Here is a 57,671-nt window from a genome sequence, read left to right as displayed (position 1 = left end):
CTAAATTAGTTGATAAACGCATTGTTACATTTGTTCCACTGGAAAGATATAAACCCGTCTCATTTGTTGAATTGTCGTCAAATTGCCAGTAAATTGATGTAGGACCTAACAGTGCCGATACTTTTAAATTTATCGGTGCAGCAGGTTCAGCAGATGGTTTTGTTGTTGTACTAGATTGGATATATGTTGTTTGGATTTTGTCACCATTAAATGCTATTACTCTAAAATAATATTCTGTTTCAGGACTTAATGAAAGGAGTGTTGTTGTATTAGCAGTAAGATTCTCAGCATAAGCAACAGTTGTACTTACTGATGTGCCATAGAAATCAGTACTGCTGGATAATATAACTCCGTATCTTGTCCAGTTAGGATTGGTGTTTGTTGACCATGTTAATGTTGCACTTGATGAACCAACATTAGTAAATGTAAGATTTAAAGGTGCAGCTGACGCGGTGTAACTTGTAATTGAAACAAGTGACCAGGAACTTCCAACAATGCTTCTTGACTCAACATATCTTGTATATACTGTATTTGTTGAAAGTTCAATTTCCAACCAACTTGTTGTACCGCCTGTACCGGTTATTGGTCCCAAATTCTCAGAAAGCCGCTTAGTAACATCATTAGTCCCGCTGGACACATAAAGTTCAGTTTCATCATTTGCATTATCAGTAAACTGCCATTGAATGGAGGTTGTGCCTAATGAAGAGATTTTCAAATTTGATGCTGCGTTTACAGACGGAACTATTCTGAAAGTTGAAGGTGAAATACTATTTATAATCGGATAATTGGTAGCATAAACTTGAACCTTTACATTAGTTGAAATATTATTTGGTATTGTCCAGTCAAAATTTATTGAAGGAGAAGACACATTTGCTACAAAATTATCAGTTGTAAAATTGTTTGTTGAATATTTAATCGTAAAATTCTTTATTGAGCCATATGTGGTCCAAACAATTTTTGTTGAAGTTCCAATTAAGAATGATTCACCAGCACCCGGTCCCACCCCTGCTATTGAATCATTTCCAGGCCAAAAAACTCTGTCGTTCGGTTCTGCTTCGTAATCAGAACCAGCTTTTGCTCCCGTCGCATTCTGCATAACAACAACTCCACTTACAAGATTTGGAGCATAGATATTTGTGAAGACTGTCGACCCAAACTGATGTCCTATAAATGTAAATGTTCCGGGAATTATTGTATAGTCAAGTGATAACGCACGGTTTATTGCTGACATCGGATCTTTATAGACGATATAGTTCAAATTAACAATTTTTGTATTACTGGATATAAAAAGAACATCAATATTATCACCCGCCGACTGTAATGTTATTCCTGTAACATTTACTGTTGAAACAAAACATCTTAACGTATAAAATACGCTGCCAGGATTAGTTGAAGTTATCATATTATTTGATGACTGGGAAATGAAGAATCCGCCGGTATCAACTGTCAGAAGATTTCCTCCGAGTTTTAGAACCGATGCAGGATTAGAGCTTGGCAATAGAAGCGTTCCCCCGTTTAGTACATTTACCGCACCCACAAGCGTCGTAGTAGATGAACCGATATCCAATTTCGCATTAGAACCACTAATTGTAGTTGCACCTTGAACAGTAGAACTTGAACTAAGCATATTTAAAGTTCCGGTACTAATTTCCAGCCACCCGCCAATTGTTGAAGCATTAGAAAATATTGATACTGTTTTGTTTGATAACTTATTCAATCTAATATTACCGAATGTAGTACCTGTATTTACATAAAGTATACTGTCATTATTACTACCAAATGTTACTGTTGAACCCGCAGTAATGAATGTACCTGAACTGGTAAGATTACTCCATACTTCAATATCATTATTTGTTATATCCAATTTAGCGCCCGGTTTTATATCTAAATTATTCTGTATTTGTCTACTCCCTGTCCCTGTATAACTTAACCCTATAGAATTGTCAACAATAATGTTATAAAAACCAAAACCGGATGGAATTGTTTGTGCTGATGTTCCATCAAAAACCCATGTTGAATTACCGGCATTCCAAGCATTTAATGACATTCTGCCGGCAAGATTATATTGATAACTTCCACAATTAACTGTTCCGGCAGAATGAGTGAAGTTTCCATTTATATCAAGGTTTGCACCAAGAGTAAGAGAACCGATACCTGTGTGCATGAGACAATAAAATGTTACCGGTGATATTAATGAAGAGATTATCTGTGTCCCGATACCATCAAAAGTCATTGTTGATATTCCCGCATTAAATATTCCATCCATCTGATTAAAGTTTCCTGCAATTGTATGTTCATAGGCACCCGCATTAAAAGTTCCAATTTGAATTGTAAAATTCCCGTTTATATCAAGCGGTTTCGTAGGTATAACTGTTGAGGACGAATTAACAGCAAAATTAGCAAAATTGCATACGGGAACAGAACCATTTATAAATTGCCCAAATCCGGGAGAATTGAATGTCACTGTAGAAACACCTGCAATAAATGTTCCGTCCTGCTGCCAATTATATGAAACATTTATCTGTCTATTATTTGCATCAAGTGTACTACCTCCAGTAACACCCATATAGCCAATATTTATATCTGATTGAAGTGTAACAGTGGAACCTGCGTATGTAAAAATAGAAAATATTTGCAACGGTGAAGTTGAAAAAAGAACTTTATTACCGCTATCGCCTCCTATACCAAGCGTTCCACCTATCATTGCGAGCGTTCCGTAGTTGTAAATTCCACCACCGGTACCGGATGAGACAGTTAACTGAGGTCCCGAAACCGTCAACCTTCCTCCATCTTCTACAGTAAGAGAATACAACGAGGAAGTGCCCGGTGTTAAAGTTATTGCGTGATTTGACCTAATTTCTACAGCATCACCGGCAAGAGGTGTCTGCCCACCAAACCACATACCAGCAACATCCCAGTTTCCACTGCCAATTGTCTTTTTCCATTTATACGTAAACGTGATACCTGCACCGGATGTCTCTAAATTACCAACTGTATCCGACGCCCTTGAAACCACCCAGTAAGAACAACCCGGTGTCAAATTGGCATCTGTAAGTCCGTTATACTGCCATACAATTGGTGATCCAGTCGTATTAAGCCATGTTGTTGAATCACCATTCCATCCACTACCTGTCCAATATTGATTATCAGACCATCGTTTTATCTGCAATACAACTTTGTTAAGATTGTAATTGTCTCCAGCAGTTCCCGAAATTGTTGAAAGTGTTTCATAATTTGTCTCACTGGGATATGACACTCCTGATGCCGGCGGAATAGTATCTTTTATCACATAAAAAACGTCGGGTATAGTTGTTGTATTCCCTGATACATCCCATGCCCGAACAGAAATCCAGTTAGTAGTAGGAAACGAAAGCAAGGTATTAAAATCAGCATCAAGGTTCCAGTCGGTTTGATAATATGTCGCAGAACCGCCTAAAGGAGCCGTGATATTTGTCCAATCCTTTATAATTCCCACCTGACCGGGTTGAGAACAAGCTTTGTATTGAATTGTATCCAAACCACTGCCCCCGTCATCATAGAAATAAACCTTATAGGTTGCTCCTGCCACATTTCTTACAACATTATCTCCTGACTGTAAATTTTGAATTGTTGGTGGAACGTTTTCTTTCCAAGTTATTATTGCACCATTAACCTCGTTATCGTAGCTTTCACCCGATTTTGCCCCGGATGCGTTCATAAATGTCCAGTTGATTCCCGAACCATTTGCTTTAACGTTATAATCCGCTGTTCCAAGAGCATCATTAAAAATATTGCCATAGAACGTAGCTGAGGACGTAAGTCCGTTTACCCTGATGTAACTTGAATCACCGGCACTATCTTGTATACTATTAAAAGTTCCGGTACTTAAATCAATAACATTAGCCCCTGAAGAAATCACTACACCATTTGACGTAAGGTTTGAAAACACATAACTATTCAAATTTGTTGTTCCCGATGAATAAAATCCATAATAAACATTGCTTGCTGCAGAGGTTGATATAGTAGGATACAAAAGACTACCTCTCATTTGAATCTCGCCACCGGTGCTAACGGTTAACTTTGTTCCAACCGGTGAATCATTAAATTCAATCTTCTTTTGAACGAATGAGTCAGCAGATGAGGAAACCGTTACAAAATAAAACATGTCACCTACTGAATAAACATCCGATTGTATGGTGAATTTTACTCCACGGATATTTGATGTATATTCCACACCATTATCTAATACATTACCCGGATCATCCGTATATAACACACTGCTTGTACCCCTTTTCACCGTAAAATTCGGGTCACCGGTACATTTCACTTCCCACAATTCAGTCGCTGTTTGATAATCATTAGTCTTTATCCCATATATTGAACCTGTACCTTTTAATGTTGCATTGGGTTCTGTTGCAGTTGAAACATATAACACATCATCATAATTACTCTTTAAGGTCTTGCCGCTATCTACCTGATAATCACCCCAGATTTTTACTGTGCCTGTTGAATTATCCTGATTATATGAAACAAGGTAAGATCCCGCAGCAGTCATTCCTGTTGTATTTACTTTTGTTGTAGAATTTAAACTACAATCTTTTAAAGTCAGTGTTAAAAGAGAACTACCTGAATAATCTATATCACCACTTACATTATTTCCACTTTTACCCAACTCACAGTTCACCACTGTATTATTTATGGAACTCTTTACACGAATGCCCCGGATAGTTGAGTAACAACTGTTATTGCTTAATATGTTATTGTTGGAACTGTTTTCAAAGTAAATACCATTTTGAGTATTTGAGTAACAGCTGTTACTGTTTACTATATTATTAGTGGAACTGTTGTAAAGGGAAATGCCATGCCTACTATTTAAATAACAGTTGTTATTAACAATTGTATTGTTATTGGAACCATCAGAAAGGTAAATACCATCACTAGTATTTGAGTAACAACTGTTATTACTTAAAGTGTTATTGGAACTGGCTTGAACAAAAATACCTTGAGAATTTGAGTAACAACTGTTATTGTCTAAAGTGTTGTTGGAACTATAGTAAAGATAAATGCCATAATATCCATTATGGATACTGCAATAATTTACTTTTCCTTTTGTTCCTGAACCATCAAAGGTTATTCCATATTTTCCTATATCACTCATTCCCAAGCTGCTTACTTCAACATAATACATATTAAAGTTTGCTTCTGCCTGTGAGAGGTTTCTTATATATGTTTTATAAGATGAATTATATGATGTGATTAAACAGTTCCTATTAGATGGCGTTGTTGTAGTGTTTCCCTGAACATCAAATACACCACCATTGTTCACAGTTATTCCATATTCACCGGCAGAATTACATTTTATCTTTAGTACTGATATATACCCTGTATTCGGCGGCATAAGGAATTGCCCACCACTTTGTATATCAATACCTCCTGCTACAATCATTGTCCTTGAATCAACCCCCGCATCAAACTGTAATTTTCCTATAATGGTAATTGTTGAACAGGTAACATTTGAATCATTTCTATTAAATGTGACAATACGACCACCATTAATTTGTACTCGTTGATACGGTGATGGAACATTACTGCCTTCCCACGTATTCTGGTCATTCCACACACCACTATTGACTGCCATGATAATAGATGGTATATAAATATAAGCTTTTGTATTTATAGTAGCGAAATCTTGTTGTGAACTCCACAGTGACCAATTACCTGCCTCATCTTTTGCTTTTATAGCAAACCAGTAGGTTGTGTTAGGACTTAAATTATAAAATGTAGTTGTACAAATAGTTAGTGGCGCCACATTACTGGTTGTGATATCAACAATATATGTAGTAACAGGCGGAGTATCATAATTACCTGCTGTAATTATACCAACTGTAGAATATTTTATCTCGAATTGCCCGGTTAAATTACCGACAGTTCCATCAGCACCGGGTGCTGTCCATTTTAAAACAATCTCGCCTTCATTATTGCCTGGTAAAGCTGTTAAGTCCGATATAGCTGCAGGTGGTAATGTAATAGTATCTATATTTATTGTGTAACTGGCTGACTCGGCAAGATTACCCGCTTCATCCCGGGCTAAAAACTGTATTCTGTTATCTGTACCCTGTTTGAATTGAATCGCTGTTGCTGTTGAAAACTGTAATGATGTAGTTCCATCAATGCCTGTTGTCCGCACTATATTTGTTGATGTAATTATCTCTGAATTTGTCCATGCATTTGTTGAGTACTTTACTGCACAAGAATTATACATCACTGCTATCTCTTCCGCACTTAATGTCCGCTCCCATATCCCCACCTCATCTATATATCCGCCAAAATAAGAATTAGCATTATTGCGAGCACCAATAAATACATTATTATTTATACCTAAATTACCTGTCACACTTGCCTGTTTCGCCAATATTCCATCTTTATATATTTTTGCTGTTGAACCATTATATGTAAATACCATATGATGCCATTCATTCTGTGGTACTGTAACGCCTGAAGGTGCCCATCCCCCGGTTCCATTATATGGTGCAGGTGCATAAAAACCCCAAGTATTATTACTTGCTCCCATATCGCCAAACCGCCAATCACCGGACCTACCAACTGCTATTTGCTGGTCTGCATCAGATGGCTTTGTCCAGTTTATCCATGCCGATACCGTTATTTTATTAATTAAATTTGTTAAACCTTCTCCATTAACACAATTCACATAATCAGCGGTGCCATTAAAATACAACATATTCTCATTCCCACCTGTTGTCTTCCATGTTGGAATACTTGACCAACTAGTACCCACCCTTGCCCCATCATTACCATAACCTGAATAATCTGTAGTATCTCCATTCAAATGCATCAACAGGACACAGCCACTGCTCGCTACTGTTTCCGTCATTCCAACCCTTAAACCTGAATAATTTACATCCTGAACATTAATTTGTATTTGCGGTGTTGATATATTTACATATGATGTGCTTGCCGCCCAGCCTCCTGTGGATGTCTGGACCAACAGATTACTAAATACAGCATCAGTCAAATCTAATTTGAATGAGCGGGTTGAACTCCATGCACCATAATTACCATCACTGTTTTTTGTTTTTACTCGCCAGTAATACAATAAATTTTCCGATAAAGAAGTTATTGTCGCTGATGATTGCGTTGCGTTGCTGTTTTGATTTATAGAACCAAAATTTATATCATCATCTATCTGTAAATTATATTCAGCTGCACCTGTCACATCACTCCAATCACAAATACCCGCATTTGTCCATGTCGCTGTTGAGGGATAGTATAAAGTAGGTGCCGGTAATAATACACTGGTGTAAGAAATAGTTACATCATCTATAATAGGTGTTTGTTCGCGAGGTGGAGTTCCAATAATTCCTCCGGGTGACATGTCAATTCTATATTGAAGATAACGAGCACTTATGTTTAATGCATTACCATTTGAAACCTGGGTAAATGTGGAAATAACTTGTGTGCCTGAAGTAGCGGTAGCAATCCAAACCGCAACTACACTTCCTGCAGGGTTATTGGATTGAGTCCATGAGATTGAGTTGATAATATCTGTATTGCCAAAATCTATAACCGGTGAAAAATAAGTGCCGGAAGTTGTATATAACCGCCACTCATTCATTGAGTTAGAATAAACTTGCGGTTGTGGAACTCCACCACTGTTTGCACCACCTGCCAAATAAAACCTTCCATTATAAGTAGTCATAGCATGACTATCTAACTGTAATGGCAAAGTTTTAGGCTCAACAGTCCATACACCAACACCGCCATTTGCAGTGATAGTTGATGAATACACTGTGTTCTTAGCTCCGCTATTATTTCCTCCGGTCACGACAATTTTATTATTATCAATGCACATTGATAGATATTTGGCTCCACCACTTGGAAGTGAGAATGGCTCTTGTGTCCAACTTCCTACCGTGGCATCACCATTTATAGGAGCAGTGTAAACACATGACGAAATAGTAAAACTAAAATCCTCTCCTCCAGCCACATAAAGTTTTCCGTTATAGATAGACATCGCATGACCGTAAAGTGCTTTAGGAAGAGCAGTTTCTACATTCCACACTCCTACAGTACCATTTCCGGAAACAGAAGAACGATAAACGGTGTTTTGAGGTGTACCACCATTTATACCTCCAACCACATAAAGCGAAGAACCCCAGGCAACCATAGTATGATAATCAAGGTTTTGCGGAAGTGTATTTCCTTGCGCACCCCAAACTCCGATGCTACCATCTCCATTTATAGGTGCAGAATAAACAGTATTGGAACTTAAACCACCCGCCACATAAAGTTTTCCGTTCCATACCGCCGCTGCATGATTATATCGCCCTTGAGGCATTTGATTTGCTTCGTTGGTCCAACTTCCTACATTTCCATTCCCGTCAATTAAAGACGAATATACGCTCGGTGTAGAAATACCGCTATTAAATCCTCCGACAACATAAAGCCGCCCGTTGTAAGTTGCCATTGCAAGCCCGCTGAGACCTTGGGAAAGATTATTGGATTCTGTGACCCAAGATTCCTTGAAGATGCTTTGGGATTTCACAGCAATCATAAAAACCGTAGATTTGTTTGCAAAGGTTTCATCTTGTCCTCCTATGACATAAAGAGTTCCATTCCATGCACCCATTGAATGATAGCATCGTTTTCCCGGTAGAGCAGTTACTGATGACCATGTTCCCACATTTCCGTTTGCTGTTATAGATGCAATAAAAATCGTATCTAATACACCGGAACCGCTATAACCTCCGCTGACATAAAGTACCCCATTATAAACAGACATAGCGTGATACTTGAATGCAATGGGAAGTTGTTTTGTTTCTTGAGACCACACCCCAACGGTTCCATCAAAATTTATGGAAGCCGAAAAAACTAAATCTGAATAAGTTGCACCCCATCCACCTACAACATAAATCTTATTATTCCAGATACCCATTGTATGTCCATATCTTGCTGATTGAAGAGCATTAGGTTCTACTTTCCAATTTCCTACTGAACCGTTAGCATTGATTGGTGCAGAATAGACAGTAGTTTGAGGAGCATCGCCGCCACTACCATCGTCTCCACCGGTAACATAAAGCCGGCCGTTCCATGCTGACATAGCATGACTATGACGAACTGCAGGCAATACATTGGCTTCTATCGTCCAACTTCCAATAGAACCATTAGTACTAATGGATGCAGAATAGACCGTATTCACAGTAGTACCGCCGTTCTTACCACCGGTTACATAAAGTCGTCCATTCCAGGCAACCATAGCGTGATAGTAACGTGCTTGAGGTAGAGAATTAATTTCTGTATTCCAACTACTAATAGTACCGTTAGGATTGATTTGTGCAGAATAAACTGTTGATTCAGCAGCACCGTCACCTCCACCGGAAACATAAATTCTTCCATTCCATGTCGCCACAGCGTGAAAAACCCGATTTAATGTCAGAGATGTTGTTGTACCTGTAGATTCAATTCCAGAAGCTTCGAAATCCAACCGAAGATCAGATGATGTACTCGCGGTAATTCCCCAACCTGTAAATGTACCGCTTGAAAAATCTGTTGTTGTAGTGTGAATAATATTATCTGCACAGGCAAAATTAGAATAAAAAATGGTAATAAGGTATAGCAATAAAATGGAAATGCCCCGCACAATAAATATACGGGGTAAAGTTCCTATTTTAATGATTTTTTTGTTTTTCATATATTTTTAACAGGTGCCTACAACAACTATAACATAAGCAGAGATTAGCTCTTCGGCTACATTATTGGCACCATAAGATGGTGCGGCTACAATCAACATGAACAAACCCGGCAATTACACCATATTTATAAAGAATATTTTGAATTTTGTCAATGTGAATTTTTACACATTGTCACTAAAGACAGGAAGTAGGAAGCCCGCCACTTAACCTTGGCGAGGCAAGTAGGGAGTGGGAGTTCAAAACCACTTACGACTTCCGGACTTCTTATCCGAATAATTCCTTAATTATATTTTGTTTATCTGTTTCTATGTAATTTGCAATACCTTGCAAAATATTATTCAGTGTTCCTAACTTTATAAATTTATGCTTTGGAATAGTAACATGATGTTCGCCTTTTAATTTAGTTGTTAATCTCATATGACTTCCTGTTTGACGGGTAATTTTATAATCGTATTTTTTATTGAGAAGTTTTGCTAACTCGCTTCCGCTTATATCGCGAGGAATCTTCATACAACCATTACCTCATCTTTTACCATATGAATCCTGACTATATGAGGTTTGCTTTTCCCTTCAAAATGACACTCTATGGCATCTTTTATTGCTTCTTTTAATTCTTTTATTGTTTCTGCTTGTGTAAAAATTGAACAATCAAGAGCTTTTGCTTCATACCCACCTTCGTTTGATTCTTCTACAAGAAAAATTATTTCTTTTCTTCCTGCCTTATATGCTGTCCGTGTTTCACGAATTTGGTTTGCTTTTTTTTTCACGAAATCCTCCTGGACTAACTAAAACTACAACACAAGCAGAGCTACCGCTCTGCCGCTACATTTAATTAACTTTAACCTTTTACTATCGCCAACGAGTAAGAAATTTCTGCAGAGCCTGAATTTGCGACTTATTCTTTACAGGAGCAAATTTAAGAGCGACTTCTAAGGAGCGTCTCAAAGAAATTTGCTTACGAGTGTCTACTTCACTCTTTTATAAAATCTGGCTATGTCTTTGTCTTTAGGGTCTAGTTTTAGAGCTTTTTCCCATGCGGATTTGGCTTCAGCTCTTTTTCCGAGAGCATAATATATGGAACCAAGCCGCTTCCATCCCATAACGTTTTCAGATTCAATAGCAAGGACAATTTCGCATTCTATTAATGCATGTTCATATTTACCGTCATAAATATCTTCAAGAATAACAGCAAGTTTTTGTTCAATGACATTTTTACCCCTTTCCATTACTTCCATACGCGCTATTGTTATATATTCCTTTTCCATGAAAAGAAAAACCTTTTCAGCAAATTTATTGTTGGAATCTAACTGCCACGCATAACGACTTGCTAAAACGGGTATCCTTTCGTCTTTTGCACCAGCTACATGCGCAGCTATGCTTTTTCTCATAAGGTCACCGACTTTACTTACTTGTGTAATGGAAGGGGCTAACATTGTTACAACTTTTTCAAGTTTCTCTGATGCTTTTTTGTAGTTTCCGTTTAAGGGGTCAATTTCAAGTAACTCATTGTTTTTTCTGATTGCTGTTGTATAATCGCCTTTTTCTAAATAGGAAGTAAATTCATTGAGGAGAGGTTTGACTTTATCAAACATCTTTGCCCGTGCCATTTCTATTAGTTTTGGAGGATTTTTCTGGTTAACATCAATTCTTATTATCTCTTCCCATATACCAATCGCTTTTTTATAATCCTTATTATAAAAAGCATTCATAGCATCCTGGTAAAGTGTGTTGAGTTCTTGGGAATAAAGGCAGTCCGATGTCCGATGTCCGATGTCCGGGGTCAATAATAATATAAAAAATATAAATACAAACCATTTCCGTTTGACATTGGACATTGGACATTGGACATTTTTTATCTTTTTCATGTTTTCCTGATGATGTTTATTTCTATTCTTCTGTTTTTTGCTTTATTTGCATCCGTGTCATTAGGGGCAACCGCTTTGTATTCTCCGTAACCGAAAGCTGAGAATTTTTCAGGTGACATTTTTTCAACATTAATAAAATAACCTATTACGCTAAACGCTCTTGCAGCAGAAAGCTCAAAATTGGAACGGTATTTAGCTGATGACATCGGAACATTGTCAGTATGCCCTTCAACTACAACAGGATTATCCATTGAACGGATAAGGTGCGCTATTTCTTTTAGAGCAGGCACTGCTTCACTCTTAAGTTCTGCAGAACCGGAATCAAACAAAATCGGGTTAGAAAGCGAAATTTTTATTCGCTGTGCATTAGTTTCTACTTTTGCATATTCAGCAAGTTTTTTTTCTTTAATAAAAGTTTCCATTTGCATAGCAGCATCCGCTTCTTTTTCTTTATTTTCAAAAACAGATTTTCCTTTCGTTGACGCAACATCTTTCTGCAGTGACGCCATCGCTTTTTCATATTGGGTTGAAGTACCCGAATATGCATACCCGAATAACGAAAGGAAAAAAATCATAAGTATTGTCATAAGGTCAGCAAAAGAAACCATCCATAAATGCTGGGACATATCATCATGATGTTCCTGGAAAGAATCATCTTCTGCTTCCTTAGCATCTTCCTTCTTAAATTCTTCAATATATCTTTCTTCTTCAGTTAAAAAATCTTCTTCAAGTTCTAAATCATTAAAATCTTCTGCCATACCTACCCTCGTTTCACTCGGGAACACGAATGTTCACGAATTTTATAAAATCTCACGAATTGGTCACGAATTATTCGTGTGGTATTCGCGATTTTTTGATTATTCGCGTCCATTCGCGTGCCTTATCTTACGACGTTTATTTCTATGCGGCGGTTTTGCATTCTGCCTTCTTCTGTATCGTTTGAAGCGATTGCTTTATATTCACCGTAACCTGCTGCAACAAATCTATCAGGTGGTATTCCTGCTTTAATTAAAAAATCAATTACGCTATACGCTCTTGCAACTGAAAGTTCCCAATTAGACGAATACATTTTTGTACTGATAGGTACGTTATCCGTATGTCCTTCAACTATTACAGAATTTGGTAATAGTCGAAGAGCTTTTGAAACTTCTTTTAATGAAATCATTGCTTCTTCTTTTAATGCTGAACTACCCGGAGAAAATAAAACAGGAGTTTTCAGTGTTATTTTTACGTATTTTTCACTAATTTCTACCTGTGTATATTCCTGAATTCCTTTATCCTTTACAAGATTATCTATTCTTGACGCCGTTTCCTCTTCCTGAAATTTTTTAACGACTTTTTCCGCTTTAGCAAGTGCATAATCCACTTTCTTGCCTTTGAACCTATCTGAAAGAGCAGCAGTCATAGATTTCCTCATTTCTTCAGGTTGTCTTGTAAAACCATAAAGTACAAGAAAAAACAACATAAGATTAGTCATTAAATCTGACAAAACAGCTAACCAGATGGGATTTTCCTGAGTTCGTCTTTCACGATAAGATTCTGCCATAAATAAGTCCAGAGATTAGAGATTAGGAAAAACCAAAACATTTGTTATTCCTAAATCCTAAAACTCAAATCCTAGGTTCTCATTTTTTCCTACTTTCTTTTTCTCTTGTACGGTATGATATAAAGGCTTCTAATTTTTTCTCAACAACAACCGGGACATCGCCTTTTTGAATAGACAATACACCTTTAGTTATAACTTCTTTAAGTATAATTTCATCTTCGCTGTTTGCAGATAATTTACCGGCAATAGGAAGAAACATAAAGTTCGCGGAGAAAATTCCATAAAAAGACGCTGTCATGGCTATTGCCATGGAAGCACCTAAACTTTGCGGGTCAGTCAAGTTACGGAGCACCTGAACAACACCTACCAGTGTACCCAAAAGTCCAAAAATAGGAGCATAAGTACCCATTGAACGGAATACATTCGCTAATTGCTGATGCCGTCTTCTAATAGAACTGATCTCTTTCTCAAGTTTTTCTTTTACTACATCCGCTTCAAGACCGTCTACAACCATCTGTAATGCATCTTTTAAAAATGGCGAGTCAAGTTTAGAAATATCTTCCTGCAGTTTTTCAACACCTTCCCGTTTCGCTTTTTCAGCAAGCCAGGTAAATGTTTTACTCGCAACGATTAACGGCATCCTCTTGCGAGGGAAAAAGACAATAAACAGAGCAGCCGGAATCCGTTTAATTATTTTCCATGGATATGTAATCATCGCCGCTCCAAAAGTTCCACCGAAAATAAGTACTAATGCTTCAACATTCCAAAGCATATGGACCATTTCGCCGCGTACCATTACGAACAAAATAGCGCCAAATCCTGTAATAATTCCCAAAATTGTCATTAAATCCATAATTCACCTCTTTTATCACGCGAGCGAAGCAAGAAATTTTTGAAAAGCCTCAATCGACGAAGTCGTTGCGAGGGACAAAGTCCCGTGGCAATCCCATTGAGATTGCTTCGTCGTTTCACTCCTCGCAATGACACTTTGTGTCAATTGTAGAACGAGTTCTAGCGAGTGTCTCAAAAAAATTTACTTGCAAGCGATTTTTATATCAGTCCTCTTTCTCTCATTCTACGGATAATATTTAAAAGACGTTTTTTCTCTATTGCAAGACGCTGCGGTGCAAGCGGTTTAGTAAGAGCCATTTCCTGTCTTAACCTTGTCGCTGCTCCGGCAGGAAGCATAGTTATTATTTTTTCCTGCGCTTCTTTTGATAAAACTTTTAATATCTGCCCGAACAATGAACCGCCTATCTGTTTAATAACAAGTTGTAACCCTGTGATATCGAGCGTTGAAAGGATATCAAGGCGAATCATTGACTTCTGTATTTTTTCAGCAAGCGGTATGTTTGTTTTTCTAAGTTCAGTTAATATTTCCATTTGCATTGTTTCATCAGCATCATCAATAATTTTCATAATTTTCTCTTCGCCGCCGATGAGATAGTCAATTCTTGATTTTAACTGGGATTCAATTGTCCCAATTTCAGATGAATCAAATTCTTCCATTTTTGAAAGTGCTGAATATATGTCTTTTTTCTTATCCGGTGATATGCTGTTAAGTACATTTGTTGAAAGTTCCGGTGAGAGATAATTTATAACTGCCGCGATATGTTTTGGCGACTCGTTTTTTAGCAAGAAAATAAGTTCTTTTACATTGGATTCGTTAACAAATGAGAATAACGGTTCTTTACCGGATGCAGTCTTTTCGGGTTTTGTTTCAGTTGACTGAGCTAACTCAGGAAGTGCAACACCGCCACCTACGGAAAAACCACCTGACTGCTCGGAAGTCCTTTCTTTAAATGCTGCAACGGAATTTACTGCAGCTGAGGCAAGTTCTTTTGCAAATTTCTGAAACGGTCCGAACAAAAACAGCAAAATCGTCAATGTAAATACCAACCCTGAAAGAACAGCAATAATCCAATAAATATTCGGCGGATAAATAAGTGAAGACCACGTAAACAGATTTTTCTGGAAAGACATCTGCTGGATTATCAGCTTGTCTCCCCTTTCCGATTCAATACCTAAAAGTCCCGTCGCTACTTTATTTACTATCTCTACAACCGCAGGTGAAATGGATTTGTCAAGAATCACCGTTACGGAAAGTTTTTTTATCATTGTCCTTGTATCTTCACCGAGAGCCGACATCATAACTGATTCTACTTTTTTTTCTGCAAGTGTTTCCTTAATCGGTACCCCCGGCAATATCATATCATCTTCTTTTTTGGCTGGTTCAGTTTCTTTCTTTTCGCTCATTAACTCAACATTCACAATCACAATAAGCTTTTCGGTACCTGTGATTTCCGTAAGAACTTTTTTTAACCGGCTTTCAAGGTTAGTTTCAAGTGCAATCTTAGTTTCAATTGATGTCTTTGCCTCTTTTTGGGCATTAACAATAGCAGTAAATTGACAAATTATTAAACCGAGAAACAACAAACACTTTACTATTTGACTACCTGACCATTTGACCATTTGACTACTTAACCATTTAACCATTTTTCCTCCCATTAGAAAATTGTGTAATAATAACAAGTCATGCCGACCAAGGTCGGCAACTACATCAACATCATTGTAGTGGTAGAACCTGACTGCCGTCAGGCAGGCTTGTTCTGTCTTAAAAACTCATAGAAAATCTTAAATTTCCGGATTCCTCTTTATATGATTCTGTGTTGATAAAATTATTAACATAATCGGTATGAGTAAAACCTAATGTGGTAGCAAGATTTTCGCGAAGATTGTAGGTAAATTCAACTGTTCCTGTTAAGTTCGTATTGTCAGTTGACTGAACCGGTTTATCAATAGAAGTACTATACGAACCCCATACAGCAGCAGAAAGTTTTTCTTTAATAATATTTGAAAAATTCATATTTAGCGAATACGAATTGGTTGTTGTAGCTGTAGATGAAATCAGATTTAATGTTTCTGAAATTGTAGCACCCGCTGAAACTGAGATATTGTTACTTAGTCGCGTGGAAAAACCCGCATTCCCCATATCCGATTTTAAATTGCTTGATACTCCTGTTTTATCTGTGAAATTGGAACGCTGGGCACTCACCGAAAGAGTAGTTGATTTTATGGTATGCGAAAGTGAAACTGACGGTGTTTTTGTTTCATTATCTAAAGCCGTTATCGGGTCACCTTTAGCTATGTTAATAGAATATCCTAACGTAAGCGTTGGATATTTGTCTATATTGAATGCAATTGAAGCGCTTCCAATGTTCTGGGTTGAGGTAGTTTTGTTTGGATCTTTGTTTAAATTATCATGATAATTATTCAGATAAACCGATAAAGAACATATATTCGGCTGGGAAAAGTTAGTTGAAATTTCATATGATTCTTTGTCTTTTGTTGATGAAGGGGCACCAAGAGAATTAAAATCAGGCTCAATTTTAGAATAAATCCCGGTAAATGAAAAATTTTTCACGTTAACAACAGAAACTGTCGTTTTAAGTCCTGTGTCTTTAACTGCACCGGATGAAACATCTTCCCAATATTGTGACTCTGCATATTCACCTTTTAAACTAACATTTTCAAAAAATTCAAAATAGCCGTCACCACCAACAACTTTGTTTCTTACAGGAAGCGTAGATTCTGGTGTTTTAATTGAATTTTTAGCATCTTCACTGATAATATATGACCCCCCTATAGCTGCATTCAATATATCCAGTCCCTGAGTTATTTTTCCACCGTATAAATATCTTTCATAAATACCATTTGCTAGTGATGTACCTTCCTGCTTCTTAGCTGACTCAGCACCTATAACAGACACAGAAAATCTTTCCCTGGTTCCGATAAGATTCAATCCTCTTACACCAGCACCATACAAACATAGCGAATTATACGCAGGTTGTATGTCTCCAAAAGCAACCTGAACCGAATTCCCGTAATAATTAAACAAAAAATTATCTAATTCAAATTGCTTATCCTTTGAATAAAGTGCGTAAAGATTCAACGAAACAGGAGACCCAAATGTTTTACCTACCAGGTTAAGATTCAGTGAATTTGTATAATTTGAAGACGCCTCATAAACTTCGTAGGTTTTTTGAGAATATTTTCCTGAAAGAATCATATTCCCGCCTAAAGCAACCTTACTAGGCTGCATTGGCGGTTTTGTTAATTCAACTATTGTAAACGGTAAATATTCGGAAACAATTATTTTTTGTTCTTTCAATGTTAAGGTTATTTTGTAAAAATATTGTCCCGAATAAGAAGTAGGAACGGTGAATGGAATATAGGCGAGAAAAGTTTCACCGGAAGCAATATTGGTTTTCCCTATATATTTATCTGTTTTTCTTATATATGCTTTATTTGAATCGTAAATTTCTGCTTCTAAATAATATTCTCCGGAAAGCCATTTTTCGCTTCCCGCACCCGTATTAAGTACGATAACCTGGAATGTTATCTTTTCACCGGCAGTAGCAGGATCCGGAGATGCAATAGTAAGCTGGATATTACCGGAAGGAGCAGCATAAATAGCGGTAACAAAATAAAGAAATAAGAAATTGACGGAAATTAACAGCCTGATTAGCAGTTTATTTAAGTATTTATTTACTTTTTTCATATCTCTCATCTCGCTCAAATTGGTGGGAATACAAAAAACTGAAAAAGGACACCTTTTCAGCGATTTTATTATATACAAAAAAAGGGATTTGTCAACTCCAAAATGTTTGGAAAGACAATCCCTAATTTTTTAAACTTTACCAGTTAAAAACCTGCTACTTTTTTACATATTCCGGCGGGCAAAAAACACCTTCTTTTACCATAATAAGAGCCGGTTCCGGGTTTCCGGAACCATCACCCTCGTTTATATGCAAAACCTTAACAAGGATACGGTCCAGCCCTGATTCCATAGCTGCCGTGTTTTGAGCAATAAACGAAGCGTCTATAGTTTTTGTTTCTCCCCGTGCAACTTCTAAATCAACAATCTTAGGTTCCATCATTGGTGCACCATTGGAACCATCAGTACGAAGAACATATGACTCTGTCTTAATCCTAACCTTGGCTTTTGCCCGGGGCCCGTTATTTGTAATTTTTACAGTTACACCAACTTGTTCACCAAAAAAGAAAAGCGGGAATTCACCCCAATACTGCGAAGGATAAACCTTATTTTCTGTAAATGCGTATCCGTAATACTTGTAAGTGGTACCACTTGCATTAGTCACGGTAGTTCCGGGATTGTTAGAAAACAGGATATTAACATTCAACATATTTTGTTCACCAACATGTCCGCCATCTTTACTAAACAATACCGGTACAAAAACTAAAGACAAAGAAACAACAAGAATTAAAGAAACCATTTTTTTTATCATGTAACCCTCCCTTAACCTAAAATACCCTGCTTAATATGTATAAAGAATTTTTTGATTTTTGTCAAGTACTTTTTAGTTTTAAATTGTTTATTTGTTGTATAAAATTAAGCAAAGCTTCGCTTTGCAGCTACAAACCAGTTGTATTGTAGCCGCAGAGCGTTAGCTCTGCATAACATTTAAATACAGATACTATAAAATCAACATCGCATCGCCATACGAAGCAAAACGATAGTTTTCTTTTTTTGCTTCTTCATACACCTTGAAAATCAAGTCTTTCCCGGCAAATGCACATACAAGCATAAGAAGCGTGGTTTCAGGAAGGTGAAAATTCGTAATCATAGCATCAACATTTTTAAAACTATATCCCGGATAAATAAAAATATCAGTTGTACCGTTTTTTGCCAAAACCTTGTCACCCTTCGAAACTGTTTCCAAAACCCTAACGGAAGTTGTTCCAACCGCAATTTTTCTTTTAGAAGCATTTATTTTATCTGCATTGACACTGTTTAACTCAAAGTATTCAGTACCCATTTTATGTTCTACAATATTTTTACATCTGACAGGTGAAAAAGTAGCCCAGGAAATATGAAGCAAAACTTCGGATATTTCTATATCCTTATTTTTTAAATCTTTAAAAATTCTTTCTGTGAAATGTAATCCTGCTGTTGGCGCCGCTACTGAACCCGGGATAGATGCGAAGACGGTCTGGTATCTATCAATATCATCTTGTATTAAATCCCTTTTTATATAAGGCGGTAACGGCATCTTGCCTTGCTTTTCAACAACAATTTCGATATCACTTGAAAATTTAACTTTTAGAAAACCATCTGATATGGAAATAATTTCGCAAAAATCATCACCGAAAAACAGACGATCACCAATCTTTAAATTTTTCGATGGCTTAGCTATCACATTAACTATATTATCCTTGCCCTCATTAAGCAACAATATTTCTATTTTGCCGCCTGTTTGTTTTTTCCCGAAAAGACGGGCAGGAATCACTTTTGTATTGTTTATAACTAAAACATCGCCTTTATCGAAATATTCTACAATATCCCTGAAAATTTTATGCTCTATTTTCCCGGTATTTCTGTGAAGGACCAACAGTTTCGATTCGTCTCTTTTCCGGCTCGGGTATTGTGCTATAAATCTTTTTGGCAGGTCATAATAAAAATCTGAGAGATTTTGAGAAGACATATTAATTTTTAATCTAATTTTTTGATTTCAGTGTTACGATAATAATATTTTAATATTTTTTCATAATTCCAACCTTTTTCAGCCATGCCTTTTGCACCCCACTGGCACATACCTACACCATGACCCCAACCATGCCCGGTAAAATAAACAACATTTTTTTTAAGTTTAATTTTAAAATTAGTACTGCGAATAACATTGGAACCCATGGATGTTCTGAACCTGCTGGATGCCAGCCATAGATTTCCTTTGGAATGTTCAATTAGAATTTCTTTCACACGACCTGATGATGTATACCCGACAGCTTTTATTCTTTTTATATCTTTAATCTTGTAACCGTTAGCACGCAAATTATTTGCAATTGCAGCAAAAGAATATTTAGCAGTCCAATTATACCATCTATCATCTTCGCAAAAACCACATTCTACGCCGGTAAGATATTCAGGATTAGGACTTTTGGAATCCTGCCAGACATTTCTAATATCTTCGGTATGCCCCCCGCAACTTGAATGATAAAGGGTATTTATTATCCCACCGTTATAAACAAGAATTTCTCCTGCTGTATCAGCTACCGCATTGTCCGACCTTTCATCTTCAGAATCCGCTCCCCCATAAACCTGACAATGTGTCTGTGAACATAAATCGAAACCACTTTCATAATGCCTATTTAAATTTTTAATAGCAAAAGTTCTTGCAACTACTGCCTGTGCTTTTAATGACTCAATTGCCCAGTCAGGCGATACTTCCTTTGTCATTACTCCGCAAAGATAGTCTTCAATTCCAACCTCATTTATGACAGTAATTCTTTTTTTATTTTTTATTCGCAATATTATGTTTCCCCTGTACCTTTTCCCACCAACCTTAATTTTATATTTTGGATTTTTAGTGTTTAATTTTATCGGGAATTGATACTGTTTTTTTATAAAGATAATTTTTCCGTCAATAATTTTAACAACGTAAGCATTATCTGCTGACATTTCGGTTTCTTTACCGGTTTTGGTATCAGTAATTACAAAATCATCTTCGGCGCCGATTGTGACCTGTGATAAATTTTCAAAAATACCTATTTTTACTATTCTTTGCGATTTTTGAGGTAAGATAGCTTCCGGTATTAATGTCTCTTTCATTCTTTCTGAAACTACCGGCACTTCCGGCTTAACAGTAACTTTAGTTTTCTTTTGCGGAACAGCACACCCGGAAAAAATGAACAAAAAATAAAAAATGATAAACAACTTAGATTGCTTCGTCGCTATACTCCTCGCAATGACTACATCTTTTTTGTCATTGCGAACTAAAGATGAAGCAATCTCATGAATTTTTAAATTCTTAGACATAGATTTATAAAAACTTACTTTTTTGAAATTAACCATAGTATAAATGATAATAAAACACTAAGAACTATAGAGGTAGATAACGGGAAATAAAAGGTAAAGTTTTCTTTCTTTATATAGATATCCCCGGGGAGTTTTCCCAAATATGGGATTTTTATGTTAAAAACAAGTATAATACCGACAAAAACAAAAACCAAACCTGTTATTATTAAAATCTTTCCGAAAAAACTCATCTGGCGTTACCACCTTGTGTATAAACTCCCCGACAAATCACTGCCAAAAACATTCAGAGTAACTTTACCTTTTTTATATACCCAGCCGCCTGAACCATTTAAGACACGACTCACTTTGTTGGATTTAGTTAATAATTCCTGCGGTATCTCATCCAGGTATTCTTCAATAAGAGAATCAAGTTTCCTGGGATATTTTCTTGTTTTTGCATTATAAATATTTATTGCTTCACGAAGGTAAAACAAATTTCTTTGGGTTACCTTCTCCTTTTCAATAATGATTTTTCTATATGCCAGATCACGAAGCTTTGAAAAAATATCCATACACTGTTGGTTAGATAAATCAACCATGGGTATATAATAATAATTTTCCATACCCACGGGTGTCCATACTGTATACCCTCCGCTTGGCTGTATGAAACGTAAATAATCATTTTTAAATAACATCGAAAAAATACTATAAAAATCGATATAAAATATCTCATTACTTTTAGACGGAATTGTTAACTGCTTGAATTTTTCAGTTTCTGATAATAAGTTTTTCTTCTTTGTCATAAAACTTTCTATATCTTCTGAAAAGGAAGGCGGGTAACAGATAATGAAATATTTTTTTATAAAAAAATACTTAAATTGTACAACACCCAAAAAAGGCAGTCTGTAATCGAATGTACCTCCCTCTTTTTCTTTTGATGATGGTTTTACAATTTCCTCAAATTTACCTAAAAATAATTTCTTACTTTTCACTTTACAAAACATCATAATTGCATTTTTATTATTATAAGGGCATAATACATATCCTGACTCTTCACTAAAAACTGTTTTTTCGGTAACAGGAACAGGAATAAAATACGGTATAGGTAAATTACCCGCGACAAAAAGCAAGGCATTTCCGGGGATAAACGACAGTGACTTAATTTTTTGGGGCTTCTTCTTTAATCCGGGATTTTTGTTGAAAATATATGATTTTACCAGTATACCCTTCTTAAATTGAACTGACAATAAAACTGCGTTTGCCATTTCTTCTATCGGCCTATAATTATTTGGTCCAATTCCTCCGGGCTTAATATAAATATAATTTCCCGATATTATTTTTTGCATATTTGTCTTGAACTCGACATCATCTGCAACAGAACTGTTTAAAACATCTGTTGCTAAATCAATTACTTTTCGTATAGTAAATATGTCGTTTGATATAACCAACCTGTCATCTATAAGACACCAATATTTATTCTCACTGAATATGTCTATTTGTATATTTTTATATTCGTCTATTCCAATTTTCTTTGCCACCAAATCTCTTACTTCTTTCAACAAATCAGATTGTTTATCCAAACTTGAAATTAATAATATTTTTCTATCATCAGCATTTTTTAACCACATTGCAACCATGATGTTTTTACTTAAAATCGACAACATATTTTTTTCACTTAAATCAAACCCTATACTATTCTGAATATCCCTGATATCTTTTGAAAATCCAAGCGATTCCGACGGCATTTCTTTCCAAAACCATTTCATAAAACCATTCAATTGTGAATAAATATTTGTATTCTTAAAATCCATCCACACAGAACCTAAATCATCAAACCGCATAAGAATAGAAGGGTCGGGGGGTATCAGTTTTTCATAAGACAAGTCAATTGTTGCGATTATTTTCTTCTCTTTTTTATAAACCGTAATAAAAAATAAATAAAAAATTATCGCAAATCCTATAATTAACAACAAGATTTTTACTTTTTTATTTTTCATATTTACTGAACACGCAACCGCAATATTTTTGCATATAGTAACCGAGTTTCTTAAACTCATTTGTATTTTTATAAAAGTTTTCTCTGCCGTCGTAGTAATAAAACTTTACACCGAATTTATTTTGAAGCTGCTCTCCTGTTTTTTTTAACTCCTCGTGATTTTGGTAAGGACTTGTTAAAAGTGTTGTTGAAAAATACTCAAGCTTTAATTCTTTTGCTTTCCGAGCTGTTTTCGTCATGCGCATCATATAGCATTCGCTGCATCTTTTATCCTTCCGGTCTGCAAAACTTTTAACCTTTGAAAACCATTCCTTCCAATTATACTCAGATACTATAAGCGGAAAGTTCTTAATCGCAACTTCTAACCGCCGTTTATGTTCTGACGGAAAATGGATATTAGGATTATACCAGTGATATTTTATATTAAATTCTTCTGCTAAATATTTTTTAGCAGAAAAACCACAAATCCCGCAGCAAGTATGGAGTAAAACTGTCCGCATAATAAAATAAAACGCAAATTGTCGCGAATCAAACGCAAATTATCGCAAATTCTTTGCGTTCTATTGTTGTAAAAAAGTTTAGAGGTTGTCAGATAATTGCACATTGGCTGTGAGGATGACAAAAAAAATACAATTGTGACATAATCTCCAAGTTCGGAATAATGAAATTGACATTTTTTCAACTGTAACTATAGCAGTTCCAACTGTCTCTTTTCTGGGACAAACTCACCGATAGCAGTTGTATCTAAACCAAAATCTACTGCCATTTTTTCTACCAAATCTGCTATCTTTTTAGAAAATATTACCGGTGGTGAAACCCGCTTTGAATACATTATTTCATATCTTCTTAATAGTTGGGGATAAAATTTTTCAATAAAAGACAAAAATCGCGCTTTATTTGTATCACGTAAACGCAAATCATCAGTAGAAATATACTTGGCACCGGAAAGACTTGCTTCTGATACTATGTCCGATACTGTTTTTTCGTTTATTATATACGGGATAACCGGTGCCAACATAGCACCACATCGTATTCCCCGCGAAGCAAGGATGCTCATTGCTTTAAACCTTTTTGACGGCTTAACTGAACGCGGCTCAAGCAATTCCCATAAATCATCATTTGTTACTATAGAAAAACTTACTGCTAAAAATGTTACTGCCGACATTTTCTCCAACAAGTCAATATCACTCAGAATTAAATCCGACTTTGTCATTATATGAGTCGGAATTTTAAAATTATAAAGAACTTCTAAAATACTTCTTGTATTTTTATATTTTTTTTCGATTGGCTGGTACGGGTCGCAGGCAGTACCGATTATTACCAGACAGTCCTGGGGAATTTTTTGCAGTATTTCATTTAACAGAAACGGTGCATTCGTTTTTGATTGTATCTTGTAAAAAAATTCTTCCTTCTTTTCATACGGGATATACTTATCAGACATAACATAGCAGTATTGGCATGAATGCTCACAACCCTTGTATGGATTTAATGTATAAACGCATGAAAAACCGTCTAATTTATCGTCCAAGCGATTTAAAATGCTTTGTACCTGGATAAGTTCATATTTGACCATATGAGTACGCAGATCACACAGATAATAGCATAACTGTCATTGCGAGGGACGAAGTCCCGTGGCAATCTCATGAGATTGCTTCCCACCACTGAATCGTTGGCGGGCAGGCGTCATTTCATTCCTCGCAATGACATGCCTGTTGTTTAATCGGTGTAATCAGAGATTGTTGGTATCCTTCGGACAACAATCTCATTTATAAAAGTTCTGACTGTTTTTTGAAGGGTAATCCTAAATGTTTATATGAAAGTTCTGTGACAACTCTGCCACGGGAAGTCCTTGCCAAAAAACCTGCTTGTATAAGATAGGGTTCATATACATCAGTTATCGTATCTGTTTCCTCTGAAACGGAAACTGCTATTGTATCAACACCCACGGGACCACCTGAAAATTTTTCAATAATTGTAAGAAGAATTTTCCTGTCTGTCTCGTCAAGACCGACTGCATCAATTCCCAGCGATTCAAGAGCATCTGATGCAAGTTTTTCCGTAATTATTCCTTCTGTTCTCATATCAGCAAAATCACGGATTCGTCTTAAAAGCCGGTTTGCTATTCTGGGAGTACCCCTGCTTCTTTCAGCTATAATGTCAATACCTTTTTTATCTGATTTTATATTAAGAATACCTGCCGAACGTGTTATAATTTCTTTCAAGTTATCAACCGAATAAAAATCAATATGGGCAGAAATGCCGAACCTTTCTCTTAACGGGGATGTTAAAAGTCCCGCACGGGTTGTGGCTCCGATAAGAGTAAATTTTGGTATATCCAGCTTTATGGTTTTTGCCGAAGGACCCTGCCCTATAATAATATCTAATTTAAAATCTTCCAAAACAGGATAAAGCGATTCTTCAACCACCCTGTTTAGACGATGAATCTCATCAATAAAAAAAACATCTCCATATGAAAAATTAGTTAAAATAGCTGCCAAATCGCCGACTTTTTCCATAACAGGACCGGACGTTGATTTTATATTTACACCCATTTCGTGTGCAATTATATTAGCAAGAGTTGTCTTGCCAAGTCCAGGCGGTGAATAAAAAAGACAATGGTCGAGCGGTTCTTTCCTTTTTTTTGCGGCAGAAATGAAAATCTTGAGATTTTCTTTAAGTTTTTCCTGACCGATGAATTCATCAAGTTTCTGAGGTCTTAAAGTATAATCAATTTTTTCTTCTTCTTCAACAGTTATAGGACTAATTATCCGCTTTTCTATTTCTTCCATATTATTTTTAGACCTTTTGAAAAACCATAAACGATCTTGATTACATTTATGACAACATCGCTGTCATTGCGAGGGACGAAGTCACGCGGCAATCTCACTTCTCTAAATCTTTAAGTGCCTCTTTTATTATTTCCTGAGTTGAAGCCTCTTTTTTAATACGAGCAACTGCAGTTTCAACTGCTTCCTTGGACTGAATATATGTAAAACCGAGCGACTTTAATGCTTCTACTGCATCATCAAATGCTAATGCAGAAGTTGTAACCTCTCTATCCGGCAAATAAAATTCTTTCATTTTATCTTTTAATTCGAAAATAAGTTTTTCAGCTGTTTTCTTGCCAATCCCGTGAATACCTGAAATAGTTTTCATGTCTGAAGAAATAATGGCTTTCCTAAACCCGGAAATAGAAGTATTTGATAAAATTTCCATAGCCGTTTTTGGACCAATACCCGAAACACCTATCAAAAGTAAAAAAAGTTCTTTTTCAAATTGGGATGAAAATCCAAAAAGGTCAATGGCATTTTCCCGCACATGCTGATAAGTCAATATTTTTAATTTCATTGTCTCAGGCGGGAGTTCGGAAAACGTTGCCATTGAAATTGTCAGTTCATACCCTACACCACCGACATCAATAACAATTTTATTTTTTTTCTTGGAAACAAGCGTTCCGGTAAGCTGAGATATCATTATCTACCTTACGAACTCACGAAAATGACCACGAATTTATTCACGAATTAACACGAATAAAAACTACGCAGTTATTTGTGTTTTGTTCGTGATGTTTGCCTTTATTTGTGTGACACTATTCGTGTTTAAATAACAGATGCCGATGGCGATAGCGTCAACTGTGTTATCATCTTTTGGCAGTTCTTTTAATTTTAAAATATTTTTTACCATATAACCGACTTGATTTTTATCTGCCTGACCGTAACCGGTAAGTGCCTGCTTTACTTGAAGCGGGGTAAATTCACAAATACTAAGTCCCATTTCTACACAGGTTACTATTACAACTCCACGAGCATGACTGACTGTAATTGCTGTTTTAACATTTTTTGCAAAATATATCTGTTCAACTGACGCTACTTCCGGCTTATTATTTCTTATTATTTTTTTAAGTTCCCTGCTGATTATATAAAGCCGATTCCCAAACGGAACATCCGGCAAGGTCTTTATTACCCCGCATTCTTTAATCGTTAATCTTGAATCTTTAATCGCTTCTATAACCGCCCACCCGCAAGAAGCAATCCCGGGGTCAACTCCAAGTACTATCATTAAAACACCTTCACGAAAACGACCACAAATTTAGTCACGAATAGTCACGAATAAAAACATTGTTATTATTCGTGTTTTGTTCGTGATGTTTGCTTTTATTCGTGTTTCTTTATTCGTGTTTTTATTCTACTTCGAAATTTGAAAAAACATTTTTAACATCATCGTGTTCTTCTAATTCAGTTACAAGTTCTATCATCTTATTTGCATCTGCACCTTCAAGTTTGATATATGTTGTAGGTAATTTTGTATTTTCTGCCACCTCAATATCAATTTTTTTGTTTTCAATCGCTTTTTTTACTTTTTCAAAATCTGCCGGCTGTGTAATAATCTCATATAAGTCTGCATCATCACTCTTTACATCTTCAGCGCCGTTGTCAATTGCAATTGTCATTATTTCATCTTCTTTAACCTTTGTTTTTTCAGTCGCAATATAGCCTTTTGACTGGAACATCCAGCCGACACAACCGGTCTCGCCAAGATTACCGCCATGTGAAGAAAATATTTTTTTTATCTCCGAATGCGTCCTGTTTTTATTGTCAGTCGTAACTTCAACTATAACAGCAACTCCACCGGGACCATAACCCTCGTATGACAATTCCTCATAGTTTACACCCGGCAACTCACCGGTCCCGCGCTGAATAGCTTTTTTTACATTATCAGACGGCATATTTGCCATTTTAGCATCTTCAATAGCTTTTCTTAACCTGGAGTTATTTTCCGGATTATTACCGCTTTGCTTGGCAGCAATGGTAAGTTCCCTGGCAATCCTGGTAAAAACCTTTCCTCTTTTGGCATCTATAATTGCCTTCTTGTGTTTTATTCCCGCCCATTTAGAATGTCCTGACATATTTTCCCCCAAATACTATAAATAAATATTTACACCTTTACAAGGTAATCATACCATATTTTTCCCATTTTTACAATAAAAAAATCCCTACACTTAAAAATCAAAGTTAAGGATTATAATTTCTGCAAAAAAATATACTTTATCTTTATTTAACTGCTGGGGGCGGGACTTGAACCCGCATTCCTTTCGGAACACGCCCCTCAAACGTGCGCGTATGCCAATTCCGCCACCCCAGCAAAATTAATTCTAAATTATTTCTTAGGTTGGGCAGGAGTTGTTGGTGCCGCTGTTGGTGCTGCCGGTTGTGCTGATTGCGGTTTTTGAGAAGCTATCGGTATTTTTTCAGCTAGTGACCTGCCCCTTGTTCGGACAGCAACAATTGTCAGTAATAGCGATGTTATCATAAATACCACTGCCATGGTAGTGGTAGTTTTTTTGATAATCCCAGGCGTAGTATTACCACCAAACACAGCTTCATTACCGCCACCGCCAAAAAGCCCGGAAATACCCGCTCCCTTTCCAGCCTGTAAAAGCACAACCAAAATCAACCCAACACTTACTATAATGTGAACCGTCAAAATAAATCCATACATATTTTTTATTCCTTTTATCGCAGCGAGGGAAAAATTTTTGCAGAACTTCAATTTGCAACTTATTTGTTCCAGGAGCAAATTGCAGAGCGAGTTCTAATGAGCGTTTCAAAAAAATTTGTTCCCGAGCGATATCTATGCGCCATATTTCAATAATTTTCCTGCATTCGCAAGCGCCAGCGGCATTACGTCTCTTGCTGAAATTCTTCCTAAACCTCCGGAAATACAATCCATTTCCGCGAACCTTTCAACTTTATCAAACCTACATTTTTTAGAATAAATTAATAAAGGTACCGGGTGCCAGGAATGACCGCTATTCACTGCAGGTGTAGAATGGTCTCCGGTTACTATTATAACATCAGGGTTTAAACTTGTCAATACGGGTATTGATTTATCAACTTGTTCAATCACTTTTACTTTTCTCGCAAAATCGCCGTCTTCACCTGAAGAATCCGTCTGTTTTATATGCATGTAGAAGAAATCATACTTTGAAAAATTTTCTTTCAATGTTGAAAATTCCGTTTCTATGGTATCACCCGCTTTTACAACTTCCATACCGCATAACCGGGCAAGACCTTTATACATAGGATATAAAGCAATACAGGCAGGCGTAAGTTTATAAACTTCCTGAAATTTCGGTAAATTAACCATTTTAGAAAATCCGCGAAGCAAAACCATATTAGCAGGATGGTCATTTTTTAAAATCTCTTTCGTTTTCCGGATAAATTTATTGACAATTTCTGCAGAACGGACAGCAGATTTATCTATAACAACAACGTCCGGCGGTTTTAATCCCTCTTTTTGCGGGTCGGAATCTAAAAGCTTGTCAGATAAATCCTTACCCCTGAAAATTACTGAAAACCTGTGTTCTTTGACAGGTCTTACAAATATTTTTATTCCGTCAATTTCCATACCGTCAAGTTTCTTACAAAGTTCTATATTTTTGTCGGTTGAAATCCGCCCGGCACGACGGTCAGTAATTATATCTTTATCGTCGACTGTACAATAATTTCCCCGTGCTGCCATGTCGTTAACGGTAAATTCAAAATCTATCCCAAGCGTATCTAGAAGCCCGCGACCGATTTCATGTCTTAACGGGTCGTAACCAAAAAGTGAAAGGTGCGCAGGCCCGCTGCCGGGAGTAATTCCAGGTGAAATGGGGTCTGATAAACCGCATATTGAAATTTTAGCGAGATTATCTAAATTGGGATGGTTTGCCGCTTCAAGTTCTGTTTTACCACTTTCATTTTGAAGCCCGCCTAACCCATCCATTACAACAAGCACAATTTTTGTATCCGTTTTTACAGTTAGTTTTTTTAAAAATTCCTGTTCAATCATCTTTTTCCTCACTTATTGTGTAATGTGTTTTGTGCTATGTGTAATGAAATAATAAAACCAAAAGAGTTGCCTGTTTAGTTGGCATTAACAACCGTTCTCGATTTCCCTATTATATCTTTCTCAGGTAACCGCTGGGATTAAATGTCATTAAAAATTTTTCTTTTTCTTCGTCGATAACGAAATTTTTATTTTCTTTTAAAAATTCTTCAATTGCCTCATATGGACCGGGACCAAAAGAAATATTCACCGGATGTCCGTTTACATTGCTGTCTTCTACAATCAAATAACTGCCTTTCGTGACAAATTTGCTGTAAATTTTTAATTCTTCAAGGACATGGTCTTTCCTATGGTCGGAATCCAGTATAACCATCACTTTATCCTTATCGCTTATCTGCTTTTTTATCTGTTCGACAATTTCTTTGGAAATAGACGAACCCAGTAAATATTGTATTCTTTTATGCTGGGGACGGTTGGCAACATTTTCAATATCCACAGTAATAATTTTTCCGTTATTTACAAAATCACACATTGTAGCCAAATACCGTGCACTGCCGCCGTTCGCAGTTCCGGTTTCTATTATTACATCCGGTTTCTGTTCATAAATAATTTCCTGGTATATCCAAAGATCCAACGGACATTTTAATGCACGAACACCCAGCCAATATGTATTACGCCAAGTCTTGTGCATGACATTGGAATCATAATAAAGTTTATGAAAATTTCTTACAATGTCTTTTTCGGACTTTGGGGAATAATACATTTTATAATAAACAATATCCCGTAACGCCCTTACTTCATTTTTTATCCGATTTATTAAACTCATTGTTATTTACCTTTCATTTGTTTTTAATATCCTTTAAATTTCAAAACAAAGCAACAAATTTTTGAAGAATCTTTCAATCGCGGAGCGAGGGAGTTGTTGAGCAGAACTTCACGGAGTTCCGCTTACACATTCAGCGGAACGAGTGAGACAGAGTGTCCCGACGTTACGTCGGGAACACGGTTCTGCGAGACAATTCCCGAGCGAGACTATTTATCCTTTAATGCTGCGATTCCCGGTAAGTCTTTGCCTTCTAAAAACTCCAGCGAAGCACCGCCACCGGTAGAAATATGTGAAACCTTATCTGAAACACCGGCTTTTTTAACAGCAGAAACACTGTCGCCGCCACCTATGATTGAAATCGCACCTTTTAATGTGGCTTCGGCAATTGCACAAACAACTGCGTTTGTTCCTTTAGCAAATTTATCAATCTCAAACACACCCATAGGACCGTTAAGAACGATAGTTTTTGCCGATTTAATAACACTGCTGTATTTTGTTATTGTTGTCGAGCCGATGTCAACACCCATCCAACCATCTTTTATATCAATACTTTTTGTTTCTTCGACATTTGCACTTGCATCAACTTTATCAGCTATTATATGGTCAATCGGAAGTAAAAACTGAATTTTGCCGGCTTTTTTCATCAGATCTTTCGCTAAATTTAGTTTATCTTCTTCAACAAGGGATTTACCAATCGATATTCCCTGTGCTTTCAAAAAAGTGTAAGCCATCGCACCACCGATTAAAATTGCGTCAACTTTTTTTATAAGATTTTCAATTACACTAATTTTATCAGAAACTTTTGCACCGCCAAGAATAGCTATGAACGGTCTTTTCGGGTTTTGCAACGTATCGCCAAGATATTTTATCTCTTTCTCAAGTAAAAAACCTGCTGCTGAAGGTAAATATCTATTCACACCGGCTGTTGATGCGTGGGCACGATGAACTGTTCCAAAAGCGTCCTGAACAAAAAAATCTGCAAGTTCCGAAAGCTGTTTTGCAAATTTTTCATCGTTCTTTTCTTCTTCAGGATGAAACCTGAGATTTTCAAGCAACAAAATCTCTTTAGGTTTCAAACCGGAAGCAAGTTTCTTAACTTCTTCACCAATACAATCCGGCGCAAATTTTACATCTATTTTCAGCAATTCCGCTAATCTCTTAGCAACCGGCTTTAATGAAAATTCCAGGGCAACCTTACCTTTCGGTCTGCCTAAATGAGAGCATAAAATAATTTTGCAACCATTATCAATAAGATATTTTATAGTAGGAATTGATTCTTTTATTCTCGTGTCATCGGTGATGTTCTGTGACTTATCCAACGGCACATTATAATCAACCCGCATCAAAACCTTCTTACCTTTCAAATCAACATCCCGAATCGTAAGTTTCGTCATAATTACTTCAGCGGATAAGCGGGTAAGCAGGTTAGTGGATAAGAATACTTCTCTTATCACCTTATCCGCTTATCTACCTATTCACCGCCTCCTCCTCTAGTCATCGCGGAGCGAAGCAAGAAATTTTTGAAGAGCCTCAATTTGCGACCTTTTCGTTCCAGGAGCAAATTGCAGAGCGAGTAGCAAACGAGCGTCTCAAAAAAATTTGCTTGTGAGCGATTATATTCCTTTGTTAATCAAATATTCAATCAAATCAACTACCCTGTTTGAATATCCCCACTCATTATCATACCATGCAAGAATCTTTACCAAATTACCGTCAAGAACTCTTGTAAACGGTGCGTCAAATATAGATGATAAAGGGCAATGATTAAAATCAATTGATACTACTGGTTCATCTGAATATCCAAGAATTCCTTTCATTTTGCCTTCAGCTGCAGATTTTACTGCTTTATTAATTTCTTCGGCAGTCGCGTTTTTCTTCATAGTTGCAGTTAAATCAACTACTGAAACATTCGGGGTTGGAACTCGAATGGCGAAACCATCAAGCTTGCCTTTTAAGTCCGGTATTACAAGAGAAATTGCTTTTGCCGCACCTGTTGATGTAGGAATCATAGAGACTGCTGCCGCTCTCGCACGACGCATATCAGAATGAGCCATATCCTGTAACCGCTGGTCATTCGTGTAAGCATGAATTGTGGTCATCAACCCCTTTTCAATTCCCCAATTATCATTTATAACTTTTGCTACCGGAGCCAGACAATTAGTTGTGCAGGAAGCATTTGAAATAACATGATGGTTTTTGGGATCATATTTATCTTCATTCACTCCAAGAACAATTGTAATATCTTCACCTTCTGCCGGAGCAGAAATTATTACTTTTTTTGCACCGCCTTTTGTTATATGATTTTCAGCTCCTTTAACTTCTTTACCTTTTTTATTAACTCCATCTTTCTTTACCGTGAAAAGTCCGGTTGATTCAACGACAACTTCAACACCTAATTCCCTCCATGGGAGTTCTGCAGGGTCTTTCTTTTTAAGAACTTTTATTTTCTTGCCATTAACAGAGATAATATCTTCACCCTCAGCTTTTACATCGCCGGGAAATCTACCGTGAACAGAATCATACTTTAAAAGATGCGCGTTAGATTTAGCATCATATAAATCATTCACCGCAACGAGTTCAATATTTTTAGAATTTTTTTCCAATATTGCCCTTGCCACTAACCGCCCTATCCTGCCAAAACCATTAATACCTACCTTCATGCTATCCCCCTTTTTAATAACAAGTCAGAAAACCTAATCTTGCTATTTAATTTTTAATTTCATTAATCTCACTTAATAAAAATATTAACTAACGCCGTACATGATACATAAATTTAAGTATCGGGTCAAGTAAAAAATTAGAAAGTAATAGTAAGCGAAGAAGAAATGTCGAAAGAATAATAATTATCCTGCTTTCTTTTTCTATTTTTAAAATAAGAACCGGAAGAACCTAAATTTATCTGCAAATTATCGGAAATAGAATAATCTCCGCTTAGTGATAAAGAATATGTATCGGTGTTATTAACATCTACTATTTTATCAGTATTTGTAGCATATCTTAAATTACTCGTCAAAGTAAAACGATTTTTAAGATCTATTACTATTGACGAAAATGGTAATTTCCACAAAATGGGTTTGGAAACATCATAGTTTACACCCACTGAATAAGTTTGATTTACAGAATCCTTTGTTACTTTAGGTGTTCCATCAACTTCAAAGTTATTTTGCCAGTCATAGCGCGGAGTAAATCGCCAGTCTTTATATCTATAGCCAACCTGAAATGCTGCCGTTTGCGATTTTCCATCACCCATAATCCTATTCTGACTTATATCTTCACTCAAATTTGTGGTAAGGCTATATGAAGTGAAACAATCAAACTTTTTTATAAAATTAAACCTGTAATCATACGAGGTAGCTATTGACTGGTCATATTTTATTTTTCTGCTAAACGCATAATCATCCGTAATCCTTTTTGTATATCTTAAGTTGACTTGTGTATCAGTTACATATTTTTCAACGAAAAAAAACTTTTCCGTTTCTGATATTCCTGCACTAATATCCGGCCAGTTCAGCGTAACAGATCGGCTCGTTGTCCCGGTAGTATCATTTCTTCTATCTGTTTTTGAATACGCGGAAGTTGTCATTATGGATTTTATAGGCGTGAGCCGTCCCTGGAAATCTATAAATTCAAATGGCGCCCACCTCGCATTTTCCCTTATAGTATCTGAAATAGTATATGATCTCCGTTTTGTTCCGGTATCTTCAAATACCATGAAATCTCTTATCCATAATTTATTATAAATGTATATTTCATTTCTTACATTTTCATAAGAATCCCCATCGGCTATTTCATATGAAGAATTTAGTGAAAGCGAATTCATTGGTTTGAAATTAATAATATCTCTTGAAGATAACGAAACTGAAACATTTCCGCCGGCTGTCCTGTCAATACTTTTTGTATTAGTTGTAACATTACCGGTAGTTGAAGTTATTAAATTATATGTCTGGTTTATATTTGAATTGTAAGAGGCAGCGGGTTGGAACCAGGAGAAAATACGGAATGAGGTTGCTAACGATGCTGCCTGACTATCATTTTTGGGATACTTTGTTTCTTCATCAAATATTAATCGTTTTCGTTCTTGTGTGATAGTATACTTATAATTTGGCGTTAATGAAAGATTCGAAAACGGTTTTATGCCTATCCAATCATCCATCCAATTTAATGGTGTAAAAGATGTCCTGCCGGAATAATTATCCGTATACGTCAGGAAATACCAGCTTGTTGTTTGGCCAAGCAAATCCCCGAAATTCACAACTTTTCTTTGCGGTCTACCTAAATATGAATTTGATCTTGAATATGATGCTGATAAATCATTTGGCGTAACATAAAGTTTCAGCGGATTTGTATAATCAAAAGTACCACTATAAGAGTTGGTTTCATCACGTTGAGATGTAAGGTTTGTTTCCGTGATTGATTTTGAATATGATGCACCGATCCGTGGAAATTTTTGGATTGTAATTGAAGTGGAACCGTTACCTGTAACTGTTGTAACTTTTCCCTCATCTAAAATTGAAACAAGATTTGTATCCCCCGTTTGTACTGCTGACGGTGTTACTGTAAGTATCTTTGAAACAGATGTATTCAGCGGAATAGAAATCCAATTTAAAAACGATGGTTTTAAAAACCATATTTGAGGCATATTTAAATAACCTGACATCTCTTCATAATCACGATTTGCAATTTGCGTAGTTAGCGTTTGAAAATCGCGATCTATATATTTATATTTTGCCCCAAATGTTGCCCAGCCAGGAATTGAAAAATCAGCATTTTCCCTATGTGCATAACCGGACATTTGCCATGCTTCATCTAAATAAATTTCATCAACCCAAATTTCGCCATTCTCGATTTTTGAACCAGTTGTATTTTTTACAAGAAGTTTTATTTGGGATATATTAGTAAGTGCTGGTTTACCTATAACCTTAATTGTACCCTCGCTTGCAATAATTGTATCCGGTTTAGCATCTTTATTTATATCAACAAGCTCCAAAACAATTTTTTTCCAGCCAACCCAGTCCGGGACTATAGTATGTTCATAATATGCCGAATCAGCTCCAATTTGCATAGAAAATACAGCTCCACCTGAATTATTACCCCATAAAAAATATGTCAGTTTTTTATGATTTGAATAATTAGCAGCACTCGCAAAAACAGTTTTTGTAGTTGCTGTTGAACCGCTTTCAAGTGTATACTTCAAAGAAAGTGCCTGTTCCTTTTTCCCCGTTAAATCCTTTTTTGCAAGATTATAAAGATCTGTATAAAGTGAGGGAAATTGACTATATAATGGAGTGTAACCGATATTATCAACATTATTAATTGCCGTAGCAGTCATCATATTGTTAATTCCGGTTCCATAAACGGTTGGTTTTTCCCATTTATTCCCTACAATTGATATATCGGTAAATTGAACATTAGTAACATTTGAATTCCCAAGCGGTGATTTTATAGTTAACCGAATTTGTTTTACCGCTTCCCATGTTGCTGTATCACCGAGCGGTAATACAAAATGTTTCCATCCTGTCCATGAAATATTCTTATAAACTGTACCAGTTTCATCCTTAAATCCGATAGAACCATCCGTATTGACAAAGTTTGACATATCAAAACTGCCCAAAATTAAATCTTTTCTTCTCAATATACCGTCACCATCAAGATCTTCAGTATCAATCTTGCCGTTGTTCGCTCCAATAATAGTAATACTTCCATCAGGATGATGAAAGGGAATTCCCACATCCTCACCCGGATTTAAAATACCGTCAGAATTTTTATCTTCAGTCTCTAATATACCATCACCGTCGGCATCCTCGTTTAACGAACCGAGACTGATTGTAATTTCATCACCGGAACTACCAATACTGTTACCATACATCCAAAAATCTAAAAAAAGTTTTTTTGTATAGTCCACTCCAAGCCGCGAAATAGGATAAACAATTGATGCTTCTCTGTTTGAATTGAGTTTGTAGGCAACATATAATACTTGTTTTTTCGTCTCTATCTCATCCTGAGAAGTTGAAGAGTTAATATCACCCATTCTTACATCTATGTTTTCCCAATAAAGAGAACTATTCGCTGTAACTTCTGCCGAAATATTTGCAGAATATTTCCAATAATTCTTATCAGTAGTCATTGTATCCGCTTGTTTAATGCCTTCCATATTATCAATAAGTGCATTACCAAAAATATTTGGATTCTTAATACTTCCAGCATATTCACCTGAAAAAGAAGGTTTAAGCGGTAAATTAGCGAATGTTGTTCTGGAATCAAATTCATATACAGAAATACTTTCCGGAGTTGAATGCACATCCGGAGAGGTTAATGGTTTTGCAGGGAAATTATATAAGAACGTTGAGCCAAACGAAAAATTATTAAAAGGTGCATACTCACCACGAAGTCCAATGACTGTTTGATCCATCTGTCCGCCGAAAGGCATCCATTCATATGTTATATCTATAAGCGTTGAATCACTAATTCTCTCTTCATTCAAAAAAGTAATAAAACCGGAATCGTAGTCCATAAAATAATCTGTATCACGATTAATAGGTACCCCATCCATTAGAATTTTTTCCGATAGCGGAACTATGTTGGGTTTTACAAGATAAGATTTTGTGCGGTACCTATATTCGGTGTAAATAATATAATTGCGGGTCGGCGTGTTTTCATATGTACTTGACGGGAATGGTTCTTTATCATTTCCTGCCGAGTCAGTAAATCTAAAAGTCCCTGCTTCAAAGTCAACTTCTACATTTGTCGGATACTGAGCAACGTCTGGTTTTTCTATACGCGCTAAATCCAATATTTTTAAAATAAAGTTATTTCTGTTGTCATCTCTTATAATTTTAGTACGTCCTATTGAGTAATAATTTTTCAGTTCATATTTAAGCGCTTCATTTTCATCTTTTATTATTTGATAGGAATCTAATGGGTTGCCTTTGACAGCTCTTGTTCCATCTTTTTTCTCATAATCCACTACAATAACATAATTCTGGGCAATTGTTTTTCTAAAAACCACAATCCCTCTTTCATAATCTACAGTATAGTCGCTGCCGGGATAAACCAATTCCGCCGTCAAAACAATTATGGTAGACGCATTAACATCCCATGCTGTAATTGTAGAAGTAAGGATGGTATTATTTTGCGCATTTTTATCATCAATGTAAATCCTTTCGCTACCCGGTTTAATCGGGAGCTGAGATGAATCAAGCGTCAACCTATAATACTTTCTTCTTTGATACGATATATCATAAATATCTTTCTTTTCAAATGTAGTTGAACCATGAAATCGTTTTGTTTCAGTTGTACCTTTTGTCCTTGAAAAAACTCCGTACATGTTGGCATTCTTATATTTTAGCTTTGCCATAGCACCAAATGCTGCCTTATCGTACGAAACAAATTCTGTTCCGGGAAGCGAAAGTGTAATATCACCAAATGCTGCCTGCTGTACAAATTCATCAGGATCACCCTGATACATAATAGAAATATCTTTTTTACTTTCAACCGTATCGTCATAATCAACATTCACGGAAATTTTCTTTTTAACCGTCCCCTTAACCCTAACTTGAAGCTGCTGGTCCAGTTCAAACCCGGCAGCTGTCGGTTCTGTTCTACCGTCATCCCTCTTATTGAGATATTTTGAGACTGAAAATTTCATACCGATAAACTTCCTGCCCGAAATCGCAAGTTTTGAATCATAAGGAAGTTCTATTCCTTCGGAAAGTATTGGAGGTAATGTCGGCTCGGAAGTAATCGTAGTTGAACTTGCCTGAAATGATTCAGGTTTGGCAGTATTTATTGTTTCTTCACTAAACGTTTTTTCTTCTTTCTGTTTTCTTATCTGCTGCCATTCATCCATATCTAATTCCTGTCCATAAACAGCGGAAATACAGGCAAGAAAAACAATCCAGATAAACGTGATTGAAATATATTTTTTCATTAATAAATATTTTTTTAATATGTTTTGCACAAATACACCAGATACCGGCATAAAATTAAGACAGTTCTCTACTTATAGTATTTTAGCAAATAATATTCAATTTAACAATATAAATTTATATGGACCCGCCCCCGCTCCGCCCCGCCACTACTGCTTTGGCGGGCAAGCACTGATACTTTGGCGGATTTCCTATAACACCCTTTTATGTCCCTAACCTTCAGTTAGGGACTCAAAAAAAATAGACTTGATTCTATCAAATACTTTATATATAATAGACGTAGATAGCCGCAAATGTAAGGTACGGATGACTGCGGATATAAATCAGCGGTCATCAGCGATACTTTAAAAATCCGCCGCTATCTGCGTCTATGAAAATAATTGACCGATATATTATCAAAGAATTTTTACCAAAATTCCTTACTTCACTTTCAGTATTTACCTTAATATTACTTATGGATCAGATTTTTGATTTTCTTGCTGATTTAGTTTTAAACAAAGGTGTAAATTTTCTAGATACTTTAAAATTATTTTTATATCTGCTATCTTCGCTTTTTATGTTTTCGGTTCCTATATCAATATTTTCCGGCAGTGTTTTGCTTTTCAGCCGCATGAATGAAGACAATGAAATAACTGCAATACGAACCGCAGGCATAGCAACCACCTCAATTATAAAACCAGTTGCAGTAATTTCATTTTTATTGTCCTTACTTATGTTTCATGTAAATTCCACATTAGCGCCGCAAGCAAATTCAAAATTTAAAAAACTTTATTACCCCATACTTTATAAAAACCCTGTTACGCAGTTCTCTGAGAAAAATTTTATTCAAATCCAAAATTATGATATCTACGTAAAAAAAATCCAAAAAGATAATACCCTTAAAGGTGTGTTAATTTACAAGTGGGAGGAGGGACTCCCTACAATAACAACAGCAAAAAGTGCGGAAATGGTTATAGCGGAGGAAAAAGGATTCTTATTCCGTTTAAACAATGGTATGACTTTTCAGGAGAATTCTAAGAGAATCGGAGATTTTAGCGTTTGCAATTTTTTAACCAATGAAATGGTACTCGCAGTAAACAACAATACAGATTTCCTAGCAAACAGAGAGGTTAGCATACGAGAATTAAAATCAAAGGATTTATTAAAAAAACTCAAAACGGTTGCGCCCGAATTGAAAAATTTATATATTACTGAATTCCATTTGCGAATCGCCCTGGCTTGCGCTGGTTTTATACTTATATTTGTATCAATTCCCCTGTCATTACTTTATAAAAAAAGAGCAAAGAGCTTTGGAATTACATCTATTATCGCAATTATATTTGCCTATTACACGCTTTTAATAGCAGGGACTACTATGGGTCAAAAGGGTTTCATAAATCCAGTGGCTGCAGTATGGTTCCCAAACTTTACATTTGGAATAATAGGCGCTTTACTGACACTAAAATTAATTAAAAAATAATTATTAAATTGTATGAAAATTATAGATAAATATTTAACAATTACTTTTTCCAAATCACTGGCCATTTCGGTCGCAGTTTTTTCATTCATTATATGCATAACATATATTTTTGACCGCCTGTACATAATTTTTAAATTAAATGCATCGTTGTCTTCATTCTTCTTATCACTTCTTTACTCGTTTCCTAATTGGCTTTCTCTAATCTTTCCGGTGGCAATACTTTTAGCTACACTTTTTTCTGTAGGTGATTTAGCAAGAAATAATGAAATTACTGCATTAAGAACTTCGGGATGCAGTATCTTAAGAATAGTATCATCAATAATTTTTGCAGGTATTTTATTTACCATTATCTTTATTTTTTTTAATAATACCGTATTGATAAATTCAAACAAGAAATTCACTCAAATTTGGAAATATGATATAAAAAAACAGAAATATCAAACAAATGAAGGATTTAATGTTGTCCAGATTGAAAAAGACAAAATATTTTCAGCAAAAATGATTGATGGTAACAACGAAAAGATTTCTGGGCTTATTCTACTTGAGCTTGATGACAAAATGAATTTAAAGCAAAAAATAACCGCTAAAGAAGCGAAGTGGAAAGACGGATGGCTGGAGATTACTGACACTACAATATGTGACTTTTATAACGGTAATTTTACAATAAAAAAGTTCACTGCAAAAAAAATCCCGTTTAATAAAAAACCGTCGGAATTTATTAATATTAAGAAAGACCCTGACGAACTGTCTTATAGGGAAATATCCGACCTGATTGTACGACTTAAAAAATCCGGAATCCCGTCACACCAGGAAATGGTTTTTAAATATTCAAAGCTTGCGAGACCTGTATCTATTTTGACAATGTTGCTTTTAGGAATCCCTTTTGCAATAAAAATGGCAAAAACTGCAAAAATATTCTCATTTGCCGTAGCTATATTTGTCGGGTTTCTTTATTGGGGAGGAGTATCGTTAGGGCAAGCTATGGGACTTAACCAGACCCTTTCACCATTACTTGCATCATGGCTTTCTAATATAATCTTTACGTCTGTCGCGGTTTTCCTTATTTTGAAAATAGAATAAGATTGGCAAGAATTTTACATGCGTCGTTAAGTTCTTCTGCGGAATATGCTTTAACGTTTTCTGATTTTAATATACTTCCTGTTTCAACATCAACAAGATTCACTGTTATCAAATAAGTATCTATAAGTTTTGAAAGATTACCGATAATAATCTGCTGTGCATTTAAAATTTTCCCTATTTGAACTGCACAATCAGGAGTAGCACAGCCTAACCGTTGAAAAGCTGCTTCTGCAAGTATTTTATCCATATCTGCTTTTCCGATTAAATTATAGGTACCAGGTTTTATTAGGGTACTTAATTTTTCAAGTTCTATCCTTAAGAAATCATCAACAATAGAAGCATCTGATTGAGAAACATTATTCCCTTCGAAGTTAGCAACTGCGATATTTATAATATTACCTTTCTGCAATTCATTGATTTTCTGTTCTTCCAACTTACTTTTCTTACTTCTAAACTTTTGCTTTATCATTGCTTCTTGTACTTTTTTCAACCGACTTTCTTCATTTTCTTGTTCTGATTCTTCCCCGCCAAATCTCATCAAAAAAGAAACCTGATATGGATTACTAATACTGTTAAGTTCGGTAGCAAAGTCAACCGAAAACCTGTCATAAAATCTAAATCCCAAACCTAAGGTATAATTGTTTCTATCAGGCAGAATTTTTAGACCGCCTCTCAAAAAATATCTTTCATAAAGAGAATATTCGAGTCCGACTGAACTATAGATACCTTCTTCTTTAATCAAATCAAAACTGTCTGCAACAGCAAGCAATGAATTATTATTACTAATAGGCAGATTATAAGACAAACCGCTACGAACAAGGAACGGTAGTGATTCACCTTTGCTCCTATATTTTATTGACGTACCATAATTTTGAACCGAAAGACCAAAATGCAGCCTCTTGTTTTTACTTCTTAATAGCATACCCGTATCCAAAGCTGCTGCGGAAGCATTATATTCTTCTACAAGTCTTGTTGATAAACATTTTATATTATATCCCATTGAAAAGTCTTCCGATAAATACCATCCCCAACCAATAGTAGCCATAAAGTCAGATTGGGAAACAGCACTTTTCGACGTGCCATCTATATAATTTATTTCAATTTTGCCGCCATTCAGATGTAAAACTCCAAAAGCAATACTAGATCTTTTTCTAGTTAATAACGGTTGATTATAAATAACTGAAGCTTTATAATCATCACTTAATCCGCTAGTAAAAAATGAAGATATTTGCTTTCTTGAAATAGAAGCAAGACCAGCGGGATTAAAATACAGCGTATAAATATCTTCATCTAAAGATGTGCCACAACCACCAAGAGCCATTTGTCTCACACCCACAGGTTGCATCATTATTATACCCGCAGTTGTACCTACGGCAGAAGCATAAAGATAGTTCAGAGTAAATAGTTCATAGTTCATAGTTAAAAACAATAATATTAATAATGGATTTTTCTTCATGTTATTTCTCTTTGCTATGAACTATGAACTATAAAACTATTAACTATTTTTCCTATCTTATAACACATATTTTTTTAGTTTCTTTGTAGCCAGGTGCTGTTATATGAATAAGGTAAATTCCAGAGGCAACAGTATTATTATCAGAATTTTTACCATCCCAACCAATAAAATATGTTCCTGCAGAAATATATTCACTTACAAGGGTCTTTATAAACCGCCCATCCAGTGTATAAATTTTAACGGTAACATTGCCATCATTTGATGTTTTATAATAGATGGTAGTTTTTTCTGCTCCCGGAACAAAAAGATTATTAATGGGCTTAATATTATTCGGCTTATCTATCAAATTTAAATAACTAACATTTGCAATTCCTATAAAATCGTTATTACTTAAAGGTAATTTAGTGATTGTTGCAGTTATATTTCCAGGCAAAAATTTCCAGTTAGTTAATGCGGGTGTAATCGTATATGGACCATTTTCTAAATCTGAGAAAATATAATAACCATCAGTATTAGTTGTTGTATAATCAACTATTGTCCCGGACAATGTAACACCAACGTCCTGAATACCTCTTCCGGCACTATCTTTTATATATCCCCTAATAAACGGTTTATAGGCAACTGTGAAATTGGAGCTTTGCACATCATTCGAAATATCATAAACCCTTAACATATTCTCCTGCCCATCGTAATTATTCGCATAAGGTGAACAAAAAATCTCTCTTGTTCCAGGCCAGATATCAGTTGAATCACCATAATTTGTCGAAGGGTCCGTGTCATCAGCCTCTTCAACATCAACTGTTCTGTGTGCATAGTTATTTAGTGAGTTATTTGCTGCTCTTTCAGCAAATGTTGTTCCCTCAATAGTTCCTTCATCAATATGCCAAATTAAAAGTCCGGAACCCGGTAATTTAGTAGAATATGTAGAAGTGGATGTATTACATAAAATGAAATACTCTGTTTCAGAATTTATTGTTTTTAATCTATAAACTGAAGATGACGATATCTCGAACGTATATGAGGTAAGATAATAAGTCCCATCAGAGATTTCAGTCGGTGTAAGCCATCCAAGTTTGTATTTTTCCCATGCAGAAGGCTGTGTAGGGTTATATCCATTATTAACCCAAACCCCATAATCCATTAGAGACCAGTACCCAACCTGAGAATATCTGCTAATTCCTGTTGAATACAAATCCCAAAGACCCAAGTAATGTCCAAATTCGTGACATGTAACACCGATAGAACTTGCATCCAATTCTTTTGCCGGGACATTTATACCTTCCGTAAAACCATTTGTTTCTGTAAAAGGACCGACATATGCCGACCATATATCACCGGAATTTTGTGTTGTTTCATTTCCATAACCGGCATGTGCAACCATGACACCATCGTACTCCGGATATGAAACAATAACAGGACCGTCAGGATAATTATTCACTTCTCGCAATGCATCTATTATGAGTTGAGATAGTGATGCATCTGTATCCTCTCCATAATACGACATAGTCCTGGAAAGTGGAAATGGCATTTCGTTATATATTCCTTCTAAAGTTGGCGTCGATTTTGCCACTGAATCTTTTATTGAATAATAAAAAAATGTAAATTCAATATCCAGAAGACTATATGACGCTTCTTTATAAAAGTTTTTAAGAAATGAAAGCGTATCGTTAAAACCAATTTTATCTTCGTTAGTCATTGTTTCATTACCTGATGTATTTACACCATTGGGTTCCAAATCAACCAAAATTACAGCAATTTTTCTTGTTCCGGTTGTTCCTATAGTTTTTGCAATCACTTGCTGTGATAAACCTGTTTCTTTAAGTATTTTTATATCGGGATGTTGATGCACATATTCTTTTGGTCCGGGATTTTTTCCATTAATATGAGGCACAGCGTAAAGGGAAGAGGCAAGAAACAAGATGAAAGAAGAAAGATGCAAGATTAAAAAAGTAGAAGTTTTTTTCATACGTTGTTTATAATAAGATATGCGACTTAACTGCACAGGTTACTAACATACTTACTAACAATTGTTAGTAAGTTATTAATAACATTATTTTGGACATGAATAAACTATAATACTTTATATTAAAAATCAAATGAAATTGTTAATGCTGCAGAAGCTGCTGCCGGGACTTTTGTGCTTGAACCAGAAACTTTCTGACCAATATCAACCATATCAGATGACATTGCACCACCGACATCAATTACAAAATGTGCAATATTTAATCCAAAACCTCCGGTGTAAGCAAGTTTTGCAGATGACTCAGCAATATTTTTCATAACACCAGTACGCAAAGCTAAATTAAACCATGATTTATTTAAAATGTTTAATTCAGTTCCAAGCCCCCATAACTGTGAATTATAACCGGGAAGCGGTGTCGAGTTTTCTGTTAAATCCAAATCAGTTGAAATACTCCACCAGTTAAACGGCCAAACAGCAATTCCTCCGCGGATTTGCGGGTCAATTTTATACTTTGAACCTTCACCATCATTAATTGCTTTTACCGGCTGGTCAAAGGTAGGACTATTTAAATTTCTTATTAAAAGCCCAAAATTTGTTTTCTTATTAAAAAATTTCTTCTGAAGCAAAAATCCTAAATCAACACCTATAGCATTTGAAGTTCTCTGATTGTCACTAAAATCTTTCCATAAATCAACATTATCTTGATTAAGCACACCAACCTTTACATAACCGACATAACCTTTAATATATTTCACATTTATGCCGGCATAAAGCCCTTTTAAAATTCCGTTTAAAACTGCTGTTGATTGAACACGCGGAACTTTCATACCATAACCCAATGATGCCTCAAATGTTGAAGCACCGCGAACAGTAAGATTGGACTTATTATTAGCATATGAAGAACCGGCAGTTGCACCACCAAGAATACTATCAATTAAAGGCCTGACATCTTCAATTTGTTGAATATAGTCTTTTACTTGTTCTTTAGTAAGTACTGTTGTTCCAAGCTGATTTGCTATTGTCGGATCTGTAGCAGCTCTCACAATCGCATTTGCAAGCGCTTGCTCGACCGTAAGTCCTGCCGGAAGAGTGGCTGTTATTGTTGTATCAATATTAAGATTTTTGAGATTCGTTGTAATATCTGTGAGAAGTCCTTCAGCAAGCGTGTTGGCTGATGTTTGTAGTGAAGCATCGGTTGGAGTATCATAAATATTTGCTCCGCTATTACCTGTCTTATAGGTGGAATTAAAATCATCTATAATTTTTCCCAAATCAACACCTTGATAACTTTCTGCTTTATAAACCGACTTCTTTATCTGTGGTGAAAATGACCCGGCACCTAATCCAAGGTTTTTAATATCAATTGACGGGTCAGCACCTATTGAAGTAAAATTGTTTACAGAAAATGCAAAATGGCTAACTCTAATATTTCCTCCGGCTCCTAAATCAACAAGTACACCTTTTGAAGGATCATTCAAATTGTCTAATTCCTTAACTCCTTTAACAAATGCAGAAAGCTGGTCAAGCGAAATCGCTTTTCCGGTTTTTTGGGCAGCGGAAATACTGGAAAACTGATCAGCAATATCACTAAGCCGGTTAGCAGAACCAAGAATATCACCTGTAAATTCAGCCTGAATATTCACAGGAAGCTGGACATCTACATCTCTTCCAATTCCAAGCCCTGCGGGGTTCCAGTATTGTGTAATAGCATCCTCACCAATAGCGACATATGCGCCACCCATTCCCAAAGGTCTAGTCCCAAGGATTTTAAAAGATTCGGAATAAATATACCCGGTAAATAACAAACAAAAAAAAGCAAATACAAAAACTATTGCGAAATTTTTTCTCATAATAACCCCCTGAATCCCCATCTAATAGGAAGTATAAACAAATATATCAATTTTGTCAATGTGATTTTTTACACACTTGAAAAACGATTAAAAGATTAGAAAGATTGGGAAGATTAAAAAATTGAAAAGAATGAAATATTTAAAATCTTTTAATCTTTATAATCTTTTTAATTGCCTTTTATGTGCCTTCTTGCCACGAGGAAAGGTATTTTTGCTGTTCTTGTGTAAGTTTATCAATTTTTACACCAAGCGACTCTAACTTCAGTTTTGCAATATTCTCATCAATGTCTTTTGGGACAGAAAAAACATCATTTTTTAGTCCGATGTCCGATGTCCGATGTCCGATGTCACTGACTTTGAACCTCTTTACTAACCATTCTGCAGAAAGTGATTGATTGGCAAAACTCATATCCATAACTGAAGCAGGATGTCCTTCTGCTGAGGAAAGATTAATAAGACGCCCCTCGGCAAGAATATAAATCTTTTTACCGGAACTTAATGTATACTCATCAACAAACGCTCTTGCTTCTCTAACTTTCTTACTGATTTTTTTAAGAGCCGGAATATTTATTTCAACATTAAAATGACCTGAGTTACACACAATAGCACCGCTTTTCATCGCCAAGAAATGTTGTTTGTCAATAACACTTATATCGCCTGTAAGTGTAACAAAAATATCACCAATTTTTGCCGCCTCTGCCATTGACATAACCCTAAAACCATCCATAATTGCTTCTATCGCTTTCAAAGGGTCTATCTCTGTAACTATTACATTGGCTCCCATACCTTTTGCTCGCATGGCAACACCCCTGCCACACCACCCATAACCGGCAACTACAAAATTCCTGCCGGCTAACAACACATTGGTAGCGCGTATGATTCCGTCGATTGTGGATTGTCCGGTTCCATATCTATTATCAAAAAGATGTTTCGTTAATGCATCGTTAACAGCAATAATAGGATATTTTAACACCCCATCTTTTGCCATTGCCTTTAAACGGATAACACCTGTTGTCGTTTCTTCGGTACCACCTATAATGTTACTTAAATTATACTTTTCCGAATGAAGTGTTGAAACTAAATCTGCTCCGTCATCCATAGTTATTTGCGGATTAGCAGCAAGAACCGACTTTATGTGTTTGTAATATGTTTTATTATCCTCGCCTTTAATCGCAAATGTGGAAATTCCAAAATCACTTACCAATGATGCTGCAACATCATCCTGAGTTGAAAGCGGGTTTGACGCACACAGCGTTATCTTTGCACCACCCTCTTTCATAGCAATCATAAGATTTGCTGTTTCTGTGGTTACGTGCAAACATGCGGCAACGGTAACGTTCTTTAATGGTTTTTCTTTTGAAAACCTTTTTCCTATGATTCTTAAAACAGGCATGTCCCTTTCAGCCCACTCAATGCGATTCTTACCTACTTTTGCTAATTTTAAGTTCTTAACATCGTAATTCATTTTTACCTCACTTTTTCTCCTTTACCAAAAGGAGAACACCCCCGCTTAGTTTTGCCTGTCCCCCCGTTTAGATTTACTTTTAGTAAATCTGGGGGGATCAAAACTGGGGGTGTACCTTAGATAGATACCCTGTAATATCCTGCTTACAAGAATCTTCACCTTACTTCTGATTTTAATCTCTCTGCTTTGTCAGTTTTCTCCCATGTAAATCCTTCTCTTCCAAAATGACCATATGCTGCTGTTTTCTGATATATAGGAAGATGAAGTTTAAGAGTATCAATGATTCCTCTCGGTGTTAAGAGAAAAACTTTTCTTACTGCTTTTTCAAGTTTTTCATCAGAAACACTGCCCGTATCAAGCGTATCAACCATTATTGATACCGGCTCCGCGACTCCTATTGCATATGCAAGCTGTATCATACACTTTTCTGCAAGACCAGCTGCTACTATATTTTTTGCAATATATCTTGCCATGTAAGAAGCCGAACGGTCAACTTTAGTCGGGTCTTTTCCGGAAAATGCACCACCGCCATGAGGCGCCATTCCGCCATATGTATCAACTATTATTTTCCTGCCGGTCATACCAGTATCAGACTGGGGACCACCCACGACAAATCTGCCTGTCGGGTTGATATAACAATCTTTCTTGAAGTTAAATCCTTTCATAAGATTCTTAGGAATAGTCGGTATAATTACAGTATGAAGTATATCATCTTTTGCCCAATTGGCAAGATTACCTGTTTTTTTATCAACCGAATCTTCGGTATGCTGAGTAGATATAACTATTTTTTCTACCGAAACAGGTTTCCCGTCAATATATTTCACCGTAACCTGAGATTTGCCATCAGGTCCGATATATTTTAATGTATTTTTTTTTCTTACTTCCGCAAGACGCATTGTCAGTCTTTGTGCAAGTGTTATCGGAAGCGGCATAAGTTCTTTTGTTTCATTGCATGCATAACCTATCATAAGACCCTGGTCGCCTGCACCAATTTCTTTTCCTTTTCTGCCAACACCTTGTGAAATATCGGGTGATTGACGACCTATCGCATTAAGTATCCCGCAAGTTTGATAATTGAACCCATATTTCATATGAGTGTAACCAATACCCTTTATAACATTTCTTGCTATATCCTGAACATCAACATATGCACTGGTAGTAATTTCACCACCGACTATTAAAAGCCCTACAGTAACATATGTCTCACAAGCAACTCGACATCTAAAATTATTCTTTAACGGCGAGTCCTGCCTATAAACCTCATCCAAAATCGCATCAGAAATCTGGTCACAAACCTTGTCCGGATGCCCTTCTGTTACTGACTCCGAAGTAAAAACATAATCCCCACTAAACATTTGAACCCCCTATATCACGAATACTGCATCACGAATGCTATCACAAATTTTCACGAATAAAATCTTTATATTCGTGTCTTGTTCGTGATATTTGCATTTATTAGTGTGTCTTTATTCGTGCTTTACTAAATTAAAGCAAATTTTTTCTGCAAAATCAAGTAATATTTTTGTTTTGACAATTGAATTAGTTTCAGAGTAAGTCCTCAGGACCGGTTCTGTTCCAGAAGGACGAAGTAAAAGCCAATCGTCATTATTAAAAATTATTTTTATACCGTCAAATGCTTTAATTTCCCTGACATCCGTATTTTTACACATTATTTCATTTACACTTTTTGTAAATTTTTCTTTATCAACAGGAGATTTCAATTTTATGTCTTTCCTTAAAAAACATGATTTGCCAAATCTTTTTTGCAAATCATCAACCAAATATGAAAGTTTCTTCTTTGTATTAGTTAACATTTCCATAATAAGAAGCGCATTTAATATACCATCTCTTTCCGGCATTCCCTTTCCCCATCCATAACCACCGGATTCCTCGCCCCCGAACAAAACATCTTTGTCTAACATTTTCTCGCATATGTACTTAAAACCAACAGACACTTCCTCAAATGGCTGGGAAAACTTTTTAGCAATACGTTCCGAAAGATACCCCAGAGAAACTGTCTGAACAATTTTTCCTTTTAATTTTTTATGTTCTAAGATATACAACAAAATTAAAGGAAAAACTATATGCGGCGAAAGATAGCGCCCTTTATCATCAATAACGCCTAAACGGTCCGCATCACCATCAAAAGCGAAACCAGCAGCAGCCTTGTTTTTTAATATTTCTTTTTTTAATTTGTAAAGATTTTTTTCTATTGGTTCCGGATTTATTCCACCGAACAACGGTTCTCTATAATTGTTAATTGAGTGGATTTTATTTTTTTTATCAAAAAGCTGTTCAATAATACCAGAACCGCTTCCATACATAGAATCAACAACGACATTCAGTTTTGATGATAAGCTTACTTTTACCAGTGATTTAAGATATGCTTTATAATCAGCTATAACATCTACAGTATCTATTTTTTTATCATCAATCTTAACATCATTTTTATAAAGACATGCTGAAATTTCATTTATTATTTTTTGCGATACAGAACCGCCATACGGAAGTTTTATCTTTAACCCGTTCCAAAAAGGCGGATTATGACTCGCGGTTATCATTATTCCGATACAATTATTTTTTTTGCAAAATAAAGAAATCGATGGTGAAGTTACCGCCGTTTTCGAGATATGAACATCTATATTATTTGCTGAAATAACTTTTGCGACTTGCTTGGCAAATTTGTCAGAAAGGAAACGATTGTCATAACCCACGATAACAGCAGAAAGTGGCAAGTGGGAAGTGGGAAGTGTATTTTGAATTTCTTTATTTTTTATATAATCGGCAATTGCTTGAGCAACAATACTGACATTTTTAAATGTGAAATCTTCGGCAATTATTCCGCGCCAACCATCAGTTCCAAAACGGATACACTGATTACCGCTGATTTGCAACGTTGATTGCCGCTGACAATTATCTGCGGTCATCTGCTTCTCCTTTTATCTGCGGTTATCCGCGTTCTTCCATAATCATCTTCCATACGAACAACATCCCAAACTTCAGGGGTCGATACCTCAACAAGTGTTACATCACAAAACTTCGCATACATTCTATGTATTTTTTTAGGTGGTATGACAATTACACTGCTTTGCTTCATTAACTTCTTCGTATTTCTCAGTTCCATAATATATTTACCGGAAAGGGTATAAATTGTTTCATGTTTCACTTTGTGATACTGTTTACTTAAACGACGCCCTTTTTTAATAAAAAGTATTTTACCAACATAATTTTTCGTAAATGCAAACCATTTTTCATATCCCCACGGTTTTTTTACTATTTTCATAATTTTGAGTAACTCCTTACAATAGTTTTATCTCCAATTACACAACCCTCTTTAAGTTGCACATTTTTTTCTATTATACAATTTTTCCCAATTAATGAATTTTCAATTTTACTATCTTCTTCTATTATAGTATTAGTAAGAACGACACAGTTAGAAAGAAAACAATTTTTCCCAACTTTAACATCATTTCCCAAACAAACATTCCCGGAAATCGTAGTTTTTTCAGCTATTGTAGTATTGTTTCCCACAGCGAGATGTCCAAAAATCCTTACACTTTTTGCTATTTTTGAGTTTTTGCCAATTACATTTTTTTTCATTTGATTCATTAAATCATTATGAACCTGTAAATATTTTTCTGTGGTACCTATATCAATCCAATAACCGGAATAAATATAGCCATAAAAGGGAATTTTTTTACTCAAGAGAGTCGGGAATAGTTCCCGTTCAACAGAATAAACAACATCAGGCGGCATTTCACTGAAAATTTCCGGCTCAAAAATATACGTTCCTGCACTTATGGTATCACATGTAATCTGATTAAGAGACGGTTTCTCCAGGAATTGTTTTATTTTTCCATTCTTTGCGGTTTCCACAAGACCGTAACTTGTCGGGTCGGGAACTCTAACCAGAGAAATTGTCGCCTTAGATTTTTTGTTTCTATGGAATTTTATAAGCTTCGCCAAATCTATATCTGTCAATACATCACCATTAAAAATAATAACCGAGTCATTAATATATTTTTCAGCATTTTTTATAGCTCCACCGGTCCCCAACGGCGATTTCTCAATCGCATATGATATATTTACTCCATATTTTCTACCGTCACCTAAATATTTTTCAAACTCTGAGGGTAAATAAGCCATACAAAGAACTATATCTTTTATGCCATACTTTTTAAGAAGTTCTATCTGATACAGAGAAAACGGCTTATTAACCACCGGAAGTAACGGTTTTGGAGTATTACATGTCAAAGGCCTAAGCCTTGTTCCGAATCCGCCAATAAGAATAATTGCTTTCATATAAGTCGCTTCGCTCCTTAATCACGAATAATACATCACGAATATTATCACAAATTATCACGAATGAAACCAATGCTGTTGTTTGTGTCTATTCGTGATGTTTGCTTTTATTCGCGTTCCTTTATTCGTGATTTAAAGTAGTTAAATGTTCTTTTAAGTCCTTCTGAAAAATCTACCTTTGTAGACCAATCAAGTTTTCTTTTAACTTTTTTCACATCAAGCGAACTTTTGAATAATTCTCCTGTTCTTTGTAACTTGTAAACAGGTTTTTGTAAATATCCGCTTATCTTTGAAAGTTCGCTAAAAAGTTGATTAACCGATTTTGAATTGCCGGTTCCAATATTAAAAATTTCATTTTCACCTTTTTTCAGACAAACCAAATTTAAATCAACGATATCCGATACGGATACATAGTCGCGCAACTGCTCACCATCACCAAAAATATTTATAGTTTCACCTGCTAATATTCTATTAATAAAAATTGCGACTACTCCTGCTTCTCCATGCGGGTCCTGGCGAGGACCATAAACATTACCATAACGGTTGGCAACATACTTAAGCCCATAAACTTTTGCATAATAATTTAAATAATATTCAGTAGCACGTTTTGCAATACCATAAGGAGAAAGCGGTTCTGGTGTAACTTTTTCAGAAGGCGATATTTTCCCGCATTCACCATACATTACACCGCCTGAAGAAGCAAAAATAAACTTCTTGACTTTATATTTCACGGAATTTTCAAGAAGATTTATTGCACCTAAAATGTTAGTTTGTGCATCAAAAACAGGATTTGCAACTGACTTTCTTACATCTATCTGAGCTGCATGATGATTTACAATTTCCGGTTTTTCTTTTTCAAATATTTGACCAATAAGTTCCTTATCTGTAATATCCGCATTGTAAAATTTTGCTTTTGGATTTATATTTTCCTTTTTACCGGTAACTAAGTTATCTACTATAACAACCGCATGCCCCGCCTTAACATAGGTATCTGTTATATTTGAACCGATAAACCCAGCCCCTCCGGTAATTAAAATCTTCATAATTCCTCCGGAAAATCAAGAATCAAGAAGTAAGAAATTAGAAGTAAGAATTATTTTTTTTGTTCTTCATCTCTAACTTCTTAATTCTTATTTCTATCATTTAATATGCTCCTCTCCCGGTAAGAATTGCCGGGATTGTACTCAACATAATTCTTATATCAAGCGCAATTGACCAATTCTCCAAATAATAAACATCCAAACGCAACATCTCTTCATATGATAAATTTTTCCGTCCTTTTGTCTGCCATAAACCAGTTATGCCGGGAAGAACCTTAAATCTTCTCTGCCCAATATTATCAAATCTTACTGATTCTACAGTAGTTTGCGGACGAGGTCCTACAATAGACATCTCCCCTCTTAAAACATTTATAAATTGAGGAATTTCATCAAGTGAAAACCTCCGTAAAAACTTCCCTACTTTAGTTATCCTCGGATCATGTTTTGCTTTTTCACCACGACGGGTAGATAAATGCAAAATCTCTTCTTTGCTGAATTTTTTTTCTGGATTGAGTATCATAGTTCTAAACTTGAATATATCAAAACCATTCCACCGGTAACCAACCATGTTTTTATGAAGGTAAAACACATCACCACCGTCTGAAACCTTGATAAGCACTGCTATAATAATAAGCGGAATAGAAAATATTGAAAATATAAAGATTGAGATTATTACATCCATTAACCTTTTAATAAAAAAATTCCATCCATGGAGAGAAATTGCCTTCAAGTGAAATATGGGAACCCCAATAAATTCATCTATTATTATTTCCCCGCGTTTTAATTCGAAAATATCAGGAACAAATTTAAAATCAACCCCTAAATCCTCACAAACATCTGAAATATTACTAATCTCGTTATGATCAGTCTGACTTTTAGAAAATATAATCTCACTTATATTTTTTTCAACTATGAATTTTTTTAATATATTGATATCAGCAAAATATTCATTCCAGACTTCATAGTTTCTCTTTGCCCGTAAATTTTTGATAATATCATCTGCGACTTTACCTTCACCCAAGATAAGTATTTTGCTGGTTCCTACCAATATATTTCCTATATAGACATCCAGTAACCGTATAATCTCATGAAAAATAAATATAACTATACTACTTATTGCAAAAGCGATTAGAAGCATTACTCTTGAAAATGTAAAATCACGATATAAAAAAGTAATTGCTGCAATTATTACAGTTCCTAAAAACACACCTTTAACAATTTTTAAAAATTCATTTAACAAATCTATCTTTCTTGGTTGATAAAACCCTGAATAAACAAAAACAATTCCCCATAAAAATATTACAACAAATATAGCAGTGTGATATAATTTGAAAGGCGGAACTCCATGAATAATAGGAACCACCCAAGAATAGAACCTTAACCAATACGCAAGATTAAACGAAATATATATTGCAATTATATCAGCTATAATAAGTATTACTGGAAATATTATTTTTCTTATTTTTGAACCCATTATTTACTCCGCAAATACACTAAACCTACAATAAACAAAACAAGCGAATTCATCGCAAGATTACAGACATCCCTGCGGCAAGGTGCAGGGTATTAAAATCTTTTGAGACTTTTGAATTCTCTTTCAGGTGTCATTGCGAACCCCGTAGGGGTGTGGCAATCTCGATACTTAATTGAGATTACTTCGTCTCTTCGTTCCTCGTAATGACAACATTGTTTACAGTGTGGCAAGCCACAGGGAATTAACAAGTTAAAAATTGTATTTCAATCTATGTAATCTGCTGTTTAGTCGATGTAATCATAGACTGTTGGGTTTCCCAACAATCTCATTATATATATTTTTTACTTTATCGTCAATGAAATATTTTATTTTTTCTTCAAATATTTTAACACTAAATTTTTCAGCAATATCCCTGATTTCATCTTTATTAAACTTCATATTTTCAAATCTTTTCACAGCATTAACAAGCGAATTAGTTGTTTGTTCCTCAAAAAAAATACCGGTTTTACCATCAACTACCGTCTCTAATACTCCCCCTTTCTTATATGCGATTACCGGCTTTCCGGATGATTGTGCTTCTACCGGAACAATTCCAAAATCTTCTTCACCCGGGAAAATAACTGCTTTGCAATTTTGATAATACTTTTTCAAATCATCGTTATTCGTCCACCCCAAGAACTCAATATTATTTTTAGCAATTTTTTTCAGTTTTGCTTCTTCCTGACCTGAGCCTATAATTTTTAGCTGATAGCCCAATGCATTAAATGCCTCTATTGCTAAATCTACTTTTTTATACGGAGCAAAGGCGGAAACGATTAAATAGTAGTCCGATGTCCGATGTCCAATGTCCAATGTCGGAGTGAAGAAGTCTGTGGCGACTGGGGGGTAGATTACTACAGAGTCGCGGTTATAATGTCTTTTTATGCGTTCCCTTACATGTTCGGAAATAGCGATAAAATAATTAACCTGTTTTGAGCTTTGGACATCCCATTTCTGCAAATATGGTCTTAATGTTTTCATTACATATTTTGTAAATCTGCCGGAGGCTGATGAATTACCAAAATACTGCTCGTACATATCCCAAACATATCTCATCGGGGTATAACAGTAACAAATATGCATAGAATTCTTAGGAATTTTTACCCCTTTTGCGACACAATGGCTGGATGATAAAATTAAATCATAGCCTGTTAAATCAAATTTACTTATCGCTGTCGGCATCAGTGGTAAATAATATCTGTATTTTCTTTCTATATCGGGTAAATGCTGGAGAAATGAAGTTCTTATATTCATATTTTCTATCACATTCGAGATAGTACCTTTTATATGGACAAGAGTAAAAAGTGTCGCTGACGGATAAAGTTTGCAGAAAATCTCAAGACATTTCTCTCCGCCGCGCATTCCTGTTAACCAGTCGTGTATTATAGCAATTTTCATTTTCTTTTTCTTAAATCAAAAATTAAAAAATCTTTGTCTTTCCAAGCAAGCAAATAATTTTTCAATAGTAACTTTTTAGTTTCCGAATCGTCCGGCCAATAATCATCAGTTCCTGTAAGAAAAAAACTAATTCCCTGTGAAGCAACATTCTGAAAAATCAAATCTGTTTTCCTTAAATCTACCGTAAGTCCCTTGCGATGAATATGATAAAGTTGTATAGAATCTGCTTTAGTATTACATAAAAATAAATCATTAGAAGCGCTTAATTTTGCCACAATAGGTTCGGCTCTTAATAACCACACATCGCTCATTTTATACCAATTATGAATTCTAATAAAACTATTGATTGGTATGACTAATACAAAAAAAGCTATTATTAATTTATTAAGAACCCCCCTTTGTTCATATTTTTCCCAAAAATAAACAATTCCACAGCCAATAAATACAGCATTAATAGGTGCATAAGGAAGTGATGTATATTGATGAATATACCCATATCTGCCAATAAGAATGATATAAATTATAACAGCAGTAAACCATAAAGCAAAGAAGAACTTGCGATTTTTCAGTACAACAACCCATAAACCAACCGCAAAAAAAAATAAACCGACGTAAGTCGTCGTTAATTCTATAAATCGTGAAAGAAAATGTCGTGCCCAAAAATCAGGTTGCTTAATTACTGATAGCATATCAAGGAAACTGTTAAATTCCAAAGGTAAGATTCTAATCCCACTTTTAGTGTATTTATACCATAAGCCGACACATAAAATAAGTAAAATATTATAACACCACACATCTATCCTATACAAGAACTTCCAGCCCCATTTCTGATATGCAAGATATGCTATTGGCAATAAAATATAAAGTGACGGAAGTTTCACAAGGGGAGCCAATACTAAAAAAAACAACGAAAACAGTAAGTATGATTTTCTATTTGTATTCTCTAAATAACATACAAAATAATAAAGTCCGGATATTGTAGCAAACAACATTATTGATTCCGGCTGAATAGTACGTGTAAAATATATTTTAATCGGTATGACTGAAAATATTAACGATGAAACATATGCACTGCGAAAACTTATAAATTTTTTAAGCAACAGAAATAAATATGCAGCACCACTGGCAGAAAAAAACACAGCAAGAAATCTTCCTAAAATATCATGCTGTCCAAAGACTTTATACAATAGTGCCACTAAATATGAATATACTGGGAATTCGGTTCCTGCTCTTTCTACTGACCTCTGACCAACCCAATCAACCTGCGGATAAAAAAACTTAAAACCATTCTCATAATAATTCCTAATCGTCATTGCAGTCTGAGTTTGTCTCCAAGCATGAAAGTCAAGCAAAGGATTTGTGATTCCTTTTATTTGAACCAGAACACTGAATAAAAATATAGAAAATATTATTAAAAAGTTTTTTTTCATTTTTATCATACCGAATTTGGATATCGTATCGTAACATACAGTTTGTCATTGCGAGAGCCAATTTATTGGCTCGTGGCAATCTCTTATGAGATTGCTTCGCTAACGCTCGCAATGGGCTTAATAGTACTAAAATGTTGTTTTTTTAATGGTTTTTTAAATAAATATACCATTTCAAATAAGCAATTTTATGTTTTTCAGATAAGCCTCTGTGTCTTTGAAAA

The 57,671-nt window shown here is 35.5% G+C and carries 40 protein-coding genes and 1 tRNA gene (1 of these 41 running past the window's edge); 2 read left to right on the top strand and 39 right to left on the bottom strand.

The genetic code is table 11. From position 1 onward, the window contains the following. From PHE88_11010 to PHE88_10880, 27 genes are all read right to left on the bottom strand, one after another. Positions 1 to 9,688, bottom strand: partial view of a fibronectin type III domain-containing protein gene (locus PHE88_11010; protein MDD5688349.1) — the 5' portion only. The gene continues 4,241 nt to the left of window position 1, outside the view; 9,688 of the gene's 13,929 nt are visible here — the first part of the coding sequence; its start codon is at positions 9,686 to 9,688; its stop codon lies beyond the left edge, outside the window. 265 nt (positions 9,689 to 9,953) lie between these two features. Further along, a complete protein-coding gene (locus PHE88_11005; protein ID MDD5688348.1) occupies positions 9,954 to 10,199 on the bottom strand; it encodes a type II toxin-antitoxin system HicA family toxin in 246 nt (81 codons plus the stop codon). Continuing rightward, positions 10,196 to 10,435: a 2-oxoisovalerate dehydrogenase gene (locus PHE88_11000; GenBank protein MDD5688347.1), complete on the bottom strand. Its 240-nt coding sequence runs from the start codon at positions 10,433 to 10,435 to the stop codon at positions 10,196 to 10,198. The genes PHE88_11005 and PHE88_11000 overlap by 4 nt, the downstream gene beginning before the upstream one ends. 219 nt (positions 10,436 to 10,654) lie before the next feature. Beyond that, positions 10,655 to 11,554 (bottom strand): tetratricopeptide repeat protein, encoded by a 900-nt coding sequence (locus PHE88_10995; protein MDD5688346.1) that lies wholly within the window; start codon positions 11,552 to 11,554, stop codon positions 10,655 to 10,657. After that, complete coding sequence (locus tag PHE88_10990; protein ID MDD5688345.1) at positions 11,551 to 12,312, bottom strand: OmpA family protein; 762 nt, start codon at positions 12,310 to 12,312, stop codon at positions 11,551 to 11,553. The genes PHE88_10995 and PHE88_10990 overlap by 4 nt, the downstream gene beginning before the upstream one ends. Positions 12,313 to 12,434: 122 nt before the next feature. Further along, positions 12,435 to 13,100, bottom strand: coding sequence for an OmpA family protein (locus PHE88_10985; protein MDD5688344.1), 666 nt, complete (start codon positions 13,098 to 13,100; stop codon positions 12,435 to 12,437). Positions 13,101 to 13,179: 79 nt separating this feature from the next. Next, positions 13,180 to 13,953, bottom strand: a complete 774-nt coding sequence (locus tag PHE88_10980; protein ID MDD5688343.1) for a motility protein A — start codon at positions 13,951 to 13,953, stop codon at positions 13,180 to 13,182. Positions 13,954 to 14,150: 197 nt separating this feature from the next. Beyond that, positions 14,151 to 15,596 (bottom strand): FliG C-terminal domain-containing protein, encoded by a 1,446-nt coding sequence (locus PHE88_10975; GenBank protein MDD5688342.1) that lies wholly within the window; start codon positions 15,594 to 15,596, stop codon positions 14,151 to 14,153. A 118-nt stretch (positions 15,597 to 15,714) separates the two neighbouring features. Further along, entirely contained in the window at positions 15,715 to 17,661 is a 1,947-nt protein-coding gene (locus PHE88_10970; GenBank protein ID MDD5688341.1) for a hypothetical protein, read from the bottom strand. 154 nt (positions 17,662 to 17,815) lie between these two features. Continuing rightward, positions 17,816 to 18,409 (bottom strand): hypothetical protein, encoded by a 594-nt coding sequence (locus tag PHE88_10965; protein ID MDD5688340.1) that lies wholly within the window; start codon positions 18,407 to 18,409, stop codon positions 17,816 to 17,818. Between the two features lie 189 nt (positions 18,410 to 18,598). Then, complete coding sequence (queA, locus tag PHE88_10960; protein MDD5688339.1) at positions 18,599 to 19,606, bottom strand: tRNA preQ1(34) S-adenosylmethionine ribosyltransferase-isomerase QueA; 1,008 nt, start codon at positions 19,604 to 19,606, stop codon at positions 18,599 to 18,601. A gap of 8 nt (positions 19,607 to 19,614) precedes the next feature. Continuing rightward, positions 19,615 to 20,937, bottom strand: a complete 1,323-nt coding sequence (locus PHE88_10955; protein MDD5688338.1) for a SpoIID/LytB domain-containing protein — start codon at positions 20,935 to 20,937, stop codon at positions 19,615 to 19,617. Positions 20,938 to 20,951: 14 nt separating this feature from the next. Continuing rightward, positions 20,952 to 21,167, bottom strand: a complete 216-nt coding sequence (locus PHE88_10950) for a DUF2905 domain-containing protein (protein MDD5688337.1) — start codon at positions 21,165 to 21,167, stop codon at positions 20,952 to 20,954. 6 nt (positions 21,168 to 21,173) lie between these two features. Further along, complete coding sequence (locus tag PHE88_10945) at positions 21,174 to 22,913, bottom strand: DUF3352 domain-containing protein (GenBank protein ID MDD5688336.1); 1,740 nt, start codon at positions 22,911 to 22,913, stop codon at positions 21,174 to 21,176. Next, a complete protein-coding gene (locus PHE88_10940; protein MDD5688335.1) occupies positions 22,903 to 23,412 on the bottom strand; it encodes an epoxyqueuosine reductase QueH in 510 nt (169 codons plus the stop codon). The genes PHE88_10945 and PHE88_10940 overlap by 11 nt, the downstream gene beginning before the upstream one ends. 188 nt (positions 23,413 to 23,600) lie before the next feature. Further along, positions 23,601 to 24,353, bottom strand: a complete 753-nt coding sequence (locus PHE88_10935) for a hypothetical protein (protein MDD5688334.1) — start codon at positions 24,351 to 24,353, stop codon at positions 23,601 to 23,603. 325 nt (positions 24,354 to 24,678) lie between these two features. Continuing rightward, the gene (gene ruvB, locus PHE88_10930; protein ID MDD5688333.1) at positions 24,679 to 25,692 is read right to left on the bottom strand and encodes a Holliday junction branch migration DNA helicase RuvB; all 1,014 of its coding nucleotides are present in this window, start codon (positions 25,690 to 25,692) and stop codon (positions 24,679 to 24,681) included. A 103-nt stretch (positions 25,693 to 25,795) separates the two neighbouring features. Continuing rightward, a complete protein-coding gene (ruvA, locus tag PHE88_10925) occupies positions 25,796 to 26,386 on the bottom strand; it encodes a Holliday junction branch migration protein RuvA (GenBank protein ID MDD5688332.1) in 591 nt (196 codons plus the stop codon). Positions 26,387 to 26,449: 63 nt separating this feature from the next. After that, on the bottom strand, positions 26,450 to 26,971 hold the full coding sequence (gene ruvC / locus PHE88_10920; protein ID MDD5688331.1) for a crossover junction endodeoxyribonuclease RuvC: 522 nt from the start codon (positions 26,969 to 26,971) through the stop codon (positions 26,450 to 26,452). Between the two features lie 121 nt (positions 26,972 to 27,092). Beyond that, positions 27,093 to 27,818 (bottom strand): YebC/PmpR family DNA-binding transcriptional regulator, encoded by a 726-nt coding sequence (locus PHE88_10915; protein ID MDD5688330.1) that lies wholly within the window; start codon positions 27,816 to 27,818, stop codon positions 27,093 to 27,095. A gap of 154 nt (positions 27,819 to 27,972) precedes the next feature. Continuing rightward, a tRNA-Leu gene (locus PHE88_10910) sits at positions 27,973 to 28,054 on the bottom strand. Between the two features lie 15 nt (positions 28,055 to 28,069). Further along, the gene (gene secG, locus PHE88_10905; protein ID MDD5688329.1) at positions 28,070 to 28,411 is read right to left on the bottom strand and encodes a preprotein translocase subunit SecG; all 342 of its coding nucleotides are present in this window, start codon (positions 28,409 to 28,411) and stop codon (positions 28,070 to 28,072) included. Between the two features lie 132 nt (positions 28,412 to 28,543). Then, complete coding sequence (locus tag PHE88_10900) at positions 28,544 to 29,746, bottom strand: 2,3-bisphosphoglycerate-independent phosphoglycerate mutase (GenBank protein MDD5688328.1); 1,203 nt, start codon at positions 29,744 to 29,746, stop codon at positions 28,544 to 28,546. 109 nt (positions 29,747 to 29,855) lie between these two features. Next, entirely contained in the window at positions 29,856 to 30,569 is a 714-nt protein-coding gene (locus PHE88_10895; GenBank protein MDD5688327.1) for a CmcI family methyltransferase, read from the bottom strand. A gap of 206 nt (positions 30,570 to 30,775) precedes the next feature. Continuing rightward, on the bottom strand, positions 30,776 to 31,963 hold the full coding sequence (locus tag PHE88_10890; protein MDD5688326.1) for a phosphoglycerate kinase: 1,188 nt from the start codon (positions 31,961 to 31,963) through the stop codon (positions 30,776 to 30,778). Between the two features lie 219 nt (positions 31,964 to 32,182). Further along, positions 32,183 to 33,229: a type I glyceraldehyde-3-phosphate dehydrogenase gene (gap, locus tag PHE88_10885; protein ID MDD5688325.1), complete on the bottom strand. Its 1,047-nt coding sequence runs from the start codon at positions 33,227 to 33,229 to the stop codon at positions 32,183 to 32,185. A gap of 137 nt (positions 33,230 to 33,366) precedes the next feature. Continuing rightward, entirely contained in the window at positions 33,367 to 38,526 is a 5,160-nt protein-coding gene (locus PHE88_10880) for a hypothetical protein (GenBank protein MDD5688324.1), read from the bottom strand. A gap of 338 nt (positions 38,527 to 38,864) precedes the next feature. On the opposite strand from PHE88_10880, the gene PHE88_10875 reads away from it, so the two are divergent. Further along, positions 38,865 to 39,953 carry an LptF/LptG family permease gene (locus PHE88_10875; GenBank protein ID MDD5688323.1) on the top strand — a complete coding sequence of 363 codons (1,089 nt, stop codon included), beginning with the start codon at positions 38,865 to 38,867 and terminating at the stop codon, positions 39,951 to 39,953. A gap of 12 nt (positions 39,954 to 39,965) precedes the next feature. Beyond that, entirely contained in the window at positions 39,966 to 41,033 is a 1,068-nt protein-coding gene (locus PHE88_10870) for an LptF/LptG family permease (GenBank protein ID MDD5688322.1), read from the top strand. Here the strand turns inward: PHE88_10870 and PHE88_10865 are convergent. The 12 genes from PHE88_10865 to PHE88_10810 form a co-directional block, all read right to left on the bottom strand. Further along, the gene (locus PHE88_10865) at positions 41,014 to 42,489 is read right to left on the bottom strand and encodes a PorV/PorQ family protein (protein MDD5688321.1); all 1,476 of its coding nucleotides are present in this window, start codon (positions 42,487 to 42,489) and stop codon (positions 41,014 to 41,016) included. The genes PHE88_10870 and PHE88_10865 overlap by 20 nt on opposite strands. 52 nt (positions 42,490 to 42,541) lie before the next feature. Next, positions 42,542 to 44,455, bottom strand: a complete 1,914-nt coding sequence (locus PHE88_10860) for a M6 family metalloprotease domain-containing protein (GenBank protein MDD5688320.1) — start codon at positions 44,453 to 44,455, stop codon at positions 42,542 to 42,544. A 119-nt stretch (positions 44,456 to 44,574) separates the two neighbouring features. Next, positions 44,575 to 46,302, bottom strand: coding sequence for a conjugal transfer protein TraF (traF, locus tag PHE88_10855; GenBank protein MDD5688319.1), 1,728 nt, complete (start codon positions 46,300 to 46,302; stop codon positions 44,575 to 44,577). A 178-nt stretch (positions 46,303 to 46,480) separates the two neighbouring features. After that, positions 46,481 to 47,767 carry an adenosylhomocysteinase gene (ahcY, locus tag PHE88_10850; GenBank protein MDD5688318.1) on the bottom strand — a complete coding sequence of 429 codons (1,287 nt, stop codon included), beginning with the start codon at positions 47,765 to 47,767 and terminating at the stop codon, positions 46,481 to 46,483. A gap of 155 nt (positions 47,768 to 47,922) precedes the next feature. Further along, on the bottom strand, positions 47,923 to 49,122 hold the full coding sequence (gene metK / locus PHE88_10845) for a methionine adenosyltransferase (GenBank protein MDD5688317.1): 1,200 nt from the start codon (positions 49,120 to 49,122) through the stop codon (positions 47,923 to 47,925). Between the two features lie 111 nt (positions 49,123 to 49,233). Beyond that, positions 49,234 to 50,694, bottom strand: a complete 1,461-nt coding sequence (locus PHE88_10840) for a phosphoglucomutase/phosphomannomutase family protein (GenBank protein MDD5688316.1) — start codon at positions 50,692 to 50,694, stop codon at positions 49,234 to 49,236. Continuing rightward, the gene (locus PHE88_10835) at positions 50,691 to 51,050 is read right to left on the bottom strand and encodes a cupin (protein ID MDD5688315.1); all 360 of its coding nucleotides are present in this window, start codon (positions 51,048 to 51,050) and stop codon (positions 50,691 to 50,693) included. The genes PHE88_10840 and PHE88_10835 overlap by 4 nt, the downstream gene beginning before the upstream one ends. Next, the gene (locus PHE88_10830) at positions 51,047 to 52,069 is read right to left on the bottom strand and encodes an NDP-sugar synthase (GenBank protein ID MDD5688314.1); all 1,023 of its coding nucleotides are present in this window, start codon (positions 52,067 to 52,069) and stop codon (positions 51,047 to 51,049) included. The genes PHE88_10835 and PHE88_10830 overlap by 4 nt, the downstream gene beginning before the upstream one ends. A 107-nt stretch (positions 52,070 to 52,176) precedes the next feature. Further along, a complete protein-coding gene (locus tag PHE88_10825) occupies positions 52,177 to 53,112 on the bottom strand; it encodes an NAD-dependent epimerase/dehydratase family protein (protein ID MDD5688313.1) in 936 nt (311 codons plus the stop codon). A 100-nt stretch (positions 53,113 to 53,212) separates the two neighbouring features. Further along, a complete protein-coding gene (locus PHE88_10820; GenBank protein MDD5688312.1) occupies positions 53,213 to 54,583 on the bottom strand; it encodes a sugar transferase in 1,371 nt (456 codons plus the stop codon). 297 nt (positions 54,584 to 54,880) lie between these two features. Beyond that, a complete protein-coding gene (locus PHE88_10815; protein ID MDD5688311.1) occupies positions 54,881 to 56,020 on the bottom strand; it encodes a glycosyltransferase in 1,140 nt (379 codons plus the stop codon). Then, positions 56,017 to 57,450 (bottom strand): glycosyltransferase family 39 protein, encoded by a 1,434-nt coding sequence (locus PHE88_10810; GenBank protein ID MDD5688310.1) that lies wholly within the window; start codon positions 57,448 to 57,450, stop codon positions 56,017 to 56,019. The genes PHE88_10815 and PHE88_10810 overlap by 4 nt, the downstream gene beginning before the upstream one ends. Positions 57,451 to 57,671 lie beyond the last annotated feature (221 nt).

The sequence above is a fragment of the Elusimicrobiota bacterium genome (assembly GCA_028718185.1).
GTDB lineage: Bacteria > Elusimicrobiota > UBA8919 > UBA8919 > UBA8919 > JAQUMH01.
This window is presented reverse-complemented; position numbering and strand designations above follow the sequence as displayed.

Bases quoted from the DNA above. Each gene is read 5' to 3' on its own strand.
- PHE88_11005 (MDD5688348.1), bottom strand. From the start codon at position 10,199: ATGAAGATTCCTCGCGATATAAGCGGAAGCGAGTTAGCAAAACTTCTC.
- PHE88_10995 (MDD5688346.1), bottom strand. From the start codon at position 11,554: ATGAAAAAGATAAAAAATGTCCAATGTCCAATGTCCAATGTCAAACGG.
- PHE88_10990 (MDD5688345.1), bottom strand. From the start codon at position 12,312: ATGGCAGAAGATTTTAATGATTTAGAACTTGAAGAAGATTTTTTAACT.
- PHE88_10985 (MDD5688344.1), bottom strand. From the start codon at position 13,100: ATGGCAGAATCTTATCGTGAAAGACGAACTCAGGAAAATCCCATCTGG.
- PHE88_10980 (MDD5688343.1), bottom strand. From the start codon at position 13,953: ATGGATTTAATGACAATTTTGGGAATTATTACAGGATTTGGCGCTATT.
- PHE88_10975 (MDD5688342.1), bottom strand. From the start codon at position 15,596: ATGGTTAAATGGTTAAGTAGTCAAATGGTCAAATGGTCAGGTAGTCAA.
- PHE88_10970 (MDD5688341.1), bottom strand. From the start codon at position 17,661: ATGAAAAAAGTAAATAAATACTTAAATAAACTGCTAATCAGGCTGTTA.
- PHE88_10965 (MDD5688340.1), bottom strand. From the start codon at position 18,409: ATGATAAAAAAAATGGTTTCTTTAATTCTTGTTGTTTCTTTGTCTTTA.
- queA (MDD5688339.1), bottom strand. From the start codon at position 19,606: ATGTCTTCTCAAAATCTCTCAGATTTTTATTATGACCTGCCAAAAAGA.
- PHE88_10955 (MDD5688338.1), bottom strand. From the start codon at position 20,937: ATGTCTAAGAATTTAAAAATTCATGAGATTGCTTCATCTTTAGTTCGC.
- PHE88_10950 (MDD5688337.1), bottom strand. From the start codon at position 21,167: ATGAGTTTTTTCGGAAAGATTTTAATAATAACAGGTTTGGTTTTTGTT.
- PHE88_10945 (MDD5688336.1), bottom strand. From the start codon at position 22,913: ATGAAAAATAAAAAAGTAAAAATCTTGTTGTTAATTATAGGATTTGCG.
- PHE88_10940 (MDD5688335.1), bottom strand. From the start codon at position 23,412: ATGCGGACAGTTTTACTCCATACTTGCTGCGGGATTTGTGGTTTTTCT.
- PHE88_10935 (MDD5688334.1), bottom strand. From the start codon at position 24,353: ATGTCTGATAAGTATATCCCGTATGAAAAGAAGGAAGAATTTTTTTAC.
- ruvA (MDD5688332.1), bottom strand. From the start codon at position 26,386: ATGATATCTCAGCTTACCGGAACGCTTGTTTCCAAGAAAAAAAATAAA.
- ruvC (MDD5688331.1), bottom strand. From the start codon at position 26,971: ATGATAGTACTTGGAGTTGACCCCGGGATTGCTTCTTGCGGGTGGGCG.
- PHE88_10915 (MDD5688330.1), bottom strand. From the start codon at position 27,818: ATGTCAGGACATTCTAAATGGGCGGGAATAAAACACAAGAAGGCAATT.
- secG (MDD5688329.1), bottom strand. From the start codon at position 28,411: ATGTATGGATTTATTTTGACGGTTCACATTATAGTAAGTGTTGGGTTG.
- PHE88_10900 (MDD5688328.1), bottom strand. From the start codon at position 29,746: ATGATTGAACAGGAATTTTTAAAAAAACTAACTGTAAAAACGGATACA.
- PHE88_10895 (MDD5688327.1), bottom strand. From the start codon at position 30,569: ATGAGTTTAATAAATCGGATAAAAAATGAAGTAAGGGCGTTACGGGAT.
- PHE88_10890 (MDD5688326.1), bottom strand. From the start codon at position 31,963: ATGACGAAACTTACGATTCGGGATGTTGATTTGAAAGGTAAGAAGGTT.
- gap (MDD5688325.1), bottom strand. From the start codon at position 33,229: ATGAAGGTAGGTATTAATGGTTTTGGCAGGATAGGGCGGTTAGTGGCA.
- PHE88_10875 (MDD5688323.1), top strand. From the start codon at position 38,865: ATGAAAATAATTGACCGATATATTATCAAAGAATTTTTACCAAAATTC.
- PHE88_10870 (MDD5688322.1), top strand. From the start codon at position 39,966: ATGAAAATTATAGATAAATATTTAACAATTACTTTTTCCAAATCACTG.
- PHE88_10865 (MDD5688321.1), bottom strand. From the start codon at position 42,489: ATGAAGAAAAATCCATTATTAATATTATTGTTTTTAACTATGAACTAT.
- PHE88_10860 (MDD5688320.1), bottom strand. From the start codon at position 44,455: ATGAAAAAAACTTCTACTTTTTTAATCTTGCATCTTTCTTCTTTCATC.
- traF (MDD5688319.1), bottom strand. From the start codon at position 46,302: ATGAGAAAAAATTTCGCAATAGTTTTTGTATTTGCTTTTTTTTGTTTG.
- ahcY (MDD5688318.1), bottom strand. From the start codon at position 47,767: ATGAATTACGATGTTAAGAACTTAAAATTAGCAAAAGTAGGTAAGAAT.
- metK (MDD5688317.1), bottom strand. From the start codon at position 49,122: ATGTTTAGTGGGGATTATGTTTTTACTTCGGAGTCAGTAACAGAAGGG.
- PHE88_10840 (MDD5688316.1), bottom strand. From the start codon at position 50,694: ATGACCGCAGATAATTGTCAGCGGCAATCAACGTTGCAAATCAGCGGT.
- PHE88_10835 (MDD5688315.1), bottom strand. From the start codon at position 51,050: ATGAAAATAGTAAAAAAACCGTGGGGATATGAAAAATGGTTTGCATTT.
- PHE88_10830 (MDD5688314.1), bottom strand. From the start codon at position 52,069: ATGAAAGCAATTATTCTTATTGGCGGATTCGGAACAAGGCTTAGGCCT.
- PHE88_10825 (MDD5688313.1), bottom strand. From the start codon at position 53,112: ATGAAGATTTTAATTACCGGAGGGGCTGGGTTTATCGGTTCAAATATA.
- PHE88_10820 (MDD5688312.1), bottom strand. From the start codon at position 54,583: ATGGGTTCAAAAATAAGAAAAATAATATTTCCAGTAATACTTATTATA.
- PHE88_10815 (MDD5688311.1), bottom strand. From the start codon at position 56,020: ATGAAAATTGCTATAATACACGACTGGTTAACAGGAATGCGCGGCGGA.
- PHE88_10810 (MDD5688310.1), bottom strand. From the start codon at position 57,450: ATGAAAAAAAACTTTTTAATAATATTTTCTATATTTTTATTCAGTGTT.